This is a genomic window from Synechocystis salina LEGE 00031 (genome assembly GCF_015207985.1).
GTDB classification, from domain to species: domain Bacteria; phylum Cyanobacteriota; class Cyanobacteriia; order Cyanobacteriales; family Microcystaceae; genus Synechocystis; species Synechocystis salina.
This window is the reverse complement of sequence record NZ_JADEVV010000030.1, coordinates 1-51,356: the sequence shown is the minus strand read 5'-3', so window position 1 is coordinate 51,356 and position 51,356 is coordinate 1. Positions and strand designations below refer to the sequence as shown.

44 protein-coding genes and 1 pseudogene are annotated in these 51,356 nt (G+C 48.7%); 27 read left to right on the top strand and 18 right to left on the bottom strand.

Going from position 1 to position 51,356, the window contains the following annotated elements; translation table 11 throughout:
* Positions 1 to 320 precede the first annotated feature (320 nt).
* The 3 genes from IQ217_RS11510 to ribD all read left to right on the top strand — a co-directional run bounded on the left by IQ217_RS11510 (position 321) and on the right by ribD (position 3,550).
* On the top strand, positions 321 to 1,439 hold the full coding sequence (locus tag IQ217_RS11510) for a hypothetical protein (protein WP_194020045.1): 1,119 nt from the start codon (positions 321 to 323) through the stop codon (positions 1,437 to 1,439).
* Between the two features lie 261 nt (positions 1,440 to 1,700).
* Positions 1,701 to 2,339, top strand: a complete 639-nt coding sequence (locus tag IQ217_RS11505; RefSeq protein WP_194020044.1) for a class I SAM-dependent methyltransferase — start codon at positions 1,701 to 1,703, stop codon at positions 2,337 to 2,339.
* A 98-nt stretch (positions 2,340 to 2,437) separates the two neighbouring features.
* Positions 2,438 to 3,550, top strand: a complete 1,113-nt coding sequence (gene ribD / locus IQ217_RS11500) for a bifunctional diaminohydroxyphosphoribosylaminopyrimidine deaminase/5-amino-6-(5-phosphoribosylamino)uracil reductase RibD (RefSeq protein ID WP_194020043.1) — start codon at positions 2,438 to 2,440, stop codon at positions 3,548 to 3,550.
* On the opposite strand, the gene IQ217_RS11495 is transcribed toward ribD, so the two are convergent.
* Positions 3,495 to 3,653 (bottom strand): DUF2256 domain-containing protein, encoded by a 159-nt coding sequence (locus tag IQ217_RS11495; protein WP_194020042.1) that lies wholly within the window; start codon positions 3,651 to 3,653, stop codon positions 3,495 to 3,497. The genes ribD and IQ217_RS11495 overlap by 56 nt on opposite strands.
* A 17-nt stretch (positions 3,654 to 3,670) precedes the next feature.
* The gene (locus IQ217_RS11490) at positions 3,671 to 4,957 is read right to left on the bottom strand and encodes a M16 family metallopeptidase (protein WP_194020041.1); all 1,287 of its coding nucleotides are present in this window, start codon (positions 4,955 to 4,957) and stop codon (positions 3,671 to 3,673) included.
* Positions 4,958 to 5,177: 220 nt separating this feature from the next.
* On the opposite strand from IQ217_RS11490, the gene IQ217_RS11485 reads away from it, so the two are divergent.
* Positions 5,178 to 6,239, top strand: a complete 1,062-nt coding sequence (locus IQ217_RS11485) for an Mrp/NBP35 family ATP-binding protein (protein WP_194020040.1) — start codon at positions 5,178 to 5,180, stop codon at positions 6,237 to 6,239.
* Positions 6,240 to 6,241: 2 nt separating this feature from the next.
* Here IQ217_RS11485 and accC read toward each other — a convergent pair whose 3' ends face one another.
* Positions 6,242 to 7,588 (bottom strand): acetyl-CoA carboxylase biotin carboxylase subunit, encoded by a 1,347-nt coding sequence (accC, locus tag IQ217_RS11480; RefSeq protein ID WP_190596469.1) that lies wholly within the window; start codon positions 7,586 to 7,588, stop codon positions 6,242 to 6,244.
* A 118-nt stretch (positions 7,589 to 7,706) separates the two neighbouring features.
* Between accC and IQ217_RS11475 the strand changes: the two genes are divergently transcribed.
* Entirely contained in the window at positions 7,707 to 8,366 is a 660-nt protein-coding gene (locus IQ217_RS11475; protein WP_194020039.1) for a putative antibiotic biosynthesis monooxygenase, read from the top strand.
* Here the strand turns inward: IQ217_RS11475 and IQ217_RS11470 are convergent.
* Positions 8,363 to 8,968, bottom strand: a complete 606-nt coding sequence (locus tag IQ217_RS11470) for a nucleoside deaminase (protein ID WP_228024042.1) — start codon at positions 8,966 to 8,968, stop codon at positions 8,363 to 8,365. The genes IQ217_RS11475 and IQ217_RS11470 overlap by 4 nt on opposite strands.
* Positions 8,969 to 9,174: 206 nt before the next feature.
* Here IQ217_RS11470 and fmt point away from each other — a divergent pair, with 206 nt between their 5' ends.
* The gene (gene fmt, locus IQ217_RS11465; protein ID WP_194020037.1) at positions 9,175 to 10,182 is read left to right on the top strand and encodes a methionyl-tRNA formyltransferase; all 1,008 of its coding nucleotides are present in this window, start codon (positions 9,175 to 9,177) and stop codon (positions 10,180 to 10,182) included.
* 7 nt (positions 10,183 to 10,189) lie between these two features.
* Here fmt and IQ217_RS11460 read toward each other — a convergent pair whose 3' ends face one another.
* On the bottom strand, positions 10,190 to 10,633 hold the full coding sequence (locus IQ217_RS11460) for a DUF29 domain-containing protein (RefSeq protein WP_194020036.1): 444 nt from the start codon (positions 10,631 to 10,633) through the stop codon (positions 10,190 to 10,192).
* A 248-nt stretch (positions 10,634 to 10,881) separates the two neighbouring features.
* On the opposite strand from IQ217_RS11460, the gene IQ217_RS11450 reads away from it, so the two are divergent.
* Both IQ217_RS11450 and rpsD read left to right on the top strand, forming a co-directional pair.
* Positions 10,882 to 11,685, top strand: a complete 804-nt coding sequence (locus IQ217_RS11450; RefSeq protein ID WP_194020035.1) for an ABC transporter ATP-binding protein — start codon at positions 10,882 to 10,884, stop codon at positions 11,683 to 11,685.
* A gap of 218 nt (positions 11,686 to 11,903) precedes the next feature.
* Positions 11,904 to 12,512, top strand: a complete 609-nt coding sequence (gene rpsD / locus IQ217_RS11445; RefSeq protein WP_194020034.1) for a 30S ribosomal protein S4 — start codon at positions 11,904 to 11,906, stop codon at positions 12,510 to 12,512.
* A 250-nt stretch (positions 12,513 to 12,762) separates the two neighbouring features.
* On the opposite strand, the gene IQ217_RS11440 is transcribed toward rpsD, so the two are convergent.
* From IQ217_RS11440 to IQ217_RS11430, 3 genes are read right to left on the bottom strand one after another with little or no spacing between them, the layout of a single operon-like run.
* The gene (locus tag IQ217_RS11440; protein WP_338116542.1) at positions 12,763 to 13,842 is read right to left on the bottom strand and encodes an AI-2E family transporter; all 1,080 of its coding nucleotides are present in this window, start codon (positions 13,840 to 13,842) and stop codon (positions 12,763 to 12,765) included.
* Positions 13,839 to 14,042 (bottom strand): hypothetical protein, encoded by a 204-nt coding sequence (locus IQ217_RS11435; protein WP_190596455.1) that lies wholly within the window; start codon positions 14,040 to 14,042, stop codon positions 13,839 to 13,841. Before IQ217_RS11435 ends, IQ217_RS11440 begins: the two co-directional genes overlap by 4 nt.
* A 10-nt stretch (positions 14,043 to 14,052) precedes the next feature.
* Positions 14,053 to 15,315, bottom strand: coding sequence for a glutamate-5-semialdehyde dehydrogenase (locus IQ217_RS11430; RefSeq protein ID WP_190596453.1), 1,263 nt, complete (start codon positions 15,313 to 15,315; stop codon positions 14,053 to 14,055).
* Between the two features lie 455 nt (positions 15,316 to 15,770).
* On the opposite strand from IQ217_RS11430, the gene IQ217_RS11425 reads away from it, so the two are divergent.
* Together IQ217_RS11425 and IQ217_RS11420 are read left to right on the top strand one after the other, a co-directional pair.
* On the top strand, positions 15,771 to 18,017 hold the full coding sequence (locus IQ217_RS11425; protein ID WP_190596451.1) for a sensor histidine kinase: 2,247 nt from the start codon (positions 15,771 to 15,773) through the stop codon (positions 18,015 to 18,017).
* Positions 18,018 to 18,036: 19 nt separating this feature from the next.
* Positions 18,037 to 18,480, top strand: a complete 444-nt coding sequence (locus tag IQ217_RS11420) for a response regulator (protein ID WP_190596449.1) — start codon at positions 18,037 to 18,039, stop codon at positions 18,478 to 18,480.
* 354 nt (positions 18,481 to 18,834) lie between these two features.
* Here IQ217_RS11420 and bchE read toward each other — a convergent pair whose 3' ends face one another.
* Positions 18,835 to 20,331: a magnesium-protoporphyrin IX monomethyl ester anaerobic oxidative cyclase gene (gene bchE, locus IQ217_RS11415; protein ID WP_194020032.1), complete on the bottom strand. Its 1,497-nt coding sequence runs from the start codon at positions 20,329 to 20,331 to the stop codon at positions 18,835 to 18,837.
* A gap of 51 nt (positions 20,332 to 20,382) precedes the next feature.
* Positions 20,383 to 21,507 carry a quinone-dependent dihydroorotate dehydrogenase gene (locus IQ217_RS11410; RefSeq protein ID WP_194020031.1) on the bottom strand — a complete coding sequence of 375 codons (1,125 nt, stop codon included), beginning with the start codon at positions 21,505 to 21,507 and terminating at the stop codon, positions 20,383 to 20,385.
* A gap of 380 nt (positions 21,508 to 21,887) precedes the next feature.
* Here IQ217_RS11410 and nuoH point away from each other — a divergent pair, with 380 nt between their 5' ends.
* From nuoH to nuoK, 4 genes are all read left to right on the top strand, one after another.
* Positions 21,888 to 23,006, top strand: coding sequence for an NADH-quinone oxidoreductase subunit NuoH (nuoH, locus tag IQ217_RS11405; RefSeq protein WP_190599494.1), 1,119 nt, complete (start codon positions 21,888 to 21,890; stop codon positions 23,004 to 23,006).
* Between the two features lie 129 nt (positions 23,007 to 23,135).
* Positions 23,136 to 23,717 carry an NAD(P)H-quinone oxidoreductase subunit I gene (gene ndhI, locus IQ217_RS11400; RefSeq protein ID WP_190599495.1) on the top strand — a complete coding sequence of 194 codons (582 nt, stop codon included), beginning with the start codon at positions 23,136 to 23,138 and terminating at the stop codon, positions 23,715 to 23,717.
* Positions 23,718 to 23,819: 102 nt separating this feature from the next.
* Complete coding sequence (locus tag IQ217_RS11395) at positions 23,820 to 24,416, top strand: NADH-quinone oxidoreductase subunit J (RefSeq protein ID WP_194020030.1); 597 nt, start codon at positions 23,820 to 23,822, stop codon at positions 24,414 to 24,416.
* Between the two features lie 124 nt (positions 24,417 to 24,540).
* A complete protein-coding gene (gene nuoK, locus IQ217_RS11390; RefSeq protein WP_197525966.1) occupies positions 24,541 to 24,846 on the top strand; it encodes an NADH-quinone oxidoreductase subunit NuoK in 306 nt (101 codons plus the stop codon).
* A 262-nt stretch (positions 24,847 to 25,108) separates the two neighbouring features.
* Here nuoK and valS read toward each other — a convergent pair whose 3' ends face one another.
* Positions 25,109 to 27,862 (bottom strand): valine--tRNA ligase, encoded by a 2,754-nt coding sequence (valS, locus tag IQ217_RS11385; RefSeq protein WP_194020029.1) that lies wholly within the window; start codon positions 27,860 to 27,862, stop codon positions 25,109 to 25,111.
* Between the two features lie 211 nt (positions 27,863 to 28,073).
* On the opposite strand from valS, the gene IQ217_RS11380 reads away from it, so the two are divergent.
* Complete coding sequence (locus tag IQ217_RS11380; RefSeq protein WP_194020028.1) at positions 28,074 to 29,345, top strand: FIST signal transduction protein; 1,272 nt, start codon at positions 28,074 to 28,076, stop codon at positions 29,343 to 29,345.
* A gap of 71 nt (positions 29,346 to 29,416) precedes the next feature.
* On the opposite strand, the gene IQ217_RS11375 is transcribed toward IQ217_RS11380, so the two are convergent.
* From IQ217_RS11375 to IQ217_RS11365, 3 genes are all read right to left on the bottom strand, one after another.
* A complete protein-coding gene (locus IQ217_RS11375) occupies positions 29,417 to 29,659 on the bottom strand; it encodes a Txe/YoeB family addiction module toxin (RefSeq protein WP_255512801.1) in 243 nt (80 codons plus the stop codon).
* A gap of 17 nt (positions 29,660 to 29,676) precedes the next feature.
* Entirely contained in the window at positions 29,677 to 29,895 is a 219-nt protein-coding gene (locus IQ217_RS11370) for a hypothetical protein (RefSeq protein WP_194020026.1), read from the bottom strand.
* A gap of 170 nt (positions 29,896 to 30,065) precedes the next feature.
* Complete coding sequence (locus tag IQ217_RS11365) at positions 30,066 to 30,722, bottom strand: YggS family pyridoxal phosphate-dependent enzyme (protein ID WP_194020025.1); 657 nt, start codon at positions 30,720 to 30,722, stop codon at positions 30,066 to 30,068.
* Between the two features lie 131 nt (positions 30,723 to 30,853).
* Between IQ217_RS11365 and IQ217_RS11360 the strand changes: the two are divergent.
* From IQ217_RS11360 to IQ217_RS11340, 5 genes and pseudogenes are all read left to right on the top strand, one after another.
* Positions 30,854 to 31,994: pseudogene (locus IQ217_RS11360) on the top strand (site-2 protease family protein).
* Positions 31,995 to 32,243: 249 nt separating this feature from the next.
* Complete coding sequence (locus IQ217_RS11355; RefSeq protein WP_194020023.1) at positions 32,244 to 34,436, top strand: phosphoketolase family protein; 2,193 nt, start codon at positions 32,244 to 32,246, stop codon at positions 34,434 to 34,436.
* A 379-nt stretch (positions 34,437 to 34,815) separates the two neighbouring features.
* Positions 34,816 to 37,785: a DNA polymerase I gene (polA, locus tag IQ217_RS11350; protein WP_194020022.1), complete on the top strand. Its 2,970-nt coding sequence runs from the start codon at positions 34,816 to 34,818 to the stop codon at positions 37,783 to 37,785.
* A gap of 281 nt (positions 37,786 to 38,066) precedes the next feature.
* Complete coding sequence (locus tag IQ217_RS11345) at positions 38,067 to 39,269, top strand: hypothetical protein (RefSeq protein ID WP_228024040.1); 1,203 nt, start codon at positions 38,067 to 38,069, stop codon at positions 39,267 to 39,269.
* A 116-nt stretch (positions 39,270 to 39,385) separates the two neighbouring features.
* Positions 39,386 to 41,053 carry a carbohydrate porin gene (locus IQ217_RS11340; protein WP_194020020.1) on the top strand — a complete coding sequence of 556 codons (1,668 nt, stop codon included), beginning with the start codon at positions 39,386 to 39,388 and terminating at the stop codon, positions 41,051 to 41,053.
* Between the two features lie 22 nt (positions 41,054 to 41,075).
* Here the strand turns inward: IQ217_RS11340 and psb35 are convergent, their stop codons facing one another.
* Positions 41,076 to 41,363: a photosystem II assembly protein Psb35 gene (gene psb35 / locus IQ217_RS11335; protein WP_194020019.1), complete on the bottom strand. Its 288-nt coding sequence runs from the start codon at positions 41,361 to 41,363 to the stop codon at positions 41,076 to 41,078.
* A gap of 310 nt (positions 41,364 to 41,673) precedes the next feature.
* Between psb35 and IQ217_RS11330 the strand changes: the two genes are divergently transcribed.
* The 3 genes from IQ217_RS11330 to IQ217_RS11320 all read left to right on the top strand — a co-directional run bounded on the left by IQ217_RS11330 (position 41,674) and on the right by IQ217_RS11320 (position 46,760).
* Complete coding sequence (locus IQ217_RS11330; protein ID WP_194020018.1) at positions 41,674 to 43,977, top strand: ribonucleoside-diphosphate reductase subunit alpha; 2,304 nt, start codon at positions 41,674 to 41,676, stop codon at positions 43,975 to 43,977.
* Positions 43,978 to 44,488: 511 nt separating this feature from the next.
* Positions 44,489 to 45,661 carry a sulfate adenylyltransferase gene (gene sat / locus IQ217_RS11325; protein ID WP_194020017.1) on the top strand — a complete coding sequence of 391 codons (1,173 nt, stop codon included), beginning with the start codon at positions 44,489 to 44,491 and terminating at the stop codon, positions 45,659 to 45,661.
* A gap of 40 nt (positions 45,662 to 45,701) precedes the next feature.
* Positions 45,702 to 46,760 (top strand): glycosyltransferase, encoded by a 1,059-nt coding sequence (locus IQ217_RS11320; protein ID WP_194020016.1) that lies wholly within the window; start codon positions 45,702 to 45,704, stop codon positions 46,758 to 46,760.
* A gap of 176 nt (positions 46,761 to 46,936) precedes the next feature.
* Here the strand turns inward: IQ217_RS11320 and IQ217_RS11315 are convergent, their stop codons facing one another.
* The 3 genes from IQ217_RS11315 to chlP all read right to left on the bottom strand — a co-directional run bounded on the left by IQ217_RS11315 (position 46,937) and on the right by chlP (position 48,888).
* Positions 46,937 to 47,323 carry a PIN domain-containing protein gene (locus IQ217_RS11315; RefSeq protein ID WP_194020015.1) on the bottom strand — a complete coding sequence of 129 codons (387 nt, stop codon included), beginning with the start codon at positions 47,321 to 47,323 and terminating at the stop codon, positions 46,937 to 46,939.
* Entirely contained in the window at positions 47,307 to 47,561 is a 255-nt protein-coding gene (vapB, locus tag IQ217_RS11310; protein WP_194020014.1) for a type II toxin-antitoxin system VapB family antitoxin, read from the bottom strand. Before vapB ends, IQ217_RS11315 begins: the two co-directional genes overlap by 17 nt.
* Before the next feature lie 103 nt (positions 47,562 to 47,664).
* Positions 47,665 to 48,888: a geranylgeranyl reductase gene (gene chlP / locus IQ217_RS11305; RefSeq protein ID WP_190599512.1), complete on the bottom strand. Its 1,224-nt coding sequence runs from the start codon at positions 48,886 to 48,888 to the stop codon at positions 47,665 to 47,667.
* A 382-nt stretch (positions 48,889 to 49,270) separates the two neighbouring features.
* Between chlP and IQ217_RS11300 the strand changes: the two genes are divergently transcribed.
* The 4 genes from IQ217_RS11300 to IQ217_RS11285 form a co-directional block, all read left to right on the top strand.
* Complete coding sequence (locus IQ217_RS11300) at positions 49,271 to 50,428, top strand: iron-containing alcohol dehydrogenase family protein (RefSeq protein ID WP_194020013.1); 1,158 nt, start codon at positions 49,271 to 49,273, stop codon at positions 50,426 to 50,428.
* Positions 50,429 to 50,444: 16 nt separating this feature from the next.
* Positions 50,445 to 50,756 (top strand): DUF433 domain-containing protein, encoded by a 312-nt coding sequence (locus tag IQ217_RS11295; RefSeq protein WP_190599514.1) that lies wholly within the window; start codon positions 50,445 to 50,447, stop codon positions 50,754 to 50,756.
* A complete protein-coding gene (locus IQ217_RS11290) occupies positions 50,757 to 51,107 on the top strand; it encodes a DUF5615 family PIN-like protein (protein WP_190599515.1) in 351 nt (116 codons plus the stop codon).
* An 18-nt stretch (positions 51,108 to 51,125) separates the two neighbouring features.
* Positions 51,126 to 51,356 (top strand): lipopolysaccharide assembly protein LapA domain-containing protein (locus IQ217_RS11285; RefSeq protein ID WP_194020012.1); only part of this gene is annotated, 231 nt, incomplete at its 3' end.

Below are 51,356 nucleotides of genomic sequence, written 5' to 3'. Positions count from 1 at the left end.
TTCTTCTCTCCTTTTTCTACTGCACTTACCGCTTTCTCTCTTAGATCTATACTGTAGGGGGCTGGCATCGCTTTTTTCCTAACTCTTTCCCTATATTATGTCCTAACCTTAGCAATCTTTGCTATATGAAACAAGCCAATTTATCAGAAGGTGATCTATAAACACTGAAAATTCATTATTTTAAACATTTAGATACATTTTTTATACTTAATTAAATTCAATCGATAAATGAACAGGACAATTAATTATGATTAGGTGACTATATTCGAAAAGAACGTGTTTAATTAAAATTGTTAGTAGTAAGAGACGAATTAAACAATATGGCTAGCAATCAACCGGATAAATTAAATCAAGCCAAATTGATTCAGTTGGAGCAAAACCAACTTAAACTACAACAAGAGTTTGCGGCTTTACGATTCTTTGAAGCACAGAAAAAGAATGAAGCCCAGATCCAGAATAACACTGATTTAGTCAAAGAAATAGAAGCCCTTAAACAAAAGATCAGTCAGGTTGAAGCTGTGGTTAGCCGACCTACCGTCATTTCCGCCGACGCCTATCCCCATTTAATTGTTGAAGAACCGCCTCCTTTATTGGACTTGCCCATCAGTAAAATTATTGATATCTACCACGAAATTCCGCAAATATTGGAAGTTTATTGTCAGCGGGTTTCTCTGTTAACTGACCAAACAGATATTGTAGAAAAAAATAATGTTGGTAACTTTTGGGTAATGCAACTCAAAAATCAAGGATTTTACCTATTTCCTCGTCCTGAATCCTTCAGCCGTTTTAGTTCCTTGAGCAGCTTTGCCAAACTATTTAGGGCAATTAACGAAAGCCCAGCAGAGAATTATCAATTTACCCTGCAAGCACCGGCAAAGCTAGACGTTTTAAAAATTGGCGAAAAGTGGAAATTACTCAAACCAGGAAAAATCATTTTTGGTCAATGCCCATTGGAATATGCTTGGCAACAGGAGATTAGCACAGTGAGAAAAGAATATGAAAAATTTAATAAGCTATTGGATGCAAGGGGAAGTGCGGGGCTAGATTTCACTTTGATTACCCAATATTGGCAACAATCATTGATGCAAAAATATGGCGAATTAGTAACCTTAGCGATTAACACTTGCATGCCGATCGCCTATGCCATTTATAAAGGCCCCATGCTAGTACCATGCCAGATTTTATTAGGCTCTAATCCTTTGGTAGTGCCAGGTTGGGACCGGGGGGTGCCCTGGGATACGTCTATTTATTCCCAATCCCATAGCAAATTTAACAAGGATTATCTCCGCACCGCCGCTGACCATCCCCTGCTACCCAATCAGATTTACCTGCGGGAAAGTAACGGCAAAACCCACCACACTTGGGCAATTACCAAAAGTTATGAAGAAGCAACGGCGATCGTGCAAAGGCTCAATGGCCATTGGATTTCTTTAGATTAATAATCCTATTTAGCCCACTAAAAACTACCAAGCTTTAGGTTGAGAATTAATATTTAAATTTGGCTAATCTTTCCAGGTGATCATCCACATTATCAAAATCTAACTTACTCTTTACTTCAATGGCAATGGCTTCTGTACCGCTTCTATTTAGCCTTTTATTGGGTCAGAGGAACCCAAAAATGGCACCATAATGGATTAGGAATACTTTATTTCCCGTTTTCGCCAATCCCTACCTCCTGTCAAATTTTTGCTTTCTTCACCATGACCGATCGCCGTCAGTATGCCCCCGCTACCCAACGCAACCGAGAGGCGATCGCCGCTGTTTTGCAGGAGTATCTACCTCCCCAGGGCAGTATTTTGGAAATTGCCAGTGGCACCGGGGAACACGCTTGTTTTTTTGCGCCCCTATTTTCCCCCCGCTGGTGGATAACATCTGATCCTGATCCCCTTTGTCGGGAAAGTATTCTCGCCTGGCAGGAGCACCAGGGATTAGCCTGTTTACAGCCACCGTTGGACTTAAATGTGCAATCATCGCCGTGGCCAGTGGAAGCAGAAATTTTGCCGGAGCCTATCACTGCCATAGTGGCAATCAACTTAATCCACATTTCCCCCTGGGAGTCTTGTTTAGGTTTACTGAATGGGGCAGAACGCATCTTACCGGCGGGCGGCAGACTCTATCTTTACGGCCCCTATCGCCAGGATGGTGTAACCACTGCTCCTAGTAATGAAGCGTTTGACCAATCTTTGCGGAGTCGGAATCCGGCCTGGGGTTTGAGGCAGCTCGAAGATGTGATTGAAGCAGCAAAAAAAAGGAATCTACACAATCAGGCTGTTATCGCCATGCCGGCCAATAATTTATCGGTGATTTTCCAGAAGGGGTCAGGCAAAAACCTCCATTGATAGCTAGGAAGAATAATTGCAGCCCCACCGTCTATGCCTGGTTGCAAGTTGAGCAAATTTTACGCAAATCTGATTAAATTCCTTCTTCCTAGTGCGCCATGATCTCAGACCAAACCCATATGCGTCGTTGCTTGACCCTAGCAAAAACGGCGATCGGCAAAACGGCCCCTAATCCATTGGTGGGGTCGGTCATTGTCCAGGGAGATCAAATTGTCGGCCAAGGTTTCCATCCCCAGGCAGGGCAATCCCATGCAGAAATTTTTGCCCTCTGGGAAGCTGGCGATCGGGCTAAGGGTGCCACTCTATATGTCAATTTGGAGCCCTGTAATCATCAAGGTCGCACTCCCCCCTGTACGGAAGCAATTATCAAAGCGGGGATATCTAAAGTGGTGGTGGGCATGGTGGACCCCAATCCGTTGGTGGCGGGTAAGGGCATTAGTCGATTGAGACAGGCTGGCATTGAGGTGAAAGTGGGGGTGGAAGAAAAAGCTTGCCAGCGCTTAAATGAAGCGTTTTGTTTTCGCATCCAGCACCGGAGACCCTTTGGCATTTTCAAATACGCCATGACGTTGGACGGAAAAATTGCCACGGCCCAGGGCCACAGCAGTTGGGTCACCAGTAGAGCCGCTCGCCATTGGGTGCATCAATTACGCAGTCAATGCCAAGCCGTAATTATTGGTGGTAATACGGTGCGGCGGGATAATCCTTTGCTCACTACCCATGGACTGAGTGACCAAAATCCTTGGCGGGTGGTGTTGAGTCGCACCTTGGATTTACCTTTGGAAGCCCAGTTATGGCATCAAGAGATTGCTAAAACTTTGGTGGTGACGACAAAAAACTGTGATCACAATATGCTCAGCCATCTGGAAAAATTGGGGATAGAAACCCTGATCTTAGATCCGTTAACTCCCCTGGCAGTAATGACGGAGTTGTACCAACGGGATTGTCTGCAAGTGTTGTGGGAATGTGGCGGCATCCTAGCGGCCGAGGCGATCGCCATGGGGACAGTGCAAAAAGTTCATGCTTTTCTCGCCCCGAAAATTATTGGTGGTGGCATGGCTCCGACCCCAGTGGGGGAATTGGGTTTCCAGCGCATGACCGAAGCATTAAATTTAACTAATCTCCATTGCCAGGCGATCGGACCCGATTGGTTATTTACGGGCTATCTGGCTGCAAACGCTGACGACGGCAACGGTCAGAGCAATATTTAACTTCGTCCCAACAACTGGCCCATTTTTTGCGCCAAGTGAAGGGCCGTTGGCAAACGGGGCAAATTTTACTGGGCAGATGGGCTTTATTACCTCGGTGGGCCATGGTTTTTATGGGTAAACCTATAGTGGTTCGGGCAGAGCCACCACTTTGCCATAGGCGGTGGGGGAAAGGTAGGTTTGGGCAGACCTTTGTAAATCCTCTGCCGTCAGGGCTTGGATTTGTTCGGGGTAGGTCAAGGCCGGTTCTAAATCGCCAATTTGAGCGTAGTAATAGCCATATAAATTAGCCCGATCGCCAGGGCGTTCATTGCCAAAAACAAAGCGGTTGGCCACCTGGGTGCGGATGCGTTCTAAGTCCTTCTCTGGTACCGGTTCATTTTGCAATCGCTCGATGTGGTCTAGGATGCACCGCTCCACGGTAGGAATATTTTCCGTCGGTAACTGGGCTGAAATGTAGAACATGCCCTGGGTGGCCTGGGTGGAATTGCTGGCCCCGATCGCCGTTACTAAACCCTTTTCTTCCCGCAATTCTCGAAACAAACGGGACACTCGCCCCCGACCCAAAATCACTGCCAATACTCCCAGGGGTATGGTTTGCTCAAACTGGTCTAATCCCGGCGATCGCCAAAGCAAAATTAGACGGGCCTGTTGTAAAGCTTTATCTACCACAGTGGTTGTTTCTACCTTAGTAAAAGGTGGAGGAATATTGACCGGCGGCGGCGTTAAGGTTTGGGAAGGGGATTTCACCCGGTAACAATCGGCAAAACTGTTGGCTACCGTTTCCACTAGATGGGCTACAGGGCGATTCCCCACCACAGTGGCAGTGATGGCCTGGGGCTGATACCAATGGGCGTGGAAATCCCGCATCTGTTGAGCTTGGAGATGGGTAATAATTTCTCTCGCCCCCAGCACCGGTCGGGCGTAGGGAGTGTGGGGAAAAGCCAACTGCACCACCTGCTGAAAAATGCGCCGTTGGGGATCATCCTGAGATCGCCGAATTTCTTCTAGCACCACCAACCGTTCCCGCTCAAACGGCCCATCGGCAATGGTGGGATTAAGCACCACATCCAACTGTAAAGGGGCTAAATGTTCAAAATCCTGGGGAGCTGAAGTGAAGTAAAACTGGGTGTAATCCTGGCTGGTGGCGGCGTTGGTACCCGCCCCCCTAGATTCAATGGCCCGCTCAAATTCCCCCATGGCGAGGCGGGGAGTGCCCTTAAACACCATGTGCTCCAAAAAATGGGCTGTGCCATTAATGTCATCTCCTTCCCAACGGGAACCCACCCTCAACCAAAGTTGAAAAGACACTGCTTCCACCGGCATCTGCTCCGCGATAATGGTTAAACCATTGGGCAACACTTCAATGTGGGGACGATTGAGGCGGGGAGGCAATAGGCTGGGGGTCATGGAGGGAAACGGATAGGGTTTGCTCTATGTCTATTTCCACTCTGACACAATGCTTAGGTTTGGGGGGGATTTTCCTGACTTTGTCGGGGGGTTAGTCAATGGTGAAGCTTGCCTATCCCTGGGGTCTGTCTGGCCGGAACCTGCCCAAAAACCTTTAAGATCAAGGGGCAGACTGTAATCCCTCAGAGAATTCTCCCAATTTTTGTCATCAATTGTCACTATGTTAACCACCGATGCCGTTTTAACCGTGCTCCGTCCCGTTCAAGATCCCGAACTACAAAAAAGCTTGGTGGAACTGAACATGATCCGAGATGTGGCGATCGCCGGGGGCACTGTTAGTTTTACCCTGGTGTTGACCACACCGGCCTGTCCGTTGCGGGAATTCATTGTGGAGGATTGCGAAAAAGCGGTTAAAACCTTGCCCGGGGTGGAAAAGGTAGAAGTAACGGTGACGGCGGAAACTCCCCAACAAAAATCTTTGCCCGATCGCCAATCCGTGGGGCAGGTGAAAAATATTATTGCCATCTCCAGCGGTAAGGGAGGGGTAGGAAAAAGCACCGTGGCGGTGAATGTGGCGGTAGCCCTGGCCCAAACCGGCGCTACAGTGGGACTATTGGATGCAGATATTTATGGTCCCAATGCCCCCACCATGTTGGGCTTGAGCGGTGCGGCGGTGCAAGTACAAAACAGTCCCCAAGGGGAAGTGTTAGAGCCAGTTTTTAACCATGGCATCAAAATGGTTTCCATGGGCTTTTTAATTGACCCCGATCAACCAGTAATCTGGCGAGGCCCCATGCTGAATGGCATTATTCGTCAGTTCCTCTACCAAGTCAATTGGGGAGCTTTGGATTACCTAATTGTCGATATGCCCCCTGGTACCGGGGACGCCCAACTTACCCTGACCCAATCGGTGCCCATGGCCGGTGCTGTCATTGTCACCACGCCCCAAACCGTCTCTTTGCTGGATGCTCGCCGGGGTCTGAAGATGTTCCAACAGATGGGGGTGAACGTGTTGGGCATTGTGGAAAATATGAGCTATTTCATTCCCCCGGATCTGCCCGATCACCAATACGATTTATTTGGTTCCGGCGGCGGCGAAAAAGCTTCCAAAGAACTGAATGTGCCCCTGTTGGGCTGTGTGCCCTTGGAAATTAGCCTGCGGGAAGGGGGAGACAAGGGCATTCCCATTGTGGTTTCCCAACCTGAATCGGCTTCTGCTAAAGCCCTAACCGCGATCGCTAAGCAAATTGCTGGCAAGGTTTCCATGGCCGCCCTGGTTTAAAATTAGGGCGTTAAATGCTCTTCAATAAAATTGGTGTACACATCCCCGGCCAGAAAAGCTGGGGTTTGTAGTATGCGCTGGTGAAACTCTAACGTGGTGGGTACTCCAGTGATGGCACATTCCCGCAACGCCCTCTGCATTCTCTTGATGGCCGAAGGGCGATCGCCAGCCCAGACAATTAACTTGCCAATCAGGGAGTCGTAATAGGGGGGAATTTCATAGTCAGTGTACACATGGGAATCGATCCGTACCCCAGGGCCACCGGGGGGCAAATAGGCACTGATTTTGCCAGGATGGGGCCGGAAGTTTTGTTTGGGATCTTCGGCGTTAATGCGACATTCGATGGCGTGACCCCGAATTTGTATGTCCCCTTGGCGGAAGCGGAGCTTTTCCCCCATGGCAATGCGAATCTGCTCCGCAATCAGGTCATAGCCGGTAATCATTTCCGTCACCGGATGTTCCACCTGGATACGGGTGTTCATTTCCATAAAGTAGAAATTGCCGTTGCCATCCACCAGAAATTCCACTGTGCCGGCTCCAACATAGTTAATGGACTTGGCCGCTTTCACCGCCGCTTCCCCCATTTTTTTCCGTAGGGAAGGGGTCAAAAAGGGACTGGGAGCCTCCTCGAGTAACTTTTGATGCCGCCGTTGAATGGAACAATCCCTTTCCCCTAGGTGCACCACATTGCCATGGCTATCGGCCAAAATTTGGAACTCAATATGGCGGGGTTTTTCGATGAATTTTTCTAGGTAAACTCCTGGATTACCAAAGGCCGCCCCTGCTTCTCCCTGGGCCGCATGGAACATTCGCACGAAATCTTTTTCTTGCTGGACGAGGCGCATGCCTCTACCACCGCCGCCGGCCGTAGCTTTAATGATCACTGGGTAACCAATGTCTGCAGCAATTTTCAGAGCCGTTGCTTCTGAATCGATCAAACCAGGACTACCGGGCACACAGGGCACCCCGGACTTTTGCATGGTTTTTTTGGCGGTGGATTTATCCCCCATGGCCGTAATGGCTTCTGGGCTGGGGCCAATGAAAGTAATTTGATGGTCAGCGCAAATTTCGGCAAAGCGAGCATTTTCCGCCAAAAAGCCATAGCCTGGGTGAATGGCAGTGGCGTTACGGGTGAGGGCGGCGGCGATAATGTTGGGAATGTTGAGATAGCTTTTGTTACTGGGGGGCGGCCCAATGCAGACACTTTCGTTGGCTAGTTGTACATGGAGAGCGTGGCGATCGATGGTGGAGTGGACTGCCACGGTGGGAATGCCTAATTCTTCGCAACTGTGAATGATGCGTAAGGCGATTTCTCCCCGATTGGCAATTAAAATTTTGGCGAATTGCATTGGCCCACCCAGCTCTAGCGTTGGTAAAACGATGTGTTTAGTCTTTTAGTAGAATATCGGGTTTTGTTGACTAGGCGATCGCCGATATACTGACCCCGCGCCCCCATCCCCATTGCCCATGACATCTCCACCAACGCCAGACCAAGCCGCTGATGAATATTTTGAGTATCATTTTGCCCACCGGGTCACCCCAGAGCACCAGCAAATTTTTCTGGAGTGTCAGGAACAATTAAAGGAGTTAGAAAAAAAATATCCGGGCTACATTAGCAGTGAATCCACCGAATTACGCTCGGAAGGGGGCATTTTTGTAGCGGAAACAGTGATCCGCTTTGACACGCTGGAAAATTTTATCGGTTGGCTAGATAGCCCAGAAAGAAGACAGTTAATTTACCTAGAAGAAAATGCTGGTTATGAGTTTAAAGGCAAAGTAAATACGGAAGGTTACAGCCGTTGGTTAAAGCAAAAACTGAGCCAGCCATCCCCCGTCTGGAAAATAAACCTGTTGGTTTTATTGGTACTTTACCCCACTGTTATGGGGCTTAATTTGTTGCTCCATAAGCCAGATTTGATTGATTTCCCCACCTGGATGCTGTTCAGTAACTTTTGTAGTGTGGCTATCACAGGCTGGTTTGCAGTGCCCTGGGTAAGTGGCATTTATCAACGTTGGCTAGAGGGGCAAGGCACAAAAAAAGAGCAATCTTTGGCGTTGGCGTCCATTATCCTTGCTCTACTTTTGCTATTACAGTTTTTTCGGGTAATTTTCAGTCGATTGGGCTAGTAGCGGGCACCGTCCGGTAACTGACGAAATTCCTCCCAAACCACTTGAGCTTCTTCCTGTAAAATTTGCTCCGGTGCTAACAGTCTTTCTGGGTAAGGTTTTGTCAAATCTTTACTGATATTGCTGTCGTCAAAAAGATCTTCAAAATCGCTCCAACCGGCAGCGTAGTAAATTTTGTCAATCCTGGCCCAGTAGCTGGTGGCGTAGCACATGGGGCAACATTCGCAACTGCTATACATCACCGCCCCTGCCAAATTCCAGGTGCCCACGGTTTGGCAAGCCTGACGGATAGCATTTACTTCCGCATGGGCAGACGGATCATTATCTTTGATTACACTGTTACCCGCCGCCCCAATTACTTCTCCATCCTTGACTATGACCACGCCGAAGGGGCCACCAGTCTTGTTGACCACCCCCGCATCCCGCATAATGGCGATCGCCTGGCGCATGTACTCACGGTCTTGTTCAGTAACCATTCTGGCTATATCCTCTAAAGGGGTAAATTTAGTCTGACGGGCTGTTTCCTGACTTTTGCCCATGCCGTCAACTATTGGTACAAATTGTACTTTTAATCCATGGCAACGGCTGGGGAAGAATGGCATTTCTTACAATTCTTCACACTTTTTAGAAACTGTTTTAAAGGTTCTCCTAGCCCCTCAACTTTGGGGGGAAACTACTTTAAAGTCCCCCAGTATTGGGAGATTTAGGAGCAGGGTAGAACTTTATAAGCAGACTCTTGGGGCGATAAAGCCATGGTAATTGGTAGTTAAAGCCCTAGGGAACCGAGCTATTTCTTTGATATTTTGCAATGAAAATTGTCTTCTTTGGCACACCGGATTTTGCTGTTCCTACCCTCAATGCTGTTTTAAACCAACCGGATATGGACGTGTTGGCGGTGGTTAGTCAGCCCGATCGCCGACGGGGGAGGGGCAGTAAGTTAATTCCTTCTCCGGTCAAGGAAGTGGCAATGCAAGCCGGTATTCCTGTATGGCAGCCGGAACGGGTGAAAAGGTGCGGGGAAACCCTCGCAAAATTACGAAATTGCCAAGCCGATTTCTTTGTGGTGGTGGCCTACGGACAATTACTTTCCTCGGAAATTCTAGCCATGCCCAGGCTGGGATGTATTAATGTTCATGGTTCCCTACTACCCAAATATCGAGGTGCGGCCCCCCTGCAATGGGCGATCGCCAACGGAGAAACGGAAACTGGAGTCACCACCATGCTTATGGACGAAGGCATGGACACCGGGGCCATGTTGCTAAAAACTTCCACCCCCATCGGTTTACTGGATAATCTAACGGCGATCGGCGATCGGTTGGCCAAGTCAGGCGCGGAATTGTTGGTGCAAACCCTCCGGGAACTAGATGGAGCCAAACTGCAACCCACTCCCCAGGCTGAAACGGAAGCCACCTATGCCCCTCTGCTGAAAAAAGCCGATTTTGTTATTGACTGGCACCGGAGCGCCATAGAAATCCATAACCAAGTGCGGGGTTTTGCGCCGGCCTGCCACACAGCTTGGGGCGAACAGACCCTGAAAATAATTAGCACCATTCCCCTGGGGAAGGAATTCTTTACCCTCTTGCCGGAGCAATATCAAGATTTGGCCAACGCCTATAACCATTGTTCCTTCGAGTCTGGCTCACCGGGGCAAATTATCGCCACTATCAAAAATTGGGGCCCCATTCTACAAACTGGCAACGGCCACCTATTATTGGAACAAGTTCAGCCCCCAGGCAAAAAGTCCCAAAGCGGTTGGGATTTCATCAATGGGAACCGGGACATCAGAGCTTTTGGTCTGCCCAATGCCCATCAATAATCAATAATCAATCAGTTAGGGAAACAACACGATTCAACACTTCCCCAATGTCGTAGGGACAAGCCGCCGGAAAGTCTAACCCGGTTTCCTTAAATGCTTCTAGCTTGGCATTGCCATAAATTTCCCCCAGCCACCCATCCGTCAAATACCGCCGTAGGCTGGGGCTATCTTTAAGGTAGAAACTGATATTATTCCGTTCCCGTTGAATGGTTACTTGCCAACTGCGGGAGCGCCTCTGGGGTTGATAATCCCACTTCAGCAAATGATGAACAATGAGCCGCAGACTACTTAACAGGCGATCGCGTTCTCGCTTGGACAAATCCCGCACCTCCTCCACCAGATTTTCGATGTCAAGTTCTGCGAATTTACCTGAAGCCAGCAAATCAGCCATCGTTTCTGCCCATTGGCTATAGTCCCGCTCGTATAGTTGTTTGGTCTTGACTTCTTCCATGGCAATCTATGGCTGAATCCCACCGAAATTTAATTTTTGGCAGGATCAAGGATGGGTTCCATCCTAATCTTTGGTAGATCAAATTGCCATCCTGTCTTGCCAACTGGCTCCAAACCACTATGATTGGAGGCGGTATAGCCACCCCCCGGCAAAAAGTCCCAAAGCGGTTGGGATTTCATCAACGGGAACCGGAGCACCATTGGTTTCGCCTAAATCAGAGTAATTGAGCGGTAATTGACACATTTTCCATGAGCGATCGCATCACCCCGGCAGAAAATCTCGGTAGTCCGGACAGTTCTCTACTCCTCGCCCAGGGGCTATGCAAAAATTTTGGCGGTCTGCGGGCAGTGGACCACGCCGATATTGTGGTCAAAGAAGGCAGTATCACCGGCTTAATTGGCCCCAACGGTGCTGGCAAAACCACTTTATTTAACCTGTTGTCAAACTTTATTCGTCCTGATCATGGGGAAATTTTATTCGACGGCAATCCCATCGGTGAACTACCCTGCCATCAAATTGCCCTACTCGGTTGTGTGCGGACTTTTCAAGTGGCCAAAGTTTTATCCCGTTTAACTGTGTTGGAAAATATGTTGTTGGCAGATCAACATCAAACCGGTGAAAAGTTTCTGCAACGATTAATTAGTTTCAAAAAAGTACGGTCAGAAGAGCGGGTCAACCGCCAACGGGCGATGGAGATGCTGGAATCTGTTGGTTTGGCCGCTAAAGCCCATGACTATGCCGGAGCGTTATCGGGGGGACAACGGAAACTGTTGGAAATGGCCCGAGCCTTGATGAGCAATCCCAAGCTCATTTTGCTAGATGAACCCGCCGCCGGAGTTAACCCCACCCTGATTGGGCAAATTTGTGAACACATTGTCAATTGGAATCGCCAAGGCATTACTTTTTTAGTGATTGAACATAATATGGATTTGATCATGACCCTCTGTCACCACGTTTGGGTCTTGGCAGAAGGAAGAAACTTGGCCGATGGCACTCCTGAGCAAATTCAGTCTGACCCTAGGGTTCTGGAAGCCTATTTGGGCGATTCCTAGCCCTTGGGAGAACCAGTCAAGCTTGAGAATTGGTAAAGAATTAATTGAAGTTCTCACCATGGTCTTTACCCTAAGCCAATAGAGTATGGGACATTGAGCATCAATTACCAAGTTATTCACAATGCCCTGGGAGAGGACTTCACTGGGTAGCGTTAACAGACCTCACTAACCTATAATGGGATGTTTGGGAATTATTGATTAGGAGATGACCAACTAAGATGTCTCGTTATAGAGGACCTCGTCTGCGGATCGTCCGCCGCCTTGGGGAATTACCCGGTTTAAGCCGTAAATCCCCTCGCCGTGCCTACCCCCCCGGCCAACATGGCCAAGCCCGTCGCAAACGTTCTGAGTATGCCATTCGGCTAGAAGAAAAACAGAAACTACGGTTGAACTACGGCATTACGGAAAAGCAATTGGTCCGTTATGTGAAAAAAGCCCGTCGGGCTACGGGTTCCACCGGACAAGCTCTGTTGGAACTGCTGGAAATGCGCTTGGATAACACTGTGTTCCGTTTGGGCATGGCTGGCACCATTCCGGGGGCTCGGCAGTTAGTCTGCCACGGCCACATCACCATTAACGGTCAGGTAGTGGATATTCCTAGCTACCAGTGCCGTCCTGGGGATGTTGTCAGTGTCCGTGATCGGGACCGTTCCCGTAAATTGGTGGAAACCAATATGGAATTTCCTGGTTTGGCCAATGTGCCTTCCCATTTGGAGTTCGATAAAAATACGTTTACTGGCAAGGTCAACAGCGTTATTGACCGTGAGTGGGTGGCGTTGCAGATCAATGAACTGCTTGTAATTGAGTATTATTCTCGGAAAGCGTAGATCTGTCTGGGGAAATGGGGGAGAATTTACTTTCCCTTTCCCTAACCACCAGGGGTTTGTCTTTTTTTAACAAGTATTAAAGTGGGAAACTGCAGAATTCCCTTGGAGTTATTTATTCAACGTTTCGCCGCTGATTCCTATCAGATTAAGTTCGTGTGAATTGCAGAGGAGTTTGCAGAAGGATTATCCTCACCTCCAAGTTAGACCCATTTTCAACTAAATTTACACCACATTTACTGTGGCCCTTCCCCTAGGATTCCGGCAATACCGGCGGGATTTGCGTGGATTTTTCTTCCTCAACTTCTTCTGAGCTTTGGCAACGATCAAGAACGTCTTTGATCAATATTTCTTGCACTAGAACTTGGGCAACTAAGGTGAGGGGCACCGCCAACCACAACCCAAAAAGTCCGAACACACTGACAAAAAATACTTGGGCTAATAGTAAAACCCCCCGCAAAATTGGCTGGGGCTTGCCCATGCAGTGCAGGGTGATCCAATGGAATTCAAAGTAGTTGATCAACCCATAGAGCGTCAACACCAAGAGAGGTTTCCAAGCATTGTCCAACAGGGCGATCGCCATGGCGGGGACTAGACTAATCAGGGGACCAATGTTGGGAATAACAACAAAAATACCGGCAACAAGGGCTAGGGCCAGGGGAAGCCGCACCTGGAGCAAAACTAAACCGAGCCAAGTGGTGGCGGTGACCACCACAGCACTGACCACAATTAGCCGTAGCCAATCCTCCAATAAAATTTCCGACTTACTAAGAACTAGATCAACCCGGGCTCGATAAAAAGCAGGAAAGCAACGGATGAAACCCTGACGGTAGGCCCTGGGATTGGCCAAAAACATCAGACTGAGCACAATAAGCAGTAAAAGGGTGAGGGGTAAACCCAGGGTGCTGTAAAACAACCCCAAACCGTTGCCGGCCAATTTCTGCAAAATAGGCCTGATCTGTCCGGTGATTTGTTGCCAATTGGGTAGGAGGGGCGTTAATTCTGGATCGATCGCCCTGGCTATTTTCCGGAGCCATTGTAGGGTGTCATCAATGCTGGTGGGGACAAGGGTCAGGAGTTCCTGGAATTGCTCCACAAAGGGGGGGATGATCAGGGCCACCACTATAACGAGGGCCAACAGTAGAATGATCACCGCCAAGGGTATGGATAATTGTTTTTTTATGCCCCGCCGCTGGAACCATTGGGAAAGGTGGTTTAAACCGTTGGCCAGCACCACGGCAGCAAACAACAGTAACAATAATTGGCGGATCTGCCACAGCACTGCCCCCATCAACAAGAGACTGATAAAGCCAGACCATTGGGCAAAGGTCACGGTGTTTTCCTCCCCTGCCATTCCTGTAGCCCCAACCAAACGATGACCGCCAGCACTGGAGTGAACACTAATAGCAAGGTCCAGGCTAACTCTGGTGGAGGAGCAAAGGCCGGCACAATAAACTTAATGCCCCAGGAGATAAGAAACGAAGGGAGCAATACTTTCAGGGCCAACAATGCCAAACGACCTAACTGTGACATGGGCAATGGCTCAACTGCGACTTTCCCCCTGGACAATTTGCTTGGGGGTCATAAATGCTTCTAAGCCAATCAAGCCTCGCCGTTGACCTTTTTGGCTCGATACCCCCAAAAATAATGATTCTCCCTGGTGGGGATTGCGACAGAAAGAGGGCGGAATATTGACATAAACCAGGGCGCTGTCCACCCCCATGGAAAACTGTCGACTTTCCTGGTAGGAATCGGTGGCAATACAATCCCCGTGGCCACTGCTATGGCTATTGATCCAGGCGATCGCCGTTTTCAAGTTTTGGGTGGTGCGGAAGGCCACTGTGCGGTCCAGGTAGGCCTTACCCCATTCGTTCTCCTTGGCCAGGGTGAGGTGGTCGGGAAATTGTTCACAGAGTTCACTGTCTCCCCGGAGCTTGAAGCCCTTGCCCTGTAGGTTATTCAATAGTCGTACCAACGGCGCTGGATTTTGCCCCGGACTAACCAGAACTTTTTCAATGGCATTGACCGGATCCGGGTGCCCCACATGGCTGTCGATGATCATTTGCCGCACCATTTCCAAGTCCCCTTTACTAGACCAGTAGAGGTAACAGTTACCCATGGCGGCCCTCAACACAGGGGGAGTACATTGTTGGCTAATTTGTTCCACAAAACTGGGGCGGCCGTAGGGAATAACCAAATTAAGCTGGCTAGCACTGCCCACTAAGTCCTGCACATTGGGTAGCGTTTCGCTGGGAATATGGTTAACACTGTCCACCGGTAAATCCGCATCTAGTAAACCTTCCCGCAAGATTTCACAAATGGCCGCGGTGGAATGGCTAGAGGCACCACAACTCCTCAAAACTAGGCTGTTCCCGGTTTTCAGGCAAAAGCCTGCGGCGATCGCCGCTAATTCAGGAAAAGCTTCATAGACTAGGGCCACCACCCCCAAGGGCATCAACTGGCAATAGGTCTGGGCCAGGTTAAATTGATAGGGGGAAGCCATCACCCGCTGGAGGGGATCCGGCAAGGAAGCCAAACGCTTCAGAATAGCCACCGTGTTTTGCAACCTTTCCGGGGTGAGCTTGAGCCATTCACAGAGACAATCCGCCACGGACATTTCCCGACTAACCACCAAATCCAAGGTATTGGCTTCCAAAATTTGGGCAAAGGAACGTTCCAACGCCTCCGCCATGGCCAACACCGCCCGACTCCGGTCATTGCCGCCATAGGAATCGAGGGCAAGGAAAGCTCCCTGGGCAGAATCGAGAACCTTTACTAAACCGGCCGCGGCATCGTCGCTAGTCATCGAAAATTCTAGGGGGCAAAGCCCGCCTGCAAAGATGGATTTACTTCGGACAGTTTATTCGACGAACACCCATCCAAAGTAACCAAAAGGAAAGGTTAGGGATTTTAGGGGTTAGGGGCAGCCAATTGCTGGATTGACAGTTATAGACAATTAAACAATCAAAGCTCAGATTTAGTCAAAATGGCGATCGCCAAGGGCCAGTTCGAACCGGTGAATTATCTCGCTAATCATTAAGAAAAATTGCGAAACGGTTTCGTTGTGTAACGTTGCGGTTGGGAAATAAAAAAGCTTCGTTAGGATAAAAGCACCCAGAATATTCGGTCGTTATTACTCCAGTGACGGAGATGAAATTATCAGTCAGTCCAAGATTATTGCAAGTTACTTATAAGCCCAAAGTTGCGGCCTCCGTCGTTATTAGCATCAGCCTCCACCCATAGATAGAAAGAGAAAAGCCCATGGCCACTACCCTACAACTCAGCGACCAGTCCCTCCGTCAGCTAGAAACCCTCGCCATCCACACCGCCCACCTAATTCAGCCCCACGGTTTAGTGGTGGTCTTGCAGGAACCGGATCTGATCATCAGCCAAATCAGTGCCAACTGCACCGGTATTTTGGGGCGATCGCCAGAGGAACTGTTGGGCAAAGGCCTAGGGGAAGTATTTGATAGCTTTCAGATTGAGCCCATCCAGAGTCGCCTAACGGCAGGACAAATCAGCAGCCTCAACCCCAGTAAACTGTGGGCGCGGGTAATGGGGGACGACTTTGTCATTTTCGATGGGGTTTTTCACCGCAATAGCGACGGCCTATTGGTGTGTGAACTAGAACCAGCCTACACTTCCGACAATCTGCCTTTCCTTGGTTTTTACCACATGGCCAATGCCGCCTTAAATCGGTTGCGCCAACAAGCTAATCTGCGGGATTTCTACGATGTCATCGTCCAAGAAGTACGACGTATGACCGGCTTTGATCGGGTGATGCTATACCGCTTTGATGAAAATAACCACGGTGATGTCATTGCCGAAGATAAACGGGATGATATGGAGCCCTACTTGGGCTTGCATTATCCTGAATCAGACATTCCCCAGCCCGCCCGTCGGCTATTTATCCATAACCCCATCCGAGTTATTCCTGACGTTTATGGTGTGGCAGTGCCCCTCACCCCCGCCGTTAATCCCAGCACCAACCGAGCGGTGGATTTGACAGAATCCATTCTCCGCAGTGCCTACCATTGTCACCTCACCTATCTGAAAAATATGGGGGTGGGGGCTTCTTTGACCATTTCCCTCATTAAGGATGGCAATCTCTGGGGTCTCATTGCCTGCCACCATCAAACGCCCAAAGTAATTCCCTTTGAACTGCGTAAAGCCTGCGAATTTTTTGGTCGGGTAGTGTTTAGTAACATTTCCGCCCAGGAAGATACGGAAACCTTCGATTACCGGGTGCAATTAGCGGAGCATGAAGCGGTTTTATTGGACAAAATGACCACGGCGGGGGATTTCGTCGAAGGGTTAACCAATCATCCCGATCGCCTGTTGGGGCTAACTGGTTCCCAGGGAGCGGCCATTTGTTTTGGGGAAAAATTAATTTTGGTTGGGGAAACCCCAGACGAAAAAGCGGTGCGATATCTACTGCAATGGCTGGAAAATCGGGAAGTCCAGGACGTGTTTTTCACTTCTTCACTGTCACAAATTTACCCCGATGCCGTTAACTTTAAATCCGTAGCCAGCGGTTTATTGGCCATTCCCATTGCCCGCCATAACTTTTTGCTCTGGTTCCGCCCCGAAGTGTTGCAAACGGTTAACTGGGGGGGAGATCCTCACCATGCCTACGAAGCCACCCAGGAAGACGGTAAAATTGAACTCCATCCCCGGCAGTCCTTTGACCTCTGGAAAGAAATTGTCCGACTGCAATCCCTACCTTGGCAATCGGTGGAAATTCAGAGTGCCCTGGCCCTGAAAAAGGCGATCGTCAACTTGATTTTGCGTCAGGCGGAAGAGTTGGCTCAGTTAGCCCGCAACTTGGAACGGTCCAACGCTGACCTCAAGAAATTTGCCTACATTGCTTCCCATGATTTGCAGGAACCTCTCAACCAAGTCAGCAACTATGTACAACTGCTAGAAATGCGCTACAGCGAAGCTCTGGACGAAGACGCTAAGGACTTCATTGACTTTGCCGTGACGGGGGTTTCCCTGATGCAGACTCTGATTGACGATATTTTGACCTATGCCAAGGTGGATACCCAGTATGCCCAGCTCACTTTCACCGATGTGCAGGAAGTGGTGGATAAAGCCCTGGCTAACCTGAAGCAACGGATTGAAGAAAGCGGGGCGGAAATTGAAGTTGGTTCCATGCCGGCAGTAATGGCAGATCAAATCCAGCTCATGCAAGTGTTCCAGAACCTGATCGCTAATGGGATCAAGTTTGCCGGGGACAAGTCAGCCAAAATTAAAATCTGGGGCGATCGCCGGGAGGATGCCTGGGTATTTGCGGTGCAAGATAATGGTATTGGCATTGACCCCCAATTCTTCGAGCGCATTTTTGTTATTTTCCAACGACTCCACACCAGGGACGAGTATAAAGGCACCGGCATGGGTCTAGCTATTTGCAAAAAAATTATCGAGGGTCATCAAGGGCAAATTTGGGTAGAGTCTAACCCAGGGGAGGGCTCCACATTCTACTTCTCCATCCCCATTGGTAACTAAGAAGGTAAGGTATTGAACCATGTCCGATGAATCTAATCCCCCCAAGGTCATTCTGCTGGTGGAAGACAGCAAAGCCGACAGTCGCCTTGTGCAGGAAGTCTTGAAAACCAGCACTATTGACCACGAACTAATCATTCTCCGGGATGGTTTAGCGGCCATGGCCTTTTTACGACAAGAGGGGGAATACGAAAACTCCCCCCGTCCCAACCTAATTTTGTTGGATTTAAACCTTCCTAAAAAGGATGGCCGGGAAGTGTTGGCGGAAATTAAGCAAGACCCGGCCCTGAAAAGAATCCCCGTGGTGGTGTTAACCACTTCCCACAATGAGGATGATGTAATCGCCAGTTATGAACTTCATGTCAATTGTTATCTCACCAAATCCCGCAATTTGAAGGATTTATTTAAGATGGTGCAAGGTATTGAGTCCTTTTGGCTGGAAACGGTTACCTTACCAGCCAGTTGACCCCACCGCTTCATTTTATTGCCATCAGCGGCAAAAGACAGGATTAACGATGTGCTTTATGTAGAAATGGATAGGTCACTCCGTTTTGAAACGATGCCAAGCTCAGACGCTGGCCAACAAAAGTTAGACCAACCAATCAATGACTAAGGGTTTAATGGCGATCGCCTAATCGCCTAAAAGTGAATTTATTCGGATGGAGTTACAGTTTTGCGAAGATTGGCTACGGGTTAATTCAGGAAAAAAAACCAGAGCAAAATTCATAGCAACACCCTCTCTCGACCTTGGAAGATAATTGCTCTTAGTACTGTTTGTCGTATCCTAAATCTGCCTAGGCTTGACACAAACTCAGCCCCCCTAACGAGATATGCGGAGGGGAATTTCTTGGTGATCCTGGGGGGCACCCCAGAATTGTTCCAATGTTGGCCCGTTGCTGACTCGAAAGTCGCCGAAGAAGAAGTTCCACAACTCATGGGCTAAGACGCGTCGCCCCATACGCGTGAACCAATTCATGCCGTGGCGTGAAGCTCGGTTGGGCTGGAAAAAGGACCGCCATAACGCTACAGGACGGGTTTGCAAAATAATTTCAATGAACTTCACCCATAAAAAAATGCGCCAAGGAGGCATATAACGGGTTTCTAACACTTGATGCTTATAGTCCCACTTACTCTGATCAAGTTGAATGACCCGTCTTTCAGAAGCGATGCGATAATATCCAGTCCAGCGATGGGGCGTCACATACAACGACATAATTTGGTCTGGATCGTACCAAAGCAACTGTCTGAGGGCATGGATGAAGTCCCGGTCGGTGACCTCTTCAAAATCAGTTACCCACGTAGCAAGGGAAAGAATACCGTGTTGTCTCAGTAGGCGGATAGCTTCACGGTCGGTGTTTGTCTTACTTCCTTTTCGAATTTTTTTGAGTGTGGATTCATCGGTATTTTCCATACCCAACAAAAATCTCTCTACCCCTGCCTGGCGGTATAAATACAGAATATCTGCATCCCTTACAATATCATCTGCACGGGTCGAACCGATAATGGTGACCGGTAGGTTTTCGGCAATGATAGCTTCGCATAGTTCCCGCCACACTGCCTTATTGACTGTTGGATTTTCGTCGGCCAAGTTGAACAATTCGACGCCATGGGTTCGATGCAGCCAGGCGATTTCCTTGGCAAATTTCTTGGGGTCACGGTGTCGCCAGCGAGCCCAGAAACCCCTTTGTCCACAGTAATTGCATAGATGCGGGCACCCTCGGGAAAACTGCATAACAACGGCCTGCTTGCCACCGTAGTAGCTATATTTTTTTAGATCAACGAGTTCCCAACCAACTCGATAGGCATCTAAATCTTGAATCATCGGAGCAGGTAAGGTCTCAACAATCTGATCATGGGAGCGGAAAGCAATGCCTTCTACGTTGGCAAGGTCATCACCGTTCTCAATGGCAGCTATCAGCTTAGGAACGGTGGCTTCGCCTTCGCCACGAACAATGACATCAATCTGGGGTTCTTGGGTGAGTATGTCGTGAAAATGATAGGTCGGAAAAACTCCACCGTAGACAATGATGAGGTTTGGTAATTCCCTGCGGAAGCGACGGGTCAATTCGACCACGATTGGATGAGCTGAGGTGGAACCGGAGTGGCCGATCAGGAGAATCTGGGGCTGGTGAGTAACAACTTTTCCAACAATCTCACCATGGGAAAGGGGGCCAAGTTCGGCATCAACCAGAGTGACATCATGGCCAGCATCCAATAAAGAACCGCCCACTAACAAAAGTCCGAGGGGGGGAAGTTGCTCCTGCGGAATACGGCTGCCAATGGCTGGATGGGGTGGATTGACAATGAGGATGCGCATGTAAGGTCTACATTAACGACAATACAAAATCTCTGTCTAGGTTAGGTATATCTATTCTGATCCCACTACTTGGCTGATATGGGAAAAACCCTCTGCCGCTAACTTTTCCCCCAAGCCCTGCAAGATATCCGGGACTACCCAGGGACCCCCATAAATCCAGCCCGTATAAAGCTGTAACAAACTTGCCCCTGCTTGAATTTTTTCCCAGGCATCCTCAGCGGTGAAAATGCCCCCCACGCCAATGATGGGAATGGTGCCGCCAGTTTGTTGATAAATATAGCGAATTACCTCTGTGGCCCGGTCTCGGATTGGTTGACCACTCAGTCCTCCGGCTTCCTCTTCTATGGGTTGGCCGGTTTGGGGCAAAATTTTTGTCTTTAACCCCGATCGCCGGGTGCTGGTATTGGTGGCCACGATGCCCGCTAAGTTATGTTCTTTGACTAAATCAATGATGACGGCGATCGCCTCCCAGGAGAGATCCGGGGAAATTTTTACCAAAATCGGCTTTTGCCAATGATTTGCTGATTGCAAGCCAGCAAAAATGCGGGGCAACTCGTCAGACTCCTGCAAGCTGCGCAACCCAGGGGTGTTGGGAGAACTGACATTGACCACAAAATAATCCGCTACCGGGGCTAAAGTTTGAAAGCTGAAAACGTAATCCTCCACCGCTTGGTCGAGGGGAGTAATTTTCGATTTACAGAGATTAATGCCGATGGGAATGGTGCGGGGATAATACTCCCAGGTGCGTTTTAACTTCGCCGCCATGGCCACAGCCCCTTCATTATTGGCCCCCAAACGATTCAGCACTGCTTGGTCTTGGGGTAAACGAAATAGACGAGGACGGTCATTGCCCGGTTGGGCATGTTTGGTCACAGCTCCCAATTCTGCAAAACCAAAACCCAATGCAGGCCAGACAGCGGCCGCCTCTCCCTCCTTATCACAGCCGGCGGAGAGACCGAGTACGTTGGGAAAATTTAAGCCCCAACAGCTTTGTTGTAAACGAAGGTCTGAATGGGTAAAAGTTCGTTCTAGTTGCTCCATGGCCACAGCAAAGCCATGGCGGTGCATGGCATCCACCTTTTTTAAAGTTTGGATAAGGCGTTGATGGCCCCTTTCCGGATCATTTTTGGTGACAGATAAAATCAGGGGATAGAGAGAACGGGCAAAACGCAACATAGGCCGGCAAAAGCAAATTTTGATCAGTCCATTGATCGAAAGAATCGGTCTTGAAAAACCGGCCCTCCGGGATAGCTGTAGTTTTTCGTCAAATCATGGTCTGAAATGGAGATATCAACATTGATTCTACCCCGGTGACCCACGAAGACAGGGACAAAACTGGTCATGGAATAACTACCAAGGGTGGAGGAAAACTCCCTAGGGATCCTGGAGAACGAGGACACCATCACCCCCAAGCAAGCAACACACTTCAAGAATCCTAATCATAACCATCAAAACTATTGGGACTATACTAAGCAGGTAAATTTCATTACAATAATCGGCAAGCTTGCTGAGCTGAGACTCAGTTAATCATTTCAACCCTCCCAGCGGACGGCACCATGACTTCAGGCATTGATCTTCAGAATAGTTTTCTTCAGTCACTGCAAGGTTTCGGCCTACCCCCAGGATTAGCGAAGCTGTTTTGGATTCCCCTCCCCTCGATTTTGATGATCATCGGAGCCACCGTGGGGGTGTTGGTGGTGGTATGGCTAGAAAGAAAAATTTCCGCCGCCGCTCAGCAAAGGATTGGGCCAGAATTCGCCGGTCCCTTGGGAGTGTTACAACCTGTGGCCGATGGCATCAAACTGGTGTTCAAAGAGGATGTGGTGCCGGCCAAGGCAGACCCTTGGTTATTTACCATTGGCCCCGTGCTGGTGGTACTGCCGGTTTTTCTTTCCTACCTCATTGTGCCCTTCGGCCAGAACCTGGTCATCACCGACATTAACGTTGGTATTTTTCTCTGGATTGCCCTTTCCAGTATTGCGCCCATTGGGCTGTTGATGTCTGGTTACGCTTCCAACAATAAGTACTCCCTGCTGGGGGGGCTAAGGGCAGCGGCACAGTCCATTAGCTACGAAATTCCCCTCTCCCTAGCGGTGTTGGCGATCGTGATGATGTCCAATAGCCTCAGCACCATCGACATTGTTGACCAACAGTCTGGCTACGGCATTTTAGGTTGGAACATTTGGCGTCAGCCGGTGGGCTTTCTAATTTTTTGGATTGCGGCCCTGGCAGAATGTGAACGTCTACCCTTTGACCTACCGGAAGCTGAAGAGGAGTTGGTGGCGGGTTATCAGACCGAATATGCGGGGATGAAATTCGCCCTGTTCTACCTTGGTTCCTACGTCAACCTTGTACTTTCTGCCCTGGTATTTTCGGTACTTTATCTGGGCGGTTGGGACTTCCCCATTCCCTTGGAAAATGTGGCTAATTGGCTGGGGGTTGCTCCTACCACCTCTTGGTTACAGGTGCTAATGGCGGCCCTGGGCATCACTATGACGGTACTGAAGTCCTATTTTCTGATTTTCATTGCCATCCTACTACGCTGGACTGTGCCCAGGGTGCGGATTGACCAGTTATTAAACCTAGGTTGGAAGTTTTTACTGCCCGTTGCCCTAGCAAACCTTCTAATTACCGCTGGACTGAAGTTGACCTTTCCCATGGCCTTTGGTGGTTAGTTTCAATGGGGCGGTGCAGATTAGCTTCGAGAGCGCTGATGTTTGCTTGATTCCGGCTTCTGACTTTTCGCCACCGTCTCCAGGTTTGTTCAACTTTTCACCCTCTACCTTTTTTCCCTTCTGAAAGCTATGTTCAACAATATTCTTAAGCAGGTTGGCGACTACGCTAAAGAGAGTTTGCAGGCGGCTAAGTACATCGGTCAGGGGTTAGCAGTTACCTTCGACCACATGAGTCGTCGGCCCGTCACAGTGCAATATCCCTACGAAAAGTTAATTCCTTCGGAACGGTTCCGGGGCAGAATTCACTTTGAGTTTGATAAATGTATTTCCTGTGAAGTTTGTGTGCGGGTTTGTCCTATTAACTTACCAGTGGTGGATTGGGAATTTAACAAGGCAGTTAAGAAAAAAGAACTCAAACATTACAGCATCGACTTCGGAGTTTGTATTTTTTGCGGCAACTGTGTGGAGTACTGTCCCACCAACTGTCTCTCCATGACTGAGGAATATGAGTTGGCGGCCTACGATCGCCATGATTTGAACTATGACAACGTCGCCCTGGGTAGGTTGCCCTATAAAGTAACTGAAGATCCGATGGTGACTCCCCTGCGGGAACTAGGCTATTTGCCCAAAGGAGTGCTAGAACCCCACGATTTACCCAAGGGCAGTCAACGGGCCGGACAACATCCGGAAGATTTGGTGAAAACGGAATAGATTTGTGCTTTATTCCTTCATTCCTTAGCTTTACCCGTTAAAGTAAACTCGTTGTGACCTGATTTTGCCCTTCCACTATCCGTACCTAGGAGATTAACCACTGTGAATTTAGCTGAAGGTGTTCAGTACATATCCTTCCTAATCCTGGCTTTTTTAGTCATTGGGGCGGCCCTGGGGGTCGTACTGCTCTCTAACATTGTTTATTCCGCCTTCCTGTTGGGGGGAGTCTTCCTCAGTATTTCCGGTATTTATATCCTACTCAATGCGGATTTTGTGGCGGCGGCCCAAGTCCTAGTGTATGTGGGAGCGGTCAGCGTACTTATTCTTTTCGCCATTATGTTGGTCAATAAACGGGAAGATTTTTCCAAAATTCCCGGTCGTTGGCTGAGAAATTTATCCACCGCCCTGGTCTGTACCGGCATCTTTGCTTTGTTGAGCACCATGGTGTTAATTACTCCTTGGCAGATTAATGAAACGGGACCTTTTGTGGAAAACACCCTGGTCACCATTGGGAAACACTTTTTTAGTGATTACCTCCTGCCCTTTGAGTTGGTTTCCGTTCTGTTGTTGATGGCTATGGTGGGGGCAATTATCTTGGCCCGTCGGGACTTAATTCCCGAACTATCCCAGGAAGATAAAACTGCCACTGCTCTCACTTTGCCGGAGCGTCCCCGGGAGTTAACTTCCGCCTCCAAATAGGCATTGCCTAACCAAGGTTAGTGGGAGTTTTTGAACCTTTGCCGGTTGATTGGGCAAAAATCTCCCCATCTAAGCCAATTTTATTGATTAACCCTAGTTAAATTTTCCTGACCCCACCATGCATTTGCAACTCCAATATTGTTTGATTCTAGCGGCCGCCCTGTTTTGCATTGGTATTTATGGTCTCATCACTAGCCGTAATGCCGTGCGGGTGTTGATGTCCATTGAACTGTTGCTGAACGCAGTTAACCTCAACTTGATGGGCTTTTCCAATTACCTTGATCCAAGCAACATTCGGGGCCAGGTGTTTGCCATTTTTGTCATTACCATTGCCGCTGCTGAAGCCGCGGTGGGTCTGGCGATCGTGCTAGCCATTTACCGCAACCGAGAAACAACCGATATGGAGCAATTCAATCTACTGAAATGGTAATACTACTGTGTGGATTTAGACTCCAGATTGATTGGAAGAATAGAGCGATCTTTTGTACTGTCTATTGGTTATGATTTGAAATCCACAAAAGGTCTTAACAACCCAATTACCTAACCAGATCACCCCACTTAAGCTTTGGCAAAAGGTGGGGATTTTTTATGCAAAATCTCTCCTTTCCGGCAATCCCAAAGTCATAACCAATTTGCCCAAATCAAAACCCCTGGAATTTTGACAGAACCAGGGGCAATGGGGGTTATTAACATTAGCCAAGCATTTTTAGCCTTTCCTGGAGCATCTGTCGTTGAACGGCGGCGGCGTTGAGGGATTCCCGAGCTCCGGCAATTACCTCCTCCGGTGCTTTATTGACAAAACCGGGATTGCCAAGACGTTTTTCGATGCTTTCATATTCTTTGCTAACTTTGTCTAAGGTTTTTTGGATTTTATTGCGGAGAATATCCAAATCCACTAGCCCTGAGAGGGGAATCAATACCTGGACTGTGTCCACTACCCCGGCGATGCCGGAGGCACACTGCGTGCCCGCCTGGGTTTGTTCTGGGGGTAGTTGGGGCACAACCTGGAGATTCTCCACTTTGCCGATGTCACGAATATAGGTTTCCCCCAGTTGCAGGGTTTGTCGTTCCTGGTCATTTTCACTTTGGAGGATAACTGTGACCATGGCCCCTGGTTTAATGCCCGCCTCCGCCCGGAGATTACGGATGGTACGTAGGGTGTTGATCAACAAATCAAACTGAGTTTCCAAACCGGGATCCATCAGAGACTGGTTAACCAACGGGTAGGCTTGCAATGCGAGAAATTCCCCCTCGGCTTGGTGGAGAGTTTGCCAGAGCTCTTCGGTAATGTGGGGCATAAAGGGATGGAGCAGCTTAATAATGCTGTCCAACGTGTGGGCCAAAACTTGACGAGCCACCAATTGACGCTGGGTGCCAGTTTCTCCCCCTTCCTTATTCCAAAGCCTGGGTTTAGCCAATTCAATGTACCAGTCACAGAAGTCTCCCCAAATGAACTCGTACAAGCCCTTTGCCGCTTCCCCTAGGCCGTAGTTTTCTATTTGTTCTCTGGTCTGCTCAATAACTCGGTTGAGACGGGACACAATCCAGCGGTCTGCCAATTCCAGGCTTTCCACAGGGGCGAGGCCCAACTGTGCTGGGCTTTTTTCCTCCAGATTCATCATCACAAACCGGGCCGCATTCCACAGTTTATTGGCAAAGTTACGGGACGCTTCCACCGACTCCGATTCGTCCTTTTGGCGATCGTATTGCAGGCTAATGTCCTGACCTGCCCCAGCCACTTCCCGAATTAGGGTATAGCGTAGGGCATCGGTGCTATATTTATTGATTAGCAATAGAGGGTCAATGCCATTGTTGGCAGACTTAGACATCTTCTTACCATTTTCGTCCCGCACTAGCCCGTGGATATACACATCCTTAAAGGGCATCTGGCCAGTAAAGTGTCCTGCCATCATGGTCATCCTGGCTACCCAGAAAAAGATAATGTCAAAACCGGTCACCAGGGTGCTGGTGGGGTAATACTTGGCCAAGTCTTCTGTCTGCTGGGGCCAACCCATGGTGGAAAAGGGCCATAGCCCCGAAGAAAACCAAGTATCCAACACATCGGGATCCTGTTGCAATTGCACCGCTGGGCCGTACTCTGCTTCCGCTTTGGCCAGGGCTTCGGCTTTGTCATAGGCCACAATAAAAGGGGTATTATCGACAATTTCTCCATGGGTTTCACTGACAACATACCAAGCGGGGATTTGATGACCCCACCATAGTTGCCGGGAAATACACCAATCTTTGAGTTTAACTAACCAGTCTCGATAAACCTTACCCCACCGTTCCGGCACAAAATTAGGATCATTGTCCTCATCCAAACAAGCCAGGGCATTTTGGGACAGACTTTCGATTTTGACAAACCATTGGGTGGATAACAACGGCTCTACCGGCACTTTACCTCTGTCACTGTAGGGGACGGAATGACGATAGGGTTCAATTTTGACCAGAAACCCCTGGGTCTCCAGAGCCTGCACCACATTTTTGCGGGCTTCAAAGCGGTCCTGGCCAGCAAAATCCCCACCGTTCTCGTTGAGGGAACCGTCCTTATTGAGCAGATTAATAAAAGGTAGGTTGTGCCGTTGGCCCATGACAAAATCGTTGGGGTCGTGGGCGGGGGTTACTTTTACGCAGCCGGTGCCAAATTCTGGGTCCACCAATTCGTCGGCCACCACGGGGATCTCCCGGTTTGTTAAAGGCAGGGTGACAGTTTTGCCCACCATGGCGGCATAACGTTGATCATGGGGATTCACCGCCACTGCAGTGTCTCCCAGCATGGTTTCCGGCCGAGTCGTAGCCACCACCACTTCTCCACTGCCATCAGTGAGGGGATAACGGAAATACCAGAGATGACCGTCCACCTCTTGGTTTTCCACTTCCAAATCTGACACCGCCGACTGGGAAGCCGGGCACCAATTGACCAAGTAATTACCCCGGTAAATTAGCCCCTCTTGGTAAAGCTGGATGAAAGCCGTTTTCACCGCTTGACATAACTGTTCGTCCATGGTGAACCGTTCCCTAGTCCAGTCTACGGAAACTCCCAAACGCCGCAGTTGGTTGACAATGGTACTGCCAGATTCTATTTTCCACTGCCAAGCCCGCTCCAAAAACTTTTCCCGCCCCAGGTCATGCCGGGTTTTTCCCTCTGCTTTTAACTGACGCTCCAAAATAGTTTGCACAGCAATGCTGGCATGATCCGTACCCGGTAACCATAGGGTGTTATCTCCCCGCATCCGGTGGTAACGCACTAAGGTATCAATGAGGGAACTCTCAAAGGCGTGGCCCATGTGCAAACTGCCCGTCACATTAGGGGGAGGAATCACCACACAATAGGGTTCTCCGTGGGCTTGGGGATCGGCTTGAAACGCATGACTTTCTTCCCAAGCTGTTTGCCATTTGGCTTCGGTCGCACTGGGATCGTATTGGGGAGGTAGGGAGGTGGTCATGGGGCGGAGTTCACTGTTAGGCCTTCATCATTTTGCCATAGGTTAGGAGGGGGCATTGGTGTAGTTAAGGTTGGGCCAGGGCAAATTTTCCCCATGGTTTTCTGCAATTTGATCCGAGAAGTTACGATGGTGGTCTGGGCCAATCTCAATTTTGGGCAAGGTTTTCGGTAACCGTTGGAATTCGGTCGAGTATCCAATTACTTTTTTTGCTATGACACATTCTTTGCAGTGGGTTAATGCCCTTTCTACCAGGCCATCCTTGGAGGGGGCATTGGATGAGGCGATCGCCAAGGTGAGTGGTCCAGGGCAGGGGGATTGGGATTTAGCAATTGTGTTCCTTTCTTCCAGCTTTGCTTCCGATGCAGCCCGGTTAATGCCCCTGGTGCAAGAAAAGTTGTCAGTGCCCAATGTGATTGGTTGTTTGGGGGGAGGCATCATTGGCATGGCAGACCCCGACGCGGTGCAGGAAGTGGAAGGAAAAGTGGCGCTGAGCTTAACGGTGGCCCGGTTGCCTGGGGTAAAGATGACTCCGTTCTACGTCCATGGGAAAGAGTTACCGGATTTGGATGCGTCGCCCCAGAGTTGGGTGGATTTGGTCGGTGTTGATCCGGCCAGTGGGGCCGATTTCCTGATTTTGGCGGATCCGATGGCAGCGGGCATAACGGACTTTTTGGCGGGGCTGGATTTTGCCTATCCCCAGGCAACGAAAGCGGGGGGCTTAGCCAGTGGAGAAAATGTTGCTATGGGGGGCAGTTTATTTTTGCAATCTCCCCACCATGCCAGTGGACGCTACGGGGAAGGTTTCATTGGGGTTGCTCTGGCGGGTAATATTCGCCTCGGTAGCGTGGTGGCCCAGGGCTGTCGACCCATCGGTGAACCGTTTGTGGTTAACCAGGGAGAACGAAACATCATCACAGAAATCGAAGGCAAGGATAAGGACAGTGGTACGGTGGTGTTGGAAAGTCCCCTGGCTAGTCTGCAAAAACTGATTCCCACCCTCAGCCCCAAGGATCAGGAATTGGCCCAAAGCTCTCTCTTTGTCGGTGTGGCCAACGATGAGTTTAAGCTGACTCTCCAACCGGGAGATTTTTTAATTCGTAATTTATTGGGGGTGGATCCCCGCCAGGGGGCGATCGCCATTGGAGACCGGGTGAGAAAAGGCCAGAGGTTACAATTCCATTTACGGGATCGGGAAACCTCCGCCGATGATCTAAGAATTTTGTTGCGTTATTACACTAACGGCGAACCAAGTCAGTCCCCTACCACGGCGATCGGGGCGTTGATGTTTTCCTGTTTGGGCAGAGGCTATGGCCTGTATGGCACCCCCAACTTTGACAGCCAGGTGTTTGGGCAATATTTTCCGGGAATAGCCCTAGGAGGTTTTTTCTGCAATGGTGAAATTGGCCAGGTGGGCAGTCAAACCTTTTTACATGGCTATACTTCTGCTTTCGCCATTGTTCATGCGGTGGATCTAACTACGTAGCCAGTCTTTGTTAGTTGGATTACATTATATCGACAATTCAAGAATAAATGATAAAAAGAACCCTATCTGGTCTACTCGTAGTGGGTCCACATTCGGTATATCTTGATCATTTTTTTCTGTTCTATGACTTCATATACCAATCGATGTTGCTTATTTATCCTTCTGCTAATTAGTCCTTTCATGTCTCCTTTAAGAAGCTCATATTCAGGAGGATATTGATAAGGATCTTCACGAATAATCTCAATTAGCTTGAGTGCTTTTGCCTTTAACCCGCCAGAGGCTAATTTTTTAGCATCTTTTTGTGCCTTTGTCATGAAAATCACCTTGTACATCACCAATCTAGCTTATCCAAAGTAATACCATTCTCTACCGCTTCCTCTCTCGCTTCATTAATACTCTCAACCATGCCTTCAATGGATCTTAAGTAGTCATCATCACTAACATATTCGGACTCTTCTAGAATCCTTAATTCATGATCGGAAAAGTCTTTCAATAACGACATAAAACGATCATTAACACCGTCTTCTATTTTTAGGGTAATCGTTTTCATATTAGTGAAATTGCAAATATTATTTTTGATTCGTCTAGTTGTTGTCTAAGTTTTCATTGTATCTCAATCTCCAGCTTGCGCAAAGAATAAACGCCAGACAATGAGAACTTTTTAGTTTTCATTCCCAACTAGCAATTGCGATATTTGCTATCGTCCATGAAATGGAGTATTTAACCCCGATCGCCAAAGAGAATTGTACCTAGTCGGATCATGGTGGCCCCGGCGGCAACCGCTTCAGGGTAATCCCCGGACATGCCCATGGATAGTTCCGTTAATGACAGGTTAGATGTTTGACTAATCTCTGCGGCTAAATCTTTTAATTCTCCAAAGGTTTGTTGACGATCGCCAGGGGACAGACCGAGGGGCAAAATGGTCATTAATCCACAAATTTTCAGATTTTCCAATAGCTCTAATTGGGGTAAATCAATACTTAATTCTTCCCTTGTCCAACCGGATTTATTCTCGTCGGGCAGTAACTTGACTTGCAACAATCCCTGGGGATGCTTACCCAATTCCTCGGCTATGCGGTTTAATCTCGCGGCGATCGGTAAATTATCAATGGAATGGATATAGGCAAAATTTTCCACCACCCGTCTGGCCTTATTGCTTTGTAAACGACCAATAAAATGCCAGTTAATATCGGTGTAACTCCCCAGGGCTTCAATTTTTGATAACGCTTCCTGGATGCGACTTTCGGCAAAATCCCGGATACCCGCCCTGTAGGCCGCTTCAATATCGGCGATCGCCTTGGTTTTGGTCACCGCCACTAACCTTACACTAGGGGGGAGGGTGGTAATAATTTCTGAGTAAACGCTGGGGGAAAACATAGTCTAACTGCCGGGGGAAGGGGCTATACTGCCCTTGATCCTAAAGTGAATTGGGGAAACGGTGCTTAACCGAACCCACTGCGACGGTTTTCCCACTCAGGTACTTCTTAACATCTCGTTACAATTAATTCATGTTAAGCCTCAGTTTAGGGGGGCAATTGAATGAACAACAATATCCGCGTCGGCAGTCTCTTTGGTATTCCTTTTTACGTCAATCCATCCTGGTTTTTAATTTTGGGATTGGTGACCCTCAGCTATGGCCAAGACTTAGCCCGCTTTCCCCAACTGTCCGGTGGTACACCCTGGATTTTGGGATTAGTCACCGCCCTATTACTCTTCGCTTCGGTGGTGGCCCACGAATTAGGCCATAGTCTAGTGGCCATTGCCCAGGGCATTGAAGTAAAATCCATCACCCTGTTTCTTTTTGGTGGTCTAGCGAGTTTAGAAAAGGAATCCAATACTCCCTGGCAAGCTTTTGCCGTGGCGATCGCCGGGCCTGCGGTGAGTTTAGTGCTCTTTTTGGCTCTGACCATATTTGGTAGTCAAATTTCCCTTCCCCTCCCAGCCCAAGCCATTATTGGTTTGTTGGCAGCCATTAACCTTGCCCTCGCATTGTTTAACCTCATCCCCGGTTTACCCTTGGACGGTGGTAACGTACTCAAATCCATCGTTTGGCAAATCACTGGCAATCAAAATAAAGGTATCCTCGTCGCTAGCCGGGTCGGCCAAGGTTTTGGTTGGTTGGCGATCGCCATCGGTAGCTTAGGCATTTTAAATATTCTGCCCATCGGTAGCTTTTGGACTATTCTGATCGGTTGGTTCCTGTTGCAAAATGCTGGTTCCTCCGCCCGCAATGCCCAGGTTAAAGATCAAATGGAAGCTTTCACTGCGGAAGATGCGGTCATTCCCAACAGCCCCATCATCCCTGCTGGGTTAAACATTCGGGAATTTGCCAACGAGTATGTGATTGGTAAAACCCCCTGGCGACGTTTCTTGATCATCGGTGCTGACAATCAACTGCTAGGAGTACTAGCTACAGAAGATATCAAACATGTGCCCACCTCCGATTGGCCCCACGCCACCGTGGACAGCCTGATGCAACATCCCCAACAGATGGTCACCGTTAACGCTAGCCAATCTTTGTTTGAAGTGGCCCAGTTGTTAGACCAACAAAAACTGTCGGAACTGTTGGTAGTGCAATCCTCCGGGGAAGTGGTGGGATTATTGGAAAAAGCTTCCATTATCAAATGTCTGCAAACCTCCGCCGCGTAGACTTTGTTTTAAAAGCCCCCTAACTCCCCGAATTTGGGGGCAAAACAGGATTCACAGTCCCTCAATGTTGCCGGTAATTTAGTAGGTCAATGGAGGGCAAAAATAAAAACTCTCAACCAGGATTGGGATTAAGCATCCATAGCTTTTTCTCAATCCTTTTTAATGGTTGAATAGGGGATTATCTGGTGTTACCCAAGGGGGTAAAATTAGACCCAAACGTTACTCTTCTCTGGAATAGGATCTTTCCCCATGACCGTTGCCGCCCACCCTGCTTTTTGCCAAGGAATTCGCATTTTCGGTGAAAACCTGCCGGATTTTGATCGTTACGGCCAGGAAACGGCGATCGCCAGTGGGAAACAAGCCATCAACTCATCCAGTGATCCCCAAGCAGTTTATCAAACGTTATTGGCGGCGGATGCCCTGCGCTATTTGACCCTGCAAACTACGGCTAGCAAGGAATCAGGACACCCTGGTGGCTTTGCCAGTATTGCCGATGCGATCGCCTCCCTGGTGATGTTGGGCTACAAAAATACGGTGACGGAAGTAGGGCACCATGCCCCCGGTTTTTACAGCACCATGTTCTTGGATCGTTCCTTGGAAGCCATGGGGATTAATACGGTTCAAGAACTTGGCGATCGGTTCCGGGAAATGCACGGGCTCTTAGGTCACCTCTCAGGGCAAATTCCTGGTTTGTTAGCGCCAGCGGGGCCTCTGGGCCAGGGGCAACATTTCGCTATGGCCGGGGCCAAACTCCATCCTGGGACTCTCTTTCCTGTCACCATTGGGGATGGAGGCTTAGGGGAACCCTACATCATGAGTAGTTTTGGCCATTTCCACACGGCCTATCCCCAAGTTACGAATTTCCTCCCCATTTTGGTTTGGAACGGTTTTAGCCAAGAACACCACAGCATGGTTTCCACCCAAAGCAACGAAGCCATGGTCAATTATTGGCGGGGCAATGGTTTCAAAAATGTCATTTTAGTTAACGCCAAGGATTTTGACGACAGCAATCAGCCGGGGGATTTTGTTGACAGCACCAAGTTTTCTTTTCAACAACGCCTAGCCTTCACCCAAGCCGTATTGGAAGCCACTGACCAAGCAGCCCAGGCGGCTCTCAATGGCACATTGACTGTCCTGATTGTGAAGCAGTTAAAAGGGGCCGGGGTCCACAAATCAGGGGCCAAATCCCATAACCTTTACCCCGGCGACAGTTTAAACAAGGACTATATTGTCAGCGCTTTGCAAGAACGGGCTTTATCTCCAGACGCATGGCAGTTGGTGCGGACTAATTTTGAGCGTTCCCATGGTGGCCCGGCGGCCCAGACAGTGGTAACGGAATCGGTTCTGCCCCTGGCGGATTTAGGTACTCTGCCCCTGAAGGAATTTTCCCTGGAAGATAAACAGGTGGCCACCACGGCCATGGGGGAATTGGTGGTTCATGTGGGTAAGCAAGATGCAAATTTTGTCGTTACCAATGCGGACGGCAATGCAGCCTCGGGCATTAACAACATCAACGTCGGGTTAAAAATTGTTCATCCTACGGTGGATCAAGATTATTTCCAGGGTCCCAACGGCCAAGTTTATGAACCCCTGAGTGAAGATGCCTGTGCTGGCCTGGCCGCCGCCCAAGCTTTATTTGGAGGCCGCACCCTCTGGTGTTCCTACGAATCCTTTGCCATTAACGGTTTACCCATTTGGCAGACTGTCACCCAAGCCATGGCAGAGCTACGTCGGCCTACCCCTTCCACCATCACTCTGTTTACAGCGGGGGCTTTGGAGCAAGGACGCAATGGTTGGACCCACCAACGGCCCGAAATTGAAAATTATTTTGCCGCGATGATGCGTAATGGCAATATTTTTCCCCTTTTCCCCTGTGACGCCAATGGGATTCAAATTTGTTACGACTGGGCTTTGACCACTAGCAATAAGGGCATTCCCATCACCGCTAGTAAGTCTCCCCTGCCCATCCGCACCACGTTTGAGCAAAATCGCCAAGGTTTAGCTAAAGGCGGCATCCTACTTCACCGCAGTACCGGCTCGAAAACCATTGTTTTTGCTGTGATTGGCGATATGACTTTAATTCCTGTATTGGAAGCGGCTAGCCAATTGGAAAGTGAAGGTTATGGGGTGAAGGTGGTTTCAGTAATTAATCCCCGGCGCATATACCGTCCCCATGATGTGCAATGGGAAGATTGTTCCGAGTCAGATGGTGGCTTTTTGAGTGATGCTGAATTTACCGAACTGTTCGGTGGGGATGCGTTGATTGGGGTTACTGGCGGCAGTGGAGCCATGCTGGAACCGGTGATGCTCCGCAGTGCTTGCCCCAGGGATCTGTTTGCCTGGAAACGGGGGGAAACCACCGCCAGTGCTGGACAATTGATGGCCTATAACGGTTTAACAGCCCAGGCCTTCGGCGATCGGGCCAAGGCTTTGCTGGCCTAGGCTTAACCATCACCGGGTGAACTATCCACGCTAAATCTAAGACTACAGCGTAGGCTTCCTATCGGGAAACTTGCAAAGCAGTAGAAGTCTTGCGACCTTTACTACCTTGTCTGACAGTTTGGCCATAGGCGGAATCCCCGGTTCTCGATTTAAATGAGGCCAAAACCAGGTGCTCAATGGGGCGTAGGACTGAGTTGGCTGAATAATTTTCACCCATAGTCTCCACCGGAATGGAGCCTGTTCCACACTGGCCGGGTATAGGTTTCTCCAGCTTTGGTGGTCTTGGTCGAAGGGGTAATTCCCTTTTTTCATAAGCAAAAAATATTACACACCTGTCACCACCGACAACAGCGGTATAATCTAGCTTCTTCCTTGGTGCGTGCTTATGTCTGCTGAATCCCCTTTGTTATTGTTAGTTGATGGCCATTCCTTAGCATTCCGGGCTTACTATGCCTTTGGTCTGTCGAAAAAGGGCCCTCTGCGGACAACAGCGGGCATTCCCACCAGCGTCTGTTTTGGATTTTTAAATTCCCTCATGCAGGTGATGGAGTCCCAAAAACCAGCGGCGATCGCCATTGCCTTTGACCGTCGGGAACCCACTTTTCGCCATGAGGCCGACGTCGCCTATAAATCTAACCGTCAGGAAACCCCAGAGGATTTTGCGGAAGACTTAAGCTACCTCCAGCAATTGCTACAGGCCCTTAATTTACAAACCATTACCTATGCAGGCTATGAAGCCGACGACATTTTGGGTACCTTAGCTCACAAGGGTAGTGACGCTGGCTATCGAGTTAAAATTCTCAGTGGCGATCGGGATTTGTTCCAACTGGTCACCCCAGAGCAAAATATTTCCGTTTTATACTTAACCCGTAATCCCTTTGCCAGTAATACTGGATATGACGAATTGGACTGGCAGGGAGTGGTGAACAAAATGGGGGTAACCCCCGCCCAAATTGTCGATTTTAAAGCTCTCTGTGGGGATAAATCCGATTGCATTCCGGGCATTAATGGCATTGGTGAAAAAACTGCCATTAAGCTTTTAGCTGAGTACGAAACCCTAGAGAAGGTATATGAAAACTTAGAACAGATTAAGGGCGCATTGAAAACGAAGTTAACCAATGGCAAAAATGATGCCATACACTCCCAAATGTTGGCTCGCATTGTCGTGGATATGCCCTTGGAGATAGGCTGGGAGGATTTGCAATTAACGGGATTTTCTACTGATCGCCTGGTGCCGCTGTTGGAAAAATTAGAGCTAAGGACTTTCATTGACAAAATTGCAACTTTCCACCGTGCTTTTGGGGATAAGTATGGACCAGTGCCGGTGGACAATGAAGTGGATAATAGCCCAAAGGATAACGCGGCTAAAACCAATCAAAATACTAAGGCAAAAGCAAAAATTAGCCAGGATGATTCCCAACAACTATCTTTGTTTGATGGCGTCCCCACCGTAATCCAAGAAGATGGTTTAATCACTATTCAATTACCAGAACAAATTCAGCCACAAATTATTACCACTATCCCCCAACTGCAAGCCCTGGTTGAGGAATTAAAAAATTATACAGATGCAAAGTTTCCCGTTGCCTGGGACACAGAAACCAACAGTTTAGACCCCCTGATGGCTAACTTAGTTGGCATTGGCTGTGCCTGGGGTCCAGAACCCCATCAAGTGGCCTATATTCCCCTAGGGCACCACCAAGGGGAACAGTTATCCCTCGACATAGTTAAAGATCTTTTAGAAGAAGTTTTGGGCAATGCCACCTATCCCAAAGTCTTACAAAATGCCAAATTTGATCGGCGGGTTTTGACCCACCATGGCATGGAGTTGGGGGGCGTAGTGTTGGACACCATGCTAGCTAGCTACGTGCTTCAACCGGAGGAGACCCATAATTTAACCGATCTTTGCCGTCGTTATAACCTCGGTTTAGTGGCCCTGAGCTATAAAGATTTGGGCTTGAAAAAAGACCAGACTATTGCCGATTTACCCCTAGAGACAGCGGGACAATATTGCGGTTTAGATTGCTATGCTACCTATTTATTGGCAGAAAAACTACAACAAGAACTAGATGATTATCCCGAACTTGCAACTATTGTGAGGGACATTGAACAGCCTCTAGAAAAAATCCTAGCGGCCATGGAAGATAGGGGGATTCGCATTGATTGCGATTATTTACAAACCCTGTCGGAACAGTTAGCAGATAATTTACTCACCATTGAAACCACGGCCTATGAAGCAGCGGGGGAAAGTTTTAATCTCAGTTCTCCCAAACAATTGGGCAGTATTTTGTTCGATAAGTTGGGACTAGACCGCAAAAAATCCCGCAAAACTAAAACTGGTTATTCCACAGACCATGCCACCCTCGAAAAACTCCAGGGAGACCACCCCATCATTGATGCAATTCTGGAACACCGCACCTTAGCTAAATTAAAGTCCACCTATGTGGATGCCTTACCGGAATTGGTTAATCCCCACACTAAACGTATTCACACCGATTTTAACCAGGCTATTACTTCCACTGGGCGGTTATCTTCTTCCAACCCTAACTTACAAAATATTCCCATCCGTTCTGATTTTTCCCGACAGATTCGCCGGGCCTTTTTGCCCCAGGAAAATTGGCTTTTGGTGTCGGCGGATTACTCCCAAATTGAATTGCGTATCCTGGCCCACCTCTCCCAAGAACCGGTGTTACTACAGGCCTATGGCGATCGCCAGGATGTCCATGCCGTGACGGCTAAGTTGCTTTTTGGTAAAGAGGACATTACCCCAGCGGAAAGGAATTTGGGTAAAACAATTAATTTTGGCGTCATTTATGGCATGGGGGCCCAGCGCTTTGCTCGGGAAACGGGGATTTCCGCAGTGGAAGGCCGGGAATTTATTGATCGTTACCACCGCACCTATGCCCAAGTTTTTGATTACCTGGAAACCATGAAGCTAGAGGCGATCGCCAAAGGTTATGTGACTACCATTGTGGGCAGAAGACGTTACTTTAACTTTGTCACCGACGCCCTACGACGACTGAGGGGAAAAACGGTGACGGAGCTAGATTTAGCTGGCATCAAAATGAACTATAACGACGCCCAGCTTCTGCGATCAGCGGCAAATGCCCCCATCCAAGGTTCCAGTGCCGATATTATCAAAATTGCCATGGTTAAACTGGCGGATCTGCTAGAAAACTACCAAACCCGCATGTTACTCCAGGTCCATGATGAACTAATTTTTGAAATGCCCCTGGAGGAGTGGGAAGAGCTATCTCCCCTAATCCAACACACCATGGAGCAGGCCCTAACCCTATCGGTGCCTTTAGTGGTGGAAATGCATCGGGGTAGTAATTGGATGGAAGCTAAGTAACTTTTGCTATTCAATGGTCTTGGGGGGACAGTGAACCCATGACCGTTAGAAAATTTGACTTTTGCCAAATATCTTCACAGAGTAAGTTTTGCCGAAAGTTAACAAATTCCAGGCAGGGTCTTAATTATTCTTAAAAATTGGATTTTGACAAATTTGGTAGCAAGAGCAAAAACCAGTGTGATAATGGCGACACTAGGTTCAGCAAAAGGCCGATTTTGCCCCCAATCTAGCGCCTTGTCTTGAGAACAAAAAATAGTAATCTCTGCTGTTTATCTATGTTTATGAATTTTCTTGCCGGTCTTCCTAAGACTAAGCTTTTTGGCCGCTTGACTGATGGTTTGTTGGGCAAAGCTGTACTGGCTCTGGCCCTGGTTTTATTGATGGCTTTTCCCACTTGGGCATTATTAAACAACGCTATTAAAAGTAGCTTGTTGCTCGACTCCCAAATGAACGTTTACTACGCCAAATCCCTGGAGCGCTACACCGGGGAATTTAGGGCAAAGCATCCCATTATTCTCGGTTTATTTAGTAACGAGGGGGGAGATTTTTATCTGTATATGCCTGGTCAAAGTAGCCCTATTCAAGCTCCACCCGTGCCCGTGCAATACCAAGTGGTAAAAGGTATTTCCCATAGCGCCATGGCCATTTATGCCATTCTCCAGCCCTATTTTGCCACTGCCGACAATGCCCCCGTGGCCGGAGATGGTTGGAAAGGGGAACTGACTGCCTACCGTGCAGAACAGGCTAACACCTTGGCCCAGGCGGATCAGTTGGGTTTGGAGCCGGATGCTTTAAGCGCAGTCAAGGCCATTTTGACGAATAACATTAGTTTCATTGATGAAACCTTGGCCGCTGGGGTGATCGATCGCCAGAAGATCAATGCTTGGATTAAGGAAGTAGTGCCCCATTTCACCACCACCATCGGCACCGCCGCCACCTACCAGGTAGACCACTGGATGGAAGTCATGGCGGAATGGAAAAAAATGATCGGTGACCAGTGGGATCAAACTTTTGGGGTCACCAATACCCTTTATGTAACCCGCACTAACAATATTTTATTTACCCTGATGGCCCAATTCTTTGGCAAAGAAGCTATCAACGATCGCCTGCTACTGTTTGAAACCACCGAGTTCACCACCAAACCGGACACGATGTTGTCTTTAGTAACCAGAATTGTCAAAGACCGGGAATTAGGTCTAGCTTTCTTTGACGATTACTTCCTGATGGACGTAGAACTGCTCAGCACCGGGGCCCGCCAGGCGATCGCCAAACAAGATGGAGCCAGAACTCCCATGGCCGCGTCCCAAGGTTCCTATGCTGTGGGCCCAGCCCATGCCCGCATCCGTGCCTACGATGAAGCCAATGGCATTACCCCCATGTTGCCTCCCCTAGCGCCCTTCCACTCCCAGGAATGGCCCTGGCGCACTGTGGCCAGTGAGGGAGAAGGGCCAGAAACTTTGCAGGAAGCGTTGGATCAGAAGTAAATTCCAATAATTTTTCACCACTCTTAACTATTTCATGCCATGGGGATTGTGCCGTCTTTCTCCATGGTTGTATTTTTAGCCCTTTCCTGATTGGTGTGTAGGATTTAGGTTCAATCATGGTTACCCAATATTTTTTACAAAATCCCTGTTGTTCGCGGCTAAAAGTAAATTTAATGGCCTTGATTTTGGCCATTGCCCCAGGAATTTTTATGGGCTCCCAATCAATAGTTTGGGCTGGGACTATTTCCAATGGGGAGAAGGAAATATCAACATTGTCCGCCTTACCATTCATTCATAATCAAAAACAAAAACTAGAAATATTTCTTGACCAAACATCAGATTTTCAGCTTTCTGAAAGCCATGAAATTGATCGTTTAACAGTTTTAACTCCAGCGATGATCAAGCAGTGGCCAGAAGATTCCCTTAATTATGACAATTTAGTAGCAGACGATTTTATTGTTCCAGAAGAAATATCTAGCTCCACTAACCCATTAGAAAATCTAAAACCAGCCCATAGCAAAAGCCCCAGAAAAGTCATGGTGGGCATCAGTGGGAACCCGGCCGCATCCAACATGTTGGTGGGCACTGGAGAATTGGGTCGTTGGTTAGGATTGCCCGAAGATAGCCCCTTGCGACTTGGCGGTATTTTTATGGGTAATGTCAGCCAGCAAATTTCCGGCGGCAATCAGCCCGGTTCCACTGATTTGAATGGAGCATTAATTTTAGGTTTGGGGATAGATTTGGAAAAGGCAGTGGGTTGGAAAAATGCCTTTTTTGAAGTGGAAGGTTTGCAATATAACGGCCAACCGGTGAACTTGGCAGCGGGATCTGTCCAGGGTTATAACTCCATCGAAGCCGGCCCCCCATTAAATCGAACAGAATTGTATCAACTATGGCTTAATCAAACCTTTCTCGATGATCGCCTTTCTTTTCGGGTTGGTAAACTGATTCCTTCGATGAATTTTGGCTACGTGGGACGGCCCTTTGTTACTCAAACCGATCCGCAATTATTCACCTCCACCACCGGTTTACTTTATACTCCAGTTTTTGTCGGCCCTGCCATGTTGGGTTTTATTCCTGGTTACTACAATTCCGCCTTTGGTTTATATGGTGCTTGGAAATCCTGGGGCGGCCCTGGCGATAATCCTGCTACGCCCAACGGTTGGTATGGCCAAGCTGGTATTTACGATGGTAGGGGAGCGCAAGGAGTACAGACTGGATTGGTTTGGCCCAACTTTTCTGGCCCCCTATTCAAAGTGGCGGAAATCGGGGGAACCTGGACTCCCTACGCTGATGCGCCAGAAGTCGGTTGGGGGAGTGTGGCAGTGGGAGGATGGCGACAGAGCGGCCCGCTGACGGCCCCTGGGGGAGCATTTGAATCCCAAACTGGGGGCATGTATGCCTACCTAGTTCAAAAGCTGGGCAAATTTCGAGAGACTAAAGACCAAAATGGCGTTGTTGGTTTTGTCCAAGGTGGCTGGAACAGTTCCAGTACGGCCCTGATGCACAGTTCCTTTGGTTTCGGTCTAACCTTTATTGCCCCCTTTGGCGATCGCCCGTTGGATAGTTACGGCTTTGGGTTTTCCTGGGCCAGATTAAATGCAAATCCCCTGGCAGGCTATGGCTTTAACAGCTATGAAACGATGTTGCAGTTCTATGCCCAGTACCATTTGGTGGGCAATTTATTCATCCAACCCGTGCTAACGGTGTTGCCTACCCCCGGCGTGATGGGGGCAACGGGGCCCAGCATCAGTGGCACAGTACAACTCACTTTCCCTTTCTAGAAAATGGGGCTAACTATTCCGCCTAGGAATCGGCAGGGTTAGATTCTGACTCTCCACTTTCCCCCTCCAGAGTTGATGGAGATTCTGTCAGGTTTTCCGGGGGGGTAAATTGGGGTGGTTCCCCGTCATCACCCGTATTAATTTTCGGGATAAAACCTGGCCTCCGGGACCGTTCCCATCCCACCGGCCGCTTGGAGTTATACCAGGCCACCAAACCGATGGATACCGCCGCCACTAAGCCCACCACATACACCGCCACAAAATAGGTGGGAAACGTGCCAGCAACCGCCAGGATGGGTAGAGCAAACATATTTTTCAGGAAATAATGGTCGGGGGAATAACGAACCCAATCTTAACAAAAATTGTTATCGGGGCAATGGCTGACCCTGGGGTGATTTCAGACATTGAACAGCTAATTTTTGGCTTTTTTTTGCATTTGGTAACCAATTTAGCAATCCGATCCCCGGGGGAGTGGCCTATGATAAAGTGCCAGATGTGGAGTAAGATTAGTGTCGGCCACACCATATCTGTGGCTTAATTTATCTAAGCTCTGACCTCGGGCCCTTGACCCTACCGGTTTGTTCCGCTACCCTACGAAGTCTCCCTGACTGTCTTTTTCTATGCACCCCACCCTCATCAGCGCCCCCACCAGCCCCACCGCCAATGACACCCATACCTGCACCAGCCAGGGGTCACACCAGGGACATCGCATACAAGTGATCCGTCGGGATGGCTCCTCAACGCCCCTCAACATTGGTAAAATTCGGGCTGTGGTGGACTGGGCCTGTCTTGGGTTGGAAGTGAACTCCATTGCCCTTGAGGCTGGTTTAACTACCCGTCTGAGGGAGGGCATTAGCACTAGGGAGATTCAAGATAACTTAATTAGCTGTGCTTTGGAAATGTGCAGTCCCAACGAGCCAGACTGGCGCTATGTGGCTGGTCGTTTGCATGTTTGGAGCTTGTGGAAAGATACTCTGGTGCGGCGGGGATATCAATATGGGCAGTATCTGCGCACGGTGCAAACCAAGGTCACCAATGGGGAGTACGACTCCCGCATCTTGACCTACACCGAGGCGGAATTGCAGGAAGCGGGGTGTTGGATTAACTCTGACTGGGATACGGACTATGACTATGCGGGGGCAGTTTTATTAACTAGCCGCTATCTCTTGCCGAATGAGTTACCCCAGGAAGCTTTGCTGACCTGTGCTTTATTGCTAGCTTCGGTGGAAGCGCCCGATCGCCGTTTGCAATGGGCCCGGAGATTTTACGAATCCATTGCCGCCCGCCGCATTTCTTTAGCTACCCCCATCCTGGCGAATTTGCGGGTTCCTGGGGGGTCCCTCACTTCCTGCTTCATTGTGGCCATGGAAGACAATTTGGAAAGCATTTTTGGTGAAATTACTAATGCGGCCAGAATTTCCAAAAATGGTGGTGGGGTAGGGGTGAACGTTTCCCGCATCCGGGCCACTGGCAGTTGGGTAATGGGTAAGCCCAACGCTTCGGGGGGGGTAATTCCCTGGACAAAATTGCTCAACGATACGGCGATCGCCGTTAATCAAGGGGGCCGTCGGGCTGGGGCCGTCACAGTGGGGCTGGATGTGTGGCATTTGGATGTGCCGGAATTCCTGGAAATGCAGGCGGAAAATGGCGACCAACGGCGTAAAGCCTATGATATTTTTCCCCAACTAATCCTGCCCGATGAATTTATGCGGCGGGTCATTAACAAAGAAGATTGGACGTTGGTGGACCCCTACGAAGTCAGGGAAAAAATGGGCATTGAGTTGGCTGAGCTCTGGGGCGATCAGTTCACAGAAGTCTACCGTTCTATCGAAGCGGCCTTGGGGGAAACCATTACCCTCTACAAACGCATTAATGCACGGGAATTGTTTAAGCAGGTAATGCGTACTCAGGTGGAAACCGGGATGCCCTATCTTTCTTTTAAGGACACCATCAACAAGGCTAATCCCAATAAACACCAGGGCTACATCCCCGGCACCAATCTCTGTTGTGAAAGCTTTAGTAACGTCACCCCAGGGCAGGATGCCCATTGTTGTAACCTAGTCAGCCTTAACTTGGCCAATCTCGACCTCCAGGACATTGCTGGGGTCAGTCAAATTGCCGTGCGGATGCTGGACAATACCATAGAATTGACCGCGCCTCCCTTTGCCGATGCTAAGAGTCATAACCATAAATACCGCACCATTGGGGTGGGGGCCATGGGCTTAGCTGACTGGTTAGCCAAACGTCGCCTCAATTACGACCAATTGGCTGATATCAACCGTTTATTTGAAGAAATTGGTTATTGGTGTACCCAATCCTCCATGGAAATAGCCAAGGAACGGGGAGCCTACCCCGCTTTTGCAGGTAGTGATTGGCAAAAAGGCCTATTGATTGGCTCGAAGCCCGTTAGTTGGTTCCAAACCAATGCGGCTAAACCGGAACGGTGGGAAAAACTCTCCAACGACATCCAAACCCACGGCATTCGCAACTCCCACATCACGGCGATCGCCCCTAATACTTCTTCTTCCCTAGTGCAGGGTTGCACGGCCAGTATTTTGCCGGTCTATAGCCGTTTCTTTTACGACAAATGGGCCAAAGGTACTGTTCCCATTGCGCCCCCTTTCATTGGCAACTGTTTCTGGTTCTATCCTGAGAACAAAACCATGGACCAGCGCAAAGTGGTACAAGCCGTGGCGGCCATCCAGCAATGGATTGATACCGGCATTTCCATGGAGTTACTTTTCAACCTCAATGCGGGCATTTATTTTCCCGAGGAACCGGAAAGGAGCCTCAATGCCAAAGACATTTTTGACACCCTGGTAATGGCTTGGGAGGCCGGTTGTAAAGCCATTTACTATATCCGCACTGTGCAAAAGGATGACTTTAAGGATTCCTCCGATGGCTGTGTCGCCTGTGCTAATTAAGTGATCTAAAAGCTTGTTTGCCAACTCTAAAAATGAGACTAAATCTTCCTTGACAATCTTTAAATTCCTTACAAGGGCAGGATTAGTAACAAAACTCATTTAAAAGGGGAATTTTGGCAGATTTTCTCTTTATAGTCTTACTTTTTAAATGTCCCCTTAAATATCGGGCGAGAAAGACTAGTTTCCCCCAATAGGGCTGGAGGCTCCCATTCTGGTCCAGAATGCGTCAGATGTGACTGCGATATTAACCTCCATTAGTCCAGAATTTGTGGAGAAAAGTTCGTCCGGCTCAAGAAAATACTCACCAACACTGAGGGTAAACTGCACAACTTTGAATGGGTTTAGGTACCCGTCGTTAATACCTGCCTGACTGATTACACAGATTCCATCCCGGCGGCCTAACAAGATAGTGCCGCTAGTTGAGTTTTGTCGCCCCTCCATGGCAATCTAGTCTGGGGTTTAAACAATCACATTTTTGCCAATCACCTCCCCTATCTCTTACCAATTAACCATGACCACTTCCCTCGCAGCCATTGCCCCCCACGGCGGCCAACTGATCAATCGCCTCGCCCCGGAAGCAGAACGCCAGGAATTTTTGGCGATCGCCGATAAATTACCCAGGGTGCAACTGGATGAACGGGCCACATCGGACTTGGTGATGATTGCCATTGGAGGGTTTAGTCCCCTGAAGGGTTTCATGGAGCAGGACGACTACGAACTAGTGGTGGAGGAAATGAAGCTCGCCAACGGTTTGCCCTGGTCGGTGCCGGTGACATTATCCGTGACGGAGGAAGTGGCCGCCCCCTTAGAAGTGGGCAGTTGGGTCCGATTAGATAACAGCGCCGGCAAATTCATTGGTGTGTTAGAACTAACCCAAAAATATCACTACAACAAAGCCCACGAAGCTAAAAATGTTTACCGCACCGATGACCAGGCCCATCCTGGGGTAAAGGTGGTCTATGACCAAGGCCCCATTAACCTCGCTGGTCCCATTTGGTTACTGGAACGGGAGCCCCATCCCCTGTTTCCCAAATATCAAATTGACCCCGCCGCCTCCCGCCAATTATTTGCTGAACGGGGCTGGAAAACCATTGTTGGCTTCCAAACCCGTAATCCCATCCACCGGGCCCATGAATACATCCAAAAATGTGCTTTGGAAGTAGTAGACGGCCTCTTTCTCCATCCCTTGGTGGGGGCAACTAAGAGTGATGACATCCCCGCCGATGTGCGGATGCGTTGCTACGAAATCATGTTGGATAATTATTTCCCCAAGGATCGGGTGATTCTGGGCATTAACCCCTCCGCCATGCGCTACGCTGGGCCCCGGGAAGCCATTTTCCATGCTCTCATTCGCAAAAACTATGGTTGTACCCATTTCATTGTCGGTCGGGACCACGCTGGGGTGGGGGACTACTACGGCACCTATGATGCCCAGGAAATTTTCGACGAATTTGCCCCGGAAGCGTTGGGCATTGTGCCGATGAAGTTTGAGCACGCTTTTTACTGCAAAAAGACCCTGCAAATGGCTACCACTAAAACCAGTCCCAGCGGCCCGGAAGACCGTATTCACCTTTCTGGTACTAAAGTTCGGGCCCTGTTAAGGGATGGACAATTGCCGCCGCCGGAATTCTCCCGTCCTGAGGTAGCCCAGGAATTAATTCGGGCCATGCAGGGGGAAAGCTAGAAGGAGTAGGGTAACTCACCCTTTATCCTCGGGCATTGATATGCGCCTACTATTTGTTTCTAGTCCTGTCAGTTCCCTCAATTCTGGACGATTGGGGGGGGTGGCTCTGAATTTAAAAAACATCACCCGCACCATGGTCAGTCGGGGCCACAAGGTCAAAATTGTCGCTCCCACTGGCTCGGCGATCGCCGGTTTACCGGTGCAAGAAATTGCTGGGGCGTTGCAACCGTTAATTCCCCAACCCACGTACCATGACCCGGTGCTGATGCCAGAGGATGCGACGGTGGCCCACATGTGGGACTACGTCAGGGAAGTGGAGCAAAATTATGACCTAATAGTCGATTTTGGCTACGAATGGTTACCTTTTTACCTCTCTCCTTTTTTGCAGCGGCCAGTGTTGCACTATGTTTGTATTAGCTCCTGGAATGCGGTCATGGACCAGGCGATCAACCGGGTGGCTAAGCTCTGTCCTGGCACGCTGGGGGCCCACACCCAAGCCCAGGCCCAAACCTACTCCGTGGCAGATTCCTTCCGCATTTTGAGCAGCGGCATTGATTTGGCCCAATACCAATTCGTTCCCCAGTCAGGCAAAACTTTAGCTTGGGCCGGTCGCATTTCCCCCGAAAAGGGCTTAGAGGACGCTTTTGCTGTGGCGGAAATCACCCAGTTACCCCTCCAGGTATTTGGTTATCTCCAAGATGAAAAATATTGGCAATCTCTGCAAAGGGACTATCCCCGGGCCCAGGTGGAGTATGGCGGATTTTTACCCACGGAGGAATTTCAGCAGGCTTTGGGACAATGCCAAGCTTTACTAATGACCCATAAATGGGTGGAAGCATTGGGGCGGGTAGCCTTGGAAGCTTTTGCCTGTGGGGTGCCGGTGATTGCCTATGACCGGGGTGGTCCCCAGGAAATTGTCGAAACGGGGACAACTGGATTTTTGGTTACTCCCGACGATGTGCCGGCGTTAGCCACCGCCGTGGAAAAAATAGCCACCATCGATCGTCATCACTGTCGCCAAGTAGCTGAGTCCCGTTATTCCCTCACTGCCTATGGCGATCGTCTGGAGCAATGGTTTGAGGAAATACTCAACCCGTAAACGGAAACTGTTGAGAAGACCAACAACTCTGGCCAAAACAAAAGGGCAGAGCCGAATCTTAGTCCAGCATCCATTACTCCTCAAGTTCTTTTAAGTATGTATAATCTGATGATGAATTATATCTTTCTAATTTATCCTCAGAAATCATACAACAAAAAGTAAAAATTCTATCTTCTTTATAACTCTAGTATTTTGACAGGATACTGCTTAAATTTAGAATCTTGGCTTACTAGGGTCATAGAACGGTTAATCGCTTGGGAAATCAAAATTCGATCAAATGGATCTCGATGATGTAGGGGTAAGCTTTCATTACATAAAGTATCCGAAAAAGTAATGTCAATAATTTTAAAATCGTTTTCCCTCAAATTTTCCTTAAGCTCACAAAAAGGCCTATCTAATAAAAGTTTTCCTAGTCCCACTTTGATAGAAACTTCCCACAGACTTGCCATGCTAGCATGAAGTTTATTTTGGGGATTTTTAATTACTGGGATTAGATTACGGTTCAAATTTGTGTTTCCTTCCAGATACCAGAGAATAATATGAGTATCAAATAGAAGTTTCACTTGACATGTATTCCTTAAAATCATCCAAAGGCTCATCAAAATCATCAGCAATATGAATTTTTCCCTTCCAACTACCAAAGCCTTTAAGTCTTCTTTTAATTTTTTCTTCTGAAGTTTCTCCCTGTATTTTTTTAGAAGTATCGACGAGACGTTCTATATACTCTAAGGTTTTTTGTTTTAATGGTTCAGGTAGTTCATCCCAAATTTCGATTAATTTTTCGCTAGATAAGTCTGACATAATAAATAGGATGGATGAGAAGATTAGAATTTTATTAAAAAGAGTGAGCCGAAACCCACTCTTCCATCTTACTGAAAATTAACAAATTGGTTATTTTAAGGTGCTAAGGTGCTAAAGCGTTACCCCGGAGCAAGCTACCGATGGTTTTAGCAGTGATTTTCATTTGCACTAAAGGATTGGCAGGCACCACGGTTTTGTACAGGTAGCTATCAAAGGTTAGCTTTTGCACATCAATGTCGGAACACATTTCCACAAAAGCTTCCCTGGTGGCATCGGTGCGGTAGAAGACCCGTTGCAGAATATCTAAAACCAAATACGTTATGCCGTAACGCTTATCCCATTCCTTGATGTAGGTTTTGAGATCGGCTTCGGTGGGAATCCGTTGACCATTATTGCTGGTGGCAACGATAGTTTCGGCGCACATACGGGCAGATTTGGCCGCAAAGTAAATGCCCTCCCCAGAGGATTTGGTCACGGTGCCAGCGGCATCTCCTACTAGGGCGACCCGACCGACTACCCGGCGGGGCCGGGGATGTTCAGGAATGGGATGGGCTTCTACTTTAATGATTTCTCCGCCTTCGAGCTTTTTGGCGGCCCGGGTGCGAATACCCGCTTGTAAATCTTTAATGCGGGCTTTGTTCACCTTCATGGTGCCGGTACCCACTGCCACGTGGTCATATTTGGGGAATACCCAGGCGTAGAAGTCCGGGGAAACGTCATCCCCTACATACATTTCCGCTAATTCGTCGTAGTAGGCCATTTTGTCTTCCGGCAGACGAATCCGTTCCTGAAAGGCAATGGCGTAGTTATAGTCGCCGGCATCGATCGCCTTGGCAATGCGGGAGTTAGCGCCGTCAGCTCCAATCACCACATCCACTTTTAGGGTTTTCATTTCCCCAGTGGTGCCACCCACGCTGTGGTCAGCATAGTGGAGGGTGTAGGGATCGCTTTCTTTGCTGGGAATGTCAAGTTTGTAAACGGTGCCGTTAATTACCTTAGTACCTAGTTTTTCCGCTCGTTCCCGCAGAAACCCGTCCAATACTTCCCGGCGGCACATGCCGATATATTCATCGTCCTTGAGGGTTTGGCCAATGTTGACCTCGATGTTGGAGGGAGAGATCATTTTCATCTTGCGCACCCGGCGGTCAATAATTTCCGGGGGCAGATCAAACTCATCCACCATACAGAGGGGAATTGCCCCACCACAGGGTTTGGCGTTGTCTAGCTTACGCTCAAACAGGTAGGTTTCAATTCCGGCTTTTACTAAAATTTCGGCGGCGGAAGAACCAGCGGGGCCCCCTCCAACGACTGCTACCCGTAATACCAAAGCCTTTCTCCTAAATTTCTTTTAATAAAAAAAGTGAGCGAGCACGGATCGCATCCTATCACGGTCTTTTTGCTTAGGGGTAGGCGATCGCCGCTGGGATGGCAAAGTTGCAATAGAGCTTTACAAAGCCGTTACAAAACTTCACGCTAAACCTGGTCACCATAGCATTGACCCAGTTTTAACTATTGATTTGGCCGGGGTGAGCATGAGAGCTTTACGGTTGGAGCAGGGGAGGAGGCAAAAAGATTCTTTTTTTCTCTAGAATAGTTTTGAGCCGATTAATACCAGTGATTTTCCCGAATCAATAGCCCAGGGCTAGGCTGGCATAACCTGGTTTCAAATTGAATTTTGGCAACTATTGCGACTAAATAAACCTGCGACTATGGCCTCATCAATCTCCCTTGTTACCCAACCTTTGGCTTCCATGGCGATCGCCCCCACGGTGGTGATTCGTAGTGCCTTGGCCCAGGCGGGGACACATTTGCAAAAATTGGGGAGCAAGGGTCTGGTGGTGACGGGCAACCACACCGCTAAGCTGGGGTCAAAGTCTTTAGAAATATTGCAAAAAAGTTATGGCCTGACCCTCCCTCTTGCCAGCTATTTACCTGACTGTGCCGAGTCTTCCCTAGAACAGTTGCGGCAACGGGTTCACCAAGAACAACCAGATTTTATCCTTGGCATTGGGGGAGGCAAAGCCCTGGACACTGCTAAGCTGTTGGCCCATCAAACCCAATTGGCGATCGCCACGGTGCCCACTTCTGCTGCTACCTGTGCAGGTTGGACGGCCCTGGCCAATGTTTACAGCGAAACCGGGGCTTTCCTTTATGACGTGGCCCTGGACCGTTGCCCTGATTTATTGATTGTGGATTATGAATTGATCCAACGGGCGGAACCGAGGTTACTAGTTGCTGGCATTGGGGATGCGATCGCCAAATGGTATGAAGCTTCTGTCAGTAGTGGCCAATCCAGTGACACCTTCACCGTAGCCGCGGTGCAACAGGCCCGCATTTTAAGGGATATTCTCCTGCAAAAGTCCGCTGAAGCCCTGGCCCATCCAGGCAGTGAAACTTGGCGGGAAGTGGTGGATGCCAGTTTGTTAATGGCGGGGGTAATCGGTGGTTTGGGTGGGGCCAACTGTCGTACCGTTGCAGCCCATGCTGTCCACAATGGTTTAACCCAATTGCCCCAGGCTCACCACGCTCTCCATGGGGAAAAAGTCGCCTACGGCATTTTGGTGCAGTTACGCCTAGAGGAATTGGTCAGCGGTAATCAACTGGCGGCCACTGCCCGCCGGCAATTGTTAAGCTTTTACGATCAGATTGGTTTGCCCAAAACCCTGAAGGATCTGGGTCTAGGACAAATTTCCCTGGAGGACTTACGACAGACGGCGAACTTTACCTGTTTACCCAATTCGGACATTCACCGTTTACCCTTTACTGTGACCCCAGAAATTTTAATGGCGGCCATGGTTTCCACGCTGGTGGAGGAACAAGGTGCTCGTCAATTATTTGCCCAAATTCAAGATAATTCCGGTCTTTAAATGTGAATGATCAAAAATGTTAACTGTTACTAATTATCCCCATATTCGTAAAGTAGACGACCAGCCAGCCCATCTGGAAAGATTGCCTCGCATTCAAGTTGCCCATATTGTTATGGACTATCTTTCCCACGGTTGGTCTGTGGATGAAATGTGCCGCCAACATCCCTATCTAAAGCCTTCGGAAGCATATTCCGCCATGGGCTATTATTTTGATCATCAAGAAGAAGTTGATCAACAGATTCAAGAACAGTGGCAGTCAATCCAGGAAGCAGATTCTCAACCAAAATCACCTTTTTACTCTCGTCTGAGAAGTAGAGGTATTTTATAAGTGACAGTTAATATTTATTTAGATGTCCATGTTCCTCTGGCGATCGCCGATCAGCTACGCCGTCGAGGAGTAGAGGTTTTGACTGCATTTGAAGATGATGCTTGTGAGCTTACAGACAATCTACTTTTAAAAAGGGTAACTGAACTTGGATATGTACTTTTTACCCAAGATATTCGCTTTAGAGTGCTGGCTGAAACTTGGCAAGTTGAAGGAGAAAGCTTCGGTGGTCTAATTTTTGGACATCAACTAGGAGGAACTATTGGTCAATTTGTTAGGGATCTTGAGCTAATTGCAAAACTTTCTGAGCCAGATGAATGGATAAATACAGTGGAATATATTCCTTTTAAATAGTTAATTGATTAAGGGATTATGCAAGGTTTACTACTCATTTTTTTGATAGGAACAGGATTAATTTTTTTCCTGCAAAATCGACAACCCATACAAGTAAATTTTTTCGGCACCACTGCTGAGTCTGCCCTAGCTAGCTTTACCTTGCCCCTGGGGTTGTGGGTAGTGCTATTCCTGACCCTGGGAGTTTTAGCCAGCGTGTTGATCAATGCCCTGGGTTCCCTCGGTCAGCCCAAAGCCAGACCCCAAAAC

Excerpts from the sequence above, each read along its gene's own strand:
- IQ217_RS11510 (WP_194020045.1), top strand. The coding sequence starts at position 321 with ATGGCTAGCAATCAACCGGATAAATTAAATCAAGCCAAATTGATTCAG.
- IQ217_RS11505 (WP_194020044.1), top strand. The coding sequence starts at position 1,701 with ATGACCGATCGCCGTCAGTATGCCCCCGCTACCCAACGCAACCGAGAG.
- ribD (WP_194020043.1), top strand. The coding sequence starts at position 2,438 with ATGATCTCAGACCAAACCCATATGCGTCGTTGCTTGACCCTAGCAAAA.
- IQ217_RS11495 (WP_194020042.1), bottom strand. The coding sequence starts at position 3,653 with ATGGCCCACCGAGGTAATAAAGCCCATCTGCCCAGTAAAATTTGCCCC.
- IQ217_RS11490 (WP_194020041.1), bottom strand. The coding sequence starts at position 4,957 with ATGACCCCCAGCCTATTGCCTCCCCGCCTCAATCGTCCCCACATTGAA.
- IQ217_RS11485 (WP_194020040.1), top strand. The coding sequence starts at position 5,178 with ATGTTAACCACCGATGCCGTTTTAACCGTGCTCCGTCCCGTTCAAGAT.
- accC (WP_190596469.1), bottom strand. The coding sequence starts at position 7,588 with ATGCAATTCGCCAAAATTTTAATTGCCAATCGGGGAGAAATCGCCTTA.
- IQ217_RS11475 (WP_194020039.1), top strand. The coding sequence starts at position 7,707 with ATGACATCTCCACCAACGCCAGACCAAGCCGCTGATGAATATTTTGAG.
- IQ217_RS11470 (WP_228024042.1), bottom strand. The coding sequence starts at position 8,968 with ATGCCATTCTTCCCCAGCCGTTGCCATGGATTAAAAGTACAATTTGTA.
- fmt (WP_194020037.1), top strand. The coding sequence starts at position 9,175 with ATGAAAATTGTCTTCTTTGGCACACCGGATTTTGCTGTTCCTACCCTC.
- IQ217_RS11460 (WP_194020036.1), bottom strand. The coding sequence starts at position 10,633 with ATGGAAGAAGTCAAGACCAAACAACTATACGAGCGGGACTATAGCCAA.
- IQ217_RS11450 (WP_194020035.1), top strand. The coding sequence starts at position 10,882 with ATGAGCGATCGCATCACCCCGGCAGAAAATCTCGGTAGTCCGGACAGT.
- rpsD (WP_194020034.1), top strand. The coding sequence starts at position 11,904 with ATGTCTCGTTATAGAGGACCTCGTCTGCGGATCGTCCGCCGCCTTGGG.
- IQ217_RS11435 (WP_190596455.1), bottom strand. The coding sequence starts at position 14,042 with ATGTCACAGTTAGGTCGTTTGGCATTGTTGGCCCTGAAAGTATTGCTC.
- IQ217_RS11430 (WP_190596453.1), bottom strand. The coding sequence starts at position 15,315 with ATGACTAGCGACGATGCCGCGGCCGGTTTAGTAAAGGTTCTCGATTCT.
- IQ217_RS11425 (WP_190596451.1), top strand. The coding sequence starts at position 15,771 with ATGGCCACTACCCTACAACTCAGCGACCAGTCCCTCCGTCAGCTAGAA.
- IQ217_RS11420 (WP_190596449.1), top strand. The coding sequence starts at position 18,037 with ATGTCCGATGAATCTAATCCCCCCAAGGTCATTCTGCTGGTGGAAGAC.
- bchE (WP_194020032.1), bottom strand. The coding sequence starts at position 20,331 with ATGCGCATCCTCATTGTCAATCCACCCCATCCAGCCATTGGCAGCCGT.
- IQ217_RS11410 (WP_194020031.1), bottom strand. The coding sequence starts at position 21,507 with ATGTTGCGTTTTGCCCGTTCTCTCTATCCCCTGATTTTATCTGTCACC.
- nuoH (WP_190599494.1), top strand. The coding sequence starts at position 21,888 with ATGACTTCAGGCATTGATCTTCAGAATAGTTTTCTTCAGTCACTGCAA.
- ndhI (WP_190599495.1), top strand. The coding sequence starts at position 23,136 with ATGTTCAACAATATTCTTAAGCAGGTTGGCGACTACGCTAAAGAGAGT.
- valS (WP_194020029.1), bottom strand. The coding sequence starts at position 27,862 with ATGACCACCTCCCTACCTCCCCAATACGATCCCAGTGCGACCGAAGCC.
- IQ217_RS11380 (WP_194020028.1), top strand. The coding sequence starts at position 28,074 with ATGACACATTCTTTGCAGTGGGTTAATGCCCTTTCTACCAGGCCATCC.
- IQ217_RS11375 (WP_255512801.1), bottom strand. The coding sequence starts at position 29,659 with ATGACAAAGGCACAAAAAGATGCTAAAAAATTAGCCTCTGGCGGGTTA.
- IQ217_RS11370 (WP_194020026.1), bottom strand. The coding sequence starts at position 29,895 with ATGAAAACGATTACCCTAAAAATAGAAGACGGTGTTAATGATCGTTTT.
- IQ217_RS11365 (WP_194020025.1), bottom strand. The coding sequence starts at position 30,722 with ATGTTTTCCCCCAGCGTTTACTCAGAAATTATTACCACCCTCCCCCCT.
- IQ217_RS11355 (WP_194020023.1), top strand. The coding sequence starts at position 32,244 with ATGACCGTTGCCGCCCACCCTGCTTTTTGCCAAGGAATTCGCATTTTC.
- IQ217_RS11345 (WP_228024040.1), top strand. The coding sequence starts at position 38,067 with ATGAATTTTCTTGCCGGTCTTCCTAAGACTAAGCTTTTTGGCCGCTTG.
- IQ217_RS11340 (WP_194020020.1), top strand. The coding sequence starts at position 39,386 with ATGGTTACCCAATATTTTTTACAAAATCCCTGTTGTTCGCGGCTAAAA.
- psb35 (WP_194020019.1), bottom strand. The coding sequence starts at position 41,363 with ATGTTTGCTCTACCCATCCTGGCGGTTGCTGGCACGTTTCCCACCTAT.
- IQ217_RS11330 (WP_194020018.1), top strand. The coding sequence starts at position 41,674 with ATGCACCCCACCCTCATCAGCGCCCCCACCAGCCCCACCGCCAATGAC.
- sat (WP_194020017.1), top strand. The coding sequence starts at position 44,489 with ATGACCACTTCCCTCGCAGCCATTGCCCCCCACGGCGGCCAACTGATC.
- IQ217_RS11320 (WP_194020016.1), top strand. The coding sequence starts at position 45,702 with ATGCGCCTACTATTTGTTTCTAGTCCTGTCAGTTCCCTCAATTCTGGA.
- vapB (WP_194020014.1), bottom strand. The coding sequence starts at position 47,561 with ATGTCAGACTTATCTAGCGAAAAATTAATCGAAATTTGGGATGAACTA.
- IQ217_RS11300 (WP_194020013.1), top strand. The coding sequence starts at position 49,271 with ATGGCCTCATCAATCTCCCTTGTTACCCAACCTTTGGCTTCCATGGCG.
- IQ217_RS11295 (WP_190599514.1), top strand. The coding sequence starts at position 50,445 with ATGTTAACTGTTACTAATTATCCCCATATTCGTAAAGTAGACGACCAG.